Source organism: Curtobacterium sp. MCBD17_026 (assembly GCF_003234895.2).
In the GTDB taxonomy this organism is placed as follows: domain Bacteria; phylum Actinomycetota; class Actinomycetes; order Actinomycetales; family Microbacteriaceae; genus Curtobacterium; species Curtobacterium flaccumfaciens.
In genome coordinates this window covers 2,851,884-2,908,794 of record NZ_CP126281.1, presented here as the reverse complement: position 1 = coordinate 2,908,794, position 56,911 = coordinate 2,851,884, and the positions used below count along the sequence as shown (strand labels likewise).

The following is a 56,911-nucleotide window of genomic DNA, read 5'->3' as shown; positions in this document are numbered from 1 at the left end:
GCCGCTGCGGCCGCTGCGGCCGCTGCGGCCGTTGCGACCGTTGCGGCCACCTCAGCCGGCGACGGCGGCCTCGACCGCAGCGGTCACCTTCGGCTCCAGGAACGGCGCCATGGACCGCGCGTAGGTCTGCGTGACGTGCTGCACCTGTCGGTAGACGACGACGCCGCCGATGACCGAGGGGCAGGTGCCGTCAGCACAGAACATCGCCGTGGAGTCGATCAGCGTGACGCCCGGCGTGGTCCGCGCGGCCTGCGCAACCGGGTCGTCGATCAGCGCGTCGGCCTCGGAGACGTCGCAGGCGGCGCCGTCACCGTGCTGCTCGACGCAGCTCGGCACGTCGGACACGCCGCCGATGCCCGGGTCGGGGTTGTCGCGCAGGGCCACGATGCTCGACCCGGCCTGCTGCAGGCGGACCCAGGTCTTCGCGTACTGGCCCGCCGCATCGTCGCGGACCTGGGGCGTCATCTCGTCGGCGTGCCGGATGATGCCGTGCGGCCACGGCGTGCGGGACATAGCAGCGACGAACACGACGTCGTACCGCTCCTGCTGCAGCCGCTCGAGGGTGTCGGCCTTCCAGGTGTTGCACGACGGGGTCACGAGTGCTCGGGTCATCGGACAGCCGGAGTGCAGGTAGGTGGTGAGGCTCCAGTGCTGCGCCTTCGCGATGAGCTCGAGGGACGGCACGTAGTTGGCGGCGTGGGAGTCGCCGACGATCGCCAGCCGCACGGTGCCGTCGGGGTCGCCGACCTCGCAGCCCCGGACCGTGGTGTCCTCGCCGGCGACCTGGCACCCGGCGCCGGACTGGTCGGCGAACGAGTCGGACGCCGCCTGCACCGGGCTGGGCGTGAGGTCGGCCGCGTCCACCTGCGGGCAGTCCGCCCCGGGCTGCATCGCTGCGGCACCGTGGCAGGCTCGGCTGGTCAGCGTGCCGTCCGCGGTGACGGTGACCCCGGTGGCGGCACCCGCGGACTCCTCTCGCGCCACCGACCAGTACATGCCGGCGGCGGGCACGGCGACGACGAGCATGCCGGCGATCGCGAGCACCAGGACGCCGCGGTGCCGCGGGTGCCGCGCACGCATGCGCTCGCTGGAGAACGCGATCACGGGCTGCTCGATCAACCGGCGCGAGAAGTGCGCGAGGACGAGCGCGACGACGAGCACGATGCCCTTCGCCCAGAGCGGGGTCGCTTCGCCCGTCGGGGTCCCGATCACGAAGGGCATCACGATCAGCAGCGGCCAGTGCCAGAGGTAGAGCGAGTACGACACGTCCCCGAGCCACTGCACGGGTCGCAGCCGGTACAGGAACGCCGGGCTCCACGCGGGCTCGGGCATCCCGCCCGCGATGACGAGCGAGACCCCGATGATGGGGATGAGCGCCGTCCAGCCCGGGAACGGCGTCGACGCGTCGAACCGGAGCGCGGTCGTCGCGACCAGCACGAGGCCGGCCCAGCTCATCGCCGCCGCCAGCGCCGCGGGGATCCGGACGCGCTGCAGGCCGAGCCAGAGCAGGCCGCCCGCGGCGAACTCCCACGCCCTGGTCGTGGTGAGGAAGTAGGACGCGGGGGTGTGCGCCGTCGCCCAGATCGAGTACGCCAGCGACAGCACGAACACGATGCCGAGCGCGACGGCCATCGCCGGAGCGAGGGACACACCGTTCCGGCGTCGGCGCCGGTACCGCACGAAGGCGCAGAACCAGAGGACGAGCGGCCAGACGGCGTAGAACTGCTCCTCGGTCGACAGCGACCAGAAGTGCTGCACGATGCTGGCGTCGGACGCCAGGGCGGAGTAGTCGACGGCGTTGCCCGCGAGCGCCCAGTTCTCGACGTAGAGCGCGCTGGCGATGATCTGCTCGGTGAAGTCCTTCCAGAGCGTCCGGGGGACGAACACCGCGGTCAGGATCACGGTCACGAAGAGCGTCGCCATCGACGCCGGCAGGAGTCGCCAGGCGCGTCGAGCGTAGAAGGCCCGGAAGCTGAACCGGCCGGCCGCCAGTGGTTTCGCGATGTGCGCGGTGATGAGGAAGCCCGAGATCACGAAGAAGACGTCGACGCCGACGTAGCCGCCGGGCAGCACCTCGGGGAACAGGTGATAGAGCACCACCGCCCCGATGGCGACGGCACGGACGGCCTGGATCTCGAGTCGCAGCGTCCTGGTGTCGGCTGCACCGCCCGGACGGCGAGCGTTGTGACGGGCACGGTGGCGCGCGACAGGAACGTGTCGCGCTGCGCGCGCGGGCGCGACCGTCACGAGCTACCCCTTGCCTCACGGTGCGCGGTCCCTACCGCGCGCCCCGAACATACCGCCCGGGCCGCCACGACGCGAATCCGCCTCGCCTCCGAGGCCGCGGCTGACGCTGACGCCGATGTGGACGGCCACAGCGGACTCGCGCTGCGGCGCTCCGGCGTCACGCCGGGGTGACCGCCACCGTCCTGCCGGTCCGCACCGACTCCTGCGCCGCCAGCACGATCGACAGCGTCCGCAGCCCGACCCCGACATCGGGCTGCGGCTGCTCGCCGGACCCCACGGCCGCCAGGAACGTGCGGAGCATCGGCAGGTCGTGGTCGGGTCCGTACCGGAGCTCGATCGGCCGGCCCCCGACCGCGTCGAGTCCGCGAGCAGCCGCCCCGAAGAAGTCCACCGACACCGTGCCACCGGTCCCGGCGACGTCGAGCGTCAGCCCACCCCACACCGGCGACGTGTCCGGTCGGCTCCACGAGCAGTCGATCGCCGCGATCGTGCCGTCGTCGTACGTGATGGTCACCAGACCCGCGGTCTCGGCGTTCGCGCGGTCCGCGTGCAACACCCGGTTGGCGACCGCGGTGACGGACACCGGCGCCGCTCCGGTCAGCCCGTCGATCAGGTCGGCGACGTGCACGACGTGGTCGACGAGGGCGCCGCCTCCGCTGGACCGGACGTCGGTGAACCAGTGCCGGGCGAGCGGCAGCATGCCGTTGTTCGCGCCCCGGACCGAGAACACCCTGCCGAGTGCGCCGGAGTCCCGCGTCGCGCGCAGCCGGTCGAACGCCGGGGCGAAGCGCACCGGGAACGCCATCATGAGCAGCACCCCGGCGCGGTCCACCGCATCGCGGATGGCGAGGCCGTCCTGCCACGAGGTCGCGAGCGGCTTCTCGCAGAGCACGTGCGCCCCCGCTGCCGCCGCGAGCTCGACGTGCCCACGGTGCCGGGCGTTCTCGCTCGTGACGATCACCGCGTCCGGGCCCCAGGCGAGCAGTTCGTCGACGGAGTCCGCGTACCCGGCGCCGAGCGCGTGTGCCAGCTCGGCGCCGCGCAGGTCGCCGAGTTCCGTCCCCGTCGAGACGCCGTCCGGATCCGTGCCGCGCACCTCGACGTCGGGCATCGCCGCCAGGGCGCCGAGGTAGCTGATGGCGTGCGTGTGGGCGAAGGAGAGCACCCCGACCCGGAGCGTCACCGCGACACCTCCACCGGCTGGCCGGACTCGATCGAGGCGATCGCCGCGTTCGCGAGCCGCACCGCAGCGACGCCGTCGTCCACGCTGACCCGGGGCGGTGCACCGCCGTCGAACGCGGCGAGGAAGTCGGCGAGCTCCAGCGCGTACGGGTCGTCCGCCGGATCGACCGCCGGCAGGAAGCCGTCCACGGAAGCCGGTGCCGCGAGGTCGCTCCGGGTGTCCTCCTCTGCCCGGGACGAGTGCGACAGGCTGCCGAGCGTCCCCGTCACCGAGTACTCGGTCGTGAAGGCGAGGTGCTGCGGCCCCCACAGCCCGGCGACGTGGCTGATCGCGCCCGACTCGTGCGTGAGCAGGACGTGTGCAGCCTCGACCGGCTCCGCCTCGGAGCCCGCGCGGACGCTCACCGCCGACACCCGGGTCACCTCGCCCGCCACCCAGCGTGCGATGTCGAGGTCGTGGATCATCTGGTCCATCACGATCCCGCCCGACAGCGCGCGGTCGCCGAACCAGGGGACGTGGGTGGGGAAGGCGCCGGACCGCGAGAACCGCAACACCGCCAGGTCGCCCAGGAGGCCCGTGGTCGCGGCCTCGTGCAGGCGCGCGTACGCGGGGAACCAGCGCACCACCTGGGCCGGGTAGAGCTGGACGCCTGCGTCCGCAGCGCGCGCCGCCAGGTCCGCCGCGTCCGCGTCGGTCCGGGCCAGGGGCTTCTCGGAGACGACGTCCTTGCCGGCCGCGATCGCCGCACGGACGACCTCGGCGTGGGCGTGCGTCGGGACCACCACGTCGACGACGTCGACCCCGGCGAGGAGTTCGTCGAGGCTGTCGGCGACGGTGATCGTGCTGCCCTCGGCCCGGGCGGTGTCGGTGAACGCGGCGACGAGTTCGTGTGCGCCCTCGCGAGCGTGCACCACCACGTCGCCCAGACGGAGCAGCCCGGGCAAGTGGGCGACGGAGATGCCGCCCGCGCCGACGAGCCCGATGCGTTTGCGGGCGAGGGACTCCGACTGCGACGTCATGGGGTCAGCGTAGGAGATGCGGTGGGACGAGGGGCACGGTCAGCCGAGCCAGCCGGGGTCGGCGAAGAGCTCCTCGAGCTCACGCAGCAGTCGGGTCGTGTGGAAGCCGTCGGCAGCGGCGTGGTCGACGTGCAACGCCAGCGGCAGCAGCGTCCGGTCACCAGTGGGCCGGTACCCGCCGAGCGTGATAATCGGCAGCAGGTGGTCCCAGCCGTCGCGCACCTGCAACGAGAAGCCGGTGAACGACGCTCCCGGCAGGGTCGAGACGTCGAAGACGTTGCCGGGCCGGTCGTCCTGCGGGAACATCCGGGTGTCGTCCCGGTACTCCGTCATCGTCGACACCGCAGCGTCGTGGAAGGTGCCGAAGTCGTCGTCGTACGGCACGACCAGGGCGGAGAACGTCTCGGTGTCCGGGTGGAACACGGTGAACATCGGGTGGACACGGTCCCACACGGCGGGGGAGCCGTCGTCCAGCAGCTGCATCCGGAACTCGTCGTGCCGGTTCACCACGGTCGCGATCGCCCAGAGCTGTGACGCGTAGGTCCGACGGCCGGTTGCTCGGACGCGCTCGACGAAGGCGGTGACGTCGAGTTCGACGGTCACCTCGTACGCGCACGGCACGCGGTGCCGGTAGTGCTCGAAGTGCTCCCGGCGGGGCCACTGGTCGACGTCGATCGCCCGGAGTTCGGTCATGGCTCCACCCTCGTGCGGGATCGCTTCCCTACGGTGGAGCCATGCCGACGCTCGAACGTGTTCCCGCCCTGGTCGCCACCGGATTCCTCGCGATCCCCGTCGCCGAAGCCCTGGTCGCGTTGCCGACCGAGGTCGTCATGAAGATCGAGGGCGCCCCGATCGACGCCGACCTGGCCGACACCGCCGCGTTCTCGGAGGCGTACGGCTACCCGCTGGCCGGGGGCGCCAACTGCATCGTCGTCGCGGGGAAGCGCGGCGACGAGGTCCGCTACGCCGCCTGCGTCGTCCTGGCATCGACCAAGCTCGACGTCAACCGGGTCGTGAAGCAGCTGCTCGACGTCCGCAAGGCGAGCTTCGCCCCGATGGACGAAGCGGTCGAGCTGACCGGCATGGAGTACGGCGGCATCACCCCGATCGGGCTGCCGTCGTCGTGGCCGCTCTACATCGACGCGCGCGTCCTCGACGCCCCCGAGGTGGTCATCGGTGCCGGTCGTCGCGCCGCCAAGCTGTTCCTGCCCGGCGTCGCACTCACCGCGCTGCCGAACGTGACCGTGGTCGAGGGCCTGGCGACCGAACCGGTCAGTCCGACGGCCGGATGAGGCAGAACGGGTGCCCCGCGGGGTCGAGGTAGACGCGGAACGTCTCCGTGCCAGACCCCGTCGCCGTCGCACCGATCGCGAGCACCGCGGCCTCGCCGTCGTCCAGGTCGTCGACCTTCACGTCGAGGTGGCTCTGCTGCGGCACCGCCTGCCCGGGCCACTCCGGCGCCCGGTAGTCGTCGACCTGCTGGAACGCCAGGATCGGACGGTGGTCGGTGAACGGGAGGGCGAGCTCCGCCCAGTCCTCGTCGAAGCCGACGATCTCCCCGCCGAGCAGCTCGGCGTAGAAGCGGGCGAGGGCGCGGGTGTCCGGGCAGTCCAGGACGACGACGTCGAGTGTGCCGATCATGGCCGACACGGTAGACCCATCAGCGTGCGGCGGTCAGGGCCTTCGTGATCCGCTGCAGCGAGACGGTCCAGCAGACATGGCTGACGCCCTGAACATCGTGGTCTTCTAAACAGATGAACCTCGCCGTGGGGGGTGGGGGGCTTGCCGCCTGGAGGGCTGCTACAACTGACAATCTGGCGCCATCAGCGTCTATTCGAGCCACACCGATTTCATGCGTGCGGTCATGGCGAGAGAATCGGCATATCACTCACTCCTAGCGTGTATTCATTTCCAAAACCTTCGACGCCGCTCCTCTCACTACCCGTGCGCGCGCCGTTTCACTTGTCCGCGTTGCAAGTCCGAGCAGAAAGCTACTCGCCTTACCGTCTCGCTGGCTAAGGAATTGTGCACCGTGCATGACGCGTAGGGGCACGCGAACACCGTCCGCCTGAGCAAGCTCTTCGATTCTCGTCTGAACAAGCGATCTGATAGATGACGCCTGATTAGAGGTCACCGTCAGGCCGTAGCCAGCCTCGGCGCGGACCTGAGCATTCTCAGCCCGGGACAGCTGAAGTAGCAAGGAATGAACCGCAGTGCTATCCGGGTCAATCCGGCAGAGTGTTAGCAATTTTGTTGCCTCAATTTGGCCGCTCTCCGATTCGCTCGAAAGCTGGAGTGCGGCCGTCAGCGCGTCGGCGGGGTGGTTAATCCCTAGAGCTGTCGTCGCGCGGATGAGTGCAGCGTTTATTGAGGTCTGGGGCCTGAACCCGAACGCAGTCTCATCGCGACTCAACAAGGGCTGCCAAGCAGTCGCCAGCGCTTCACGTACAGAAGTAGGTACCCTATCGGGGTTCAACGACATGCGGTCGAACGCGGCGGCCGTCTGATCGGAGCGCAAGTTCTCGTCGCTCACAGCGTCGGCAATAGCTGACCACAGGTCGGCAAGCGGGTACCGCAACGCGAATGCAACTGCAGCTTCGAGAGTGTCCAAGCCGCCGAACGATCTAACTCCGTTTGCAGCTTGACTCCTCTCTGCCGAGAGATGATCGATAAGGATGCCGACAGCCTCTGTGATCGCTTCGTCGTCCGTGGACTCTTGATCGGCGTTGACTAACGCGACGGCTGCTTCAAGTGAACCTGGCCGGGCTGAGGCCTCCCGCCCTTCATTCGCAAGTATGGACTGCGCTACTACCTCAAAGTACTCATCGGCGGAGTGCTGGTCAGCCCAGCGACTCAGTGAAAGTCGTGTATCTTGATGGACACTTGACCATTGTAATGCCGAGACAACATCCCGCAATTGGTCGACAGTTGGTGAAGCGGGGGCTTCCCGATCACCTAGTCGGCTCAAAACGCGTTGGGCGACCACGGTGTCGGCGCCGCTCCCAGGCAGGAGACGACTGATTGTCTTCCACTGAGCTGCTTCCTCGGACCAGCTAGACGCGACGCGACTCGGCCCACCCCAGCTGCCCGAAAGAGCGAAATCGATGCCCTCTTCCAGCGAAGCCTTGTCGAGGAACTCCGCCGAATACTCCAAGACCTTCAATGACTCGATGCTCACGCGAACTTGTGCGTTCGAGATGATATGGCTTGCTTCGTCGACTAGTGCCTCCGACGGGCCTTCATTTCTAATCCAGGTCAGGGCTGATTGCAGAGCTTTGTCGGATCGGGCGCGGCGGAAAGAACGAATCGCCTCCGTTGCCTCGTGGAGCGGCTGAGGATCTGTGATCATCAGACTTCGGCCTAGAGCCTCGCGGTCGGCCCTGACGTTGGAAATGCTCCCGCGAAGTTCACTTATTAGTAGAGCCGCATAAGCGTGATCGCTCGCGCTCGTTCGTCCAAAAGTTACACTGTTCGACAACGGCGAAACGTGCCGATCGAACTCATCGCGAACCAGGGCTGCGTCTCGGGAAAGTCGCACACTCGAACTTCGGGATTCCACCCACCCGCTCCGGCTGCGGACCAATTCGACCCATCTGTCGCCGCCGAGCTCTTCCAATGTTGCTTCTGCAGCAATTGCTGCAGCCCTGAGAGCTCGCACGACGTCGCGTTGCACCCGCTTGCTGGACCAACTTATCCCAGGAGATGTCGGAAATTCTTCGTATGAAGGGTCGTTGAGGGAAGGGCTACTTTGCTGGGCGAGCCGCGCTGTCTCGATAGCCCGATCTCGATCCCCTAAGTCGTAGTATCGGAGAACAAGTTGTTGTAGGATCGCGCAATAAGCGAGCAACTCACTTGGCGTCTGAGCCTCGCGCGCAAGCCGACGCTCTTGTTCGACTAGGAGGTCGACAGCGTCGTCGAAAAGGTCTTGATCGGATAGCGCGACTGCGGAGTAAATTGCAGCGGTTGCCCTCGCCCCTATTGGCAGCGATAAGTTCAGGGACATCGAACGGAGAGCTTTGGCTGACGCAACCTGCGTGGCGAGCCCAAGCGATAAACGGGCGGCGGCTGTGAGCTTACTTTGCCAAGATTCCTCCTGTTTCGCCTCGCGTTCATCGTTGGCCGTGCTGCGCTCCCGCTCGTCTCTTCGCTCAGTGACTAGCGCGAGCGGTGAGGCCTCGTTCAACGAAGGCTCGCGGAAGTTCGGATGCGATGAGATCGTCCAGGGAGCGAGTGCTGCAATGACCCACTCCACGCCGCTTTTCGTTGAAATCACTTGTAGTACCGCCCCATCCGTCGGTTCGTTAGAGCTGGGTCAATCGTTGAGCTTTCCGTGGTGGAGGTGGCCACGGAGGGGAGCCGCACGGTCAGAAACTCGCGTATATCCCCAGCATGTTGGTCGCTTCGCGGCTGCCGGAATGCGTATCGCTCGAAGGCGAAATGCGATGCTTGATCGACGACAAGAGCATTGATTTGGGGCGCCCTGATCTGCGCGGTTCTCGTAGTTCGATCGATCGCGCACACCAGGAGGGCTCGCGTTGATGGTTTTACGCGGAGAAGTGTCTCGGAGAGATGATTGTCTTCGGCCACCCGATCATGCTGGGCGGCCATATACGCAACAATGAGGGCGTCGATTACCAGGTCTGGAGACTCGTAGTCTGCGGGCCCCGCTTCTCTAATATTTGCGCCCGCGGCGACGAGATCTGCCAGGACGCTCGAGACGGAGTCATGCCACTCAGTGCTGTCGATGGTCAATACACCGATCCAGCCAACGACAAACTCCTCTGATGTCATGACTGGAGGGTGATTCGTACTGCGGATCTTTGCAGTAGACTGTCGATATCTGCATTTGTCTTCTCGGTGCAAATAGCCTTAGGAATTGTCACGATGATTTCGGTCGTATCTGCGCGGAGTGCTGTCTCTTTTGCGCGCGCTTCGAAAGTCTTTGGCAGCTGTCCACATAGGGGAACATTGATTTGCTGCGGTGTATTTATCGTGATCGCCCTAGATCGAGTCTGGTCGGACACAGTCATACCTAGGGCGAAGATGAGCACTGGCACGGCGACGAAGCTCGCAAACATTCCGACTCGAGTCATCGTGATGATCCGCTTAACTAAGCGCTCGTCGTACTCGGGTTCAGGTTCACTGGGCTTTTCATGTACCTCCCACGGGGAGAGGTAGCGCCAGCGACTGGGTGGTCCCGACAGCGGAATTGGTATGGACTGCACCGTGGATGATGCGATGAAAGCGAACGCGGCAGTGAGTAAGACAGATGCTGCGACAACGCCTAGGATCCGCGTGAGCGGTCCGATGATGTCAGAGGTCGTGAGCAGTAGGCCGATCGCCAAACCACCCGCCGCCGTGGCGGTCAGGGATGCAAGGCCCTTGGCTCGGTTACGAAGCAGCTCATTGCCGCCTTCCTCCACGAAGTACCTCGCCTCTTAAACGTTGCTCCTGTGGAGACTCTACGGGACTATTGGACGGCGGTCAGGGCCTTCGTGATCCGCTGCAACGAGACGGTCTCGGCGGTTCCGAGTTCCTGCGCGAACAGGCTCAGCCGGAACTCCTCGAGCATCCACCGAGCGTGCACGAGTTCCGGGTGCGCCCCGACCGCGGGCGGGAAGGTGCCGCCGGCATCGGTGTAGCGGTCCGTCGCCACGGTCACCTCGCGCATCCAGGTCGCGTCGCGTCCGGGGTTCTGCAGCAGCTTCTGGACGCGCGCCTCGATGCCCTGCAGGTACACGCGGATGCGGCGCAGCCGGTCGAGCCCCGCGACGGCGACGAACCCGGGGAACACCAGGCGCTCCACCTGCTGCCGCATGTCGCTGAGGGCGGCGAGCAGCGACATCGAGTTCGCCTGCTTGAGTGCTCGTTCGGCGGAACGCTGGGCGGCCAGGACGGCTGCGACCTCGGAAACCGCGGTGAACATCGTGTCGACGACGGAGGCCGACACGGCATCGCGGACGGACTCGAACTCGGCCTTCGTGAAGACGAGGCCGTCCGGGTGTGCCCGACGGATACCGGCGTCGACCACGGCGGCCAGCACGTCGTCGAACAGCGCGGCGGTCGACGGGTAGGGGCTGGCGGCGAGCGCGAGCTTCTCCTGCGCGGTCAGGTGCGACTGGATGTACGACACGGGCGACGGCACCGCGTGCATCACCAGACGGCGGACCCCGGCGGGCATCCGGACGACGCGGTCGGAAGGGGTGGCGAGCAGCTGCACGCCGACGGTCGCCTTCGGACCCGTGCCTTCTTCGACCAGGGACGGGTACGCGCGGATGACACCGCCGGCCTGCTTGGTGTCGAGGGTCTGCGGCAGGTCCTGGTCGGGCCAGGTGGTGAGTCCGGACTGTTCCAGCGGGCGACCGGCGCCGGCGGATGCGACGCGAGCCGCGCCTCCTGGCCGTCCTGCGCCCTGCACCGTGGCGGAGGCGACACTCTGCCGGGTGCGGTCCTCGAGCTTGGTCTGCAGGGCCGACAGGTCCTTGCCGGTCTCGACCCGGCGACCACGCTCGTCGACCACGGCCCACGTCGGCAGCAGGTGCGCGGGGACACGGGACAGGTCGAAGTCGGACTCGGAGACCGGCACGTAGGTCATGCGCTGGATCGCCTTGGCGAGGGTGGCGCGGAACGACTCCGTCGGCTCGGTCGGGGCGTCGTCGGGCAGCTCGGCGACGATCTTCTCGGCCCAGTCGGCAGCGGGCACGACGTTCTTGCGGATCTGCTTCGGCAGCGACTTGATGAGCGCGGTGACGAGTTCTCTCCGGAGGCCGCGCACCTGCCAGTCGAAGCCCTCTTCGCGCATCCGGGGCAGGAGCGCGAGGGGGACCTGCACGCTGACGCCGTCGTCCTCGGCGCCGGGCTCGAAGCGGTACTTGATGGCGAGACGCTGGTCGCCGCTCCGCCACTGGGTCGGGTACTCCACGTCGTCCTCGGCCGCCTCGGCCGCTGATTCGTCCAGCAGGTCCGAACGGCGCATCGTGAGCAGGTCCGGCTGTTCACGGCGAGTCGTGCGCCACCACCCCTCGAAGTCGCGGGTCGTGGCGACGTCGGCCGGGACGCGGGCGTCGTAGAACTCGTAGACGTTCTCGTCGTCGAGCAGGATGTCCCGGCGGCGGGTGCGTTCCTCGAGCTGCTCGAGTTCCTTGCGGAGCTTCCGGTTGGCGCGGTCGAAGGCCTGCTGCGAGTCCCACTCGCCCTCGACCAGGGCGTGGCGGATGAAGAGCTCACGGGAGTGTTCCGGGTCGATCCGCGAGTACTGCACGCGGCGGCGCTGCACGATCGGGACACCGAACAGGGTCACCCGCTCGTAGGCGACGACCGCGCCCTGCTTCTTCTCCCAGTGCGGCTCGCCGTAGGTGCGCTTGAGCAGGTCCCCGGCGAGCGGCTCCACCCAGGCGGGGTCGATCCGGCCGACGGTCCGGGCGAACAGCCGGCTGGTCTCGACGAGTTCGGCGGCCATCACGGCGTCGGGCTGCTTCTTCGCGAGCACGCTGCCCGGGAAGACCACGAACCGGGTGTTCCGGGAGCCGAGGTAGTCGCGCTTCTCGCGGTCCCGCAGCCCGATCTGACTGAGGAGTCCGGCGAGCAGGGCCCGGTGCACGGCGTCGCCGTCGTCGGAGCGGGACTGCCCGACTCGGACGTCGACCTGCTTCGCGGCACGGGACAGCTGCCGGTACAGGTCCTGCCACTCGCGGATGCGCAGGTAGTTCAGGAACTCGGCCTTGCACAGCCGGCGGAACGCGCTGGACGAGAGTTCCTCCTGCTGGTCCTCGATGTGGTTCCAGAGGTTCAGCAGGGTCAGGAAGTCGCTCGTCGGGTCGGCAAAGCGGGCGTGCAGCTGATCGGCGTGCGCACGCTTCTCGAGTGGGCGTTCGCGGGGGTCCTGGATGCTCAGGGCGCTGACGATCGCGATGACCTCGCGTCCGACGCCCTGCCGTCCGGCCTCGAGCACCATCCGACCGAGCCGGGGGTCGATCGGCAGCCGGGTCAGCTGTCGCCCGGACTTCGTGATGCGGCCGTCCTTGTCGACGGCACGGAGCTCACGGAGCAGGTCGAGGCCGTCCTTCACGCCCCGGCTGTCCGGCGGCTGCAGGAACGGGAACGACTCGATGTCCCCGAAGCCGAGCGAGATCATCTGCAGGATGACCGCGGCGAGGTTCGTGCGGAGGATCTCGGGGTCGGTGTACTCGGGGCGTCGGCCGAAGTCGTCCTCGGAGTAGAGCCGGATCGCGATGCCGGCACTGGTGCGGCCCGCTCGACCGGAACGCTGGCTGGCGCTGGCCTGCGAGATCGCCTCGATCGGCAGGCGCTGCACCTTGGCCCGCGGGGAGTACCGCGAGATGCGTGCCGTGCCCGTGTCGATCACGTACTTGATGCCGGGCACGGTCAGCGAGGTCTCGGCGACGTTCGTGGCGAGGACGACACGACGGCGGGTGCCCGGGGTGTGCCGGCGCTCGAAGACCCGGTGCTGGTCGGCAGCGGACAGGCGGCCGTACAGCGGCAGGACCTCGGTGCCCGGGTAGCGCTTGCCCTCGATCGCGTCCTGCGCGTCGCGGATCTCGTTCTCGCCGGACAGGAACACGAGCACGTCGCCCGGGTCCTCCTGCGCCAGCTCGTCGAGGGCGTCGGTGATGCCCTGCAGGGTGTCGCGGTCGTCGGCGGCGTTGCCGCTGTCACCGGTGCGGGAGTCCGACTCGTCGTCGGCGTCGTCGTCCTGGTCTTCGGCGACGAGGGGGCGGTACCGGATCTCGACCGGGTAGGTGCGGCCGGACACCTCGATGATGGGGGCGTCGTCGAAGTGCTTCGAGAACGACTCCGGGTCGATCGTCGCACTCGTGATGATGAGCTTCAGGTCGGGGCGACGGGGGAGCAACCGCTTCAGGTAGCCCAGCAGGAAGTCGATCGTCAGGGACCGCTCGTGCGCCTCGTCGATGATGATCGTGTCGTACCGCTTCAGGTCGCGGTCGAAGTGGATCTCGTTCAGCAGGATGCCGTCGGTCATCAGCTTCACGCGGGTCTCGGAGCCGACCTTGTCGGTGAACCGGACCTGGTAGCCGACGAGTCCACCGAGCTCCCCGCCGCCCAGTTCTTCCGCCACCCGCTCGGCGATGGTCCGCGCCGCGATCCGGCGGGGCTGGGTGTGCCCGATGTGCTCACGACCGAGCTCGAGGCAGATCTTCGGCAGCTGTGTCGTCTTGCCCGAGCCGGTGGCCCCGGCGACGATGACCACCTGGTTGTCACGGATGGCAGCCGCGATGTCGTCCCGCCGCTGCGAGACCGGCAGTTCGGGCGGGTACGTGATGACGGGCAGCGGAGAAGACATGAGCATTCCAGGATACAGGCGCGCCGGGCGGGAGGGGCGTCAGGCGATCTGCTGGGCCAGGGCGTCCGCCGACCGGGAGGGCAGTTCGCACACCCGGTCGTGGCAGACGTACGCGGCAGGGTCGAGCACGTCGCGTCCCTCGAACAACGAGAACCCCGCCTCGGCCCAGTCGCGTGCCTGCTCCGGCGTGGTGGTGGCGACGACCGTGCCGGGGCGACGAGCACGGTGTGCCACGGCCCGCATCGGGTCGTCGGTGCCGCTCGTGACGACGACGATCTCGCGCGACGGCCGTTGCAGGGCGAGGGCGACACCGAGGGCATCCGCATGACCGAGGGGTCGCTCGGTCCCGGTGCGGGCGCGCTCGGCGACGAGTCGTGCCGCGGCGACCCGCAGCGCCTCGTCGCCCGTCAGTGCCCCGAGCGTCGCGGCGGCCGACGCCAGCGCCACGGTGCCGGACCGCATCGCGGTCTGCGGCTGTTCGCCCGTGGCGGTCCCCGCGGAGGCCAGCACCGGGTCGACGTCGAAGCGCTCGGCCAGGCCGTCGTCGACCAGCGAGCGTGCGACGGTCGCGTAGGAGACCTCGCCCGTCACCAGGGCCAGTTCGAGCAGCCCTTCGGCGAGCAGCCCGACGTCCTCGACGGTGGCCGGGGCGGAGGACGCCCCGCGCGGTGTGCTGGACCGCACTGTCACGTGGCCGTCCTGCACGTGGGCGGCGAGGACCGCGTCCGCCGCACTCCGCGCGAGCGCGACGAGTTCTGGATCGCCGTACCGCGCGCCGGCGATCGCGAGCCCCCGGATCGCCAGCCCGTTCCAGCCCGTGAGCACCTGGTCGTCCAGCGGTGGCGGGTCGAGCTGGGCGCGCTCGGCGACCGGTCGGCGGTACCACTCGCCCTCGACCCGACGGCCGTCGATGGTCGACTCGCTGTCCTGCGCGGCGACGAACGCCCCGTCGGCACGGCGCAGGGTGTCCCGGAGGAAGTCGGCGATGCCGCGGGCCTGCTCGGCACCCGCGACCGCGAGCAGCCCTGCGTTGTCGTAGAGCATCCGTTCGTAGTGCGGCACGCTCCAGTCGCGCCTGGTCGCGTACCGGAAGACGCCGCCGTCGGCGTCGGTCAGCTCGGACGCGCGGATCGCGTGCAACGACCGGTCGAGCAGCCCGTCGGCCTCGGCGTCGCCGTCGGCCGCCGCGTCGGCGAGGAACTCGAGCAACGGCGTGCTCGGGAACTTCGGCGCGCCGCCGAAACCGCCGTAGGTGGTGTCCTCTGCCCGGGACAGCTGGTCCGTGACGGCCCGGATGGCGTCGACGGACGGGAGGCCCGGGTCGGCTCCGGCACCGCCGTCGCCCGAGCGGGTCGCTGCGTCCGCCACGGCGCCCTGCCGGATCGCCGTCGCGATGGCCGAGGCGTTCGCGTCGACCTCGTGCCGACGCTCGGTCCAGGCGTCGAGCACCGCGGCCAGGATCTGCCGGAACGCCGGGACCTGCCCGACGGGAGTGGGCGGGAAGTACGTCCCCGCGAAGAAGACGTGGCCGTCGGGCGTCAGGAACGTCGTCAGCGGCCAGCCGAGCTGTTGCGTGAAGGCACTCGCCGAGGCCATCAGGCTCGCGTCGACGTCCGGGCGTTCTTCGCGGTCGACCTTCACCGACACGAAGTCCCGCCGGAGCAGCTCGCCGATCTCCGGGTCGGCGAAGCTCTCGCGCGCCATGACGTGGCACCAGTGGCACGTGGCGTACCCGACGGACACCAGCACCGGGACCCCGCGCTCGCGCGCTTCGGCGAACGCCTCGGGACCCCACTCGCGCCAGTCGACGGGGTTGTCGGCGTGCAGACGCAGGTACGGGCTGACCGAAGTGCCGAGGCGGTTGTCGTTCATGGCTCCAGCGTGCCCGCCCGCGACTGGGCGGACCACCGCCCGGGGACATCTGTGGACGGGACGGCCGCTCTGCACAGGCCGTGCGGGGAGATCAGCGCTCGAGCCACCCCGTGATCGACGCGAGCCGTGCGGCCACCTGGGCGGGGCTCTGGCCGTCGGTGTCCACCCGGGCGACCGTGCCGGCGGTGGCCGAGTCGAGCCTCCCGGCCGTCCGCGTGCTGTGCGCGAGCTGCGCCTGCGGGACGGCACCACCCGCTCGTCGAGCAAGCCGGTCGGCGGTCGTGTCGTCGGATGCGCGGAGCAGGACGACGCTGACCAGCGGATCGTCGCCCATCGCTGCAGCGAGGCGCTCGTGTTCGAGCACGGACACGGTGTTCGTGTAGACGAGTCGGTGGTGACCGATCGCCCGGTAGCCGGCCCAGATCGTGGCCAGGTTCCGCTGGGCCAGGTGCGCCTCGGGGTGTTCGACGTGCGGCGCCGGGTGGGCGAGGTCGAGCAGGTCGCCCTCGATCACCGCGTGCCGGACGTCCGCAGCGACGAGCATGTCGTGCAGTGCCTCGGCCGCCGTGGACTTGCCCACACCGGAACGTCCGCCGACGAACAGGACCTCGGACCGGAGCACCGTGTCAGCCCAGGTTGAGGGACAGGAGTGCGAGTGCGGCGTCCTCGGGGCCGTAGTCGAACATGTGGTCCCAGAACGGGTCGTCGGCCCAGGGGACGTCGCCGTCGGCAGGCGTGGCGTGGGCGGTCTCGACCAGCCATGCCAGTTCCGGGGCGACGGCGGCCTGGAACTCCGGCGGTTCCCACCCCAGGGCACGTGCTGCCGTGGTGTCGAGGACGAACGGCGACGGCGACGACCAGGGCGTGCCGCCCACGAAGGCGGGCGCGTCCTCGTCGAGCAGGACCTCGTCGAACCGGTGGTCCAGGTGTCCGGCGATCGTGCGGACGATCTCGAGCACGGTCGGGGCGGAGGCGTCCGCGACGTTGAGGATCCGGCGGTCCGGTGCGTCCGCCACGAGTCGGACGAGCGAACCGATTCCGCTCGCCGCCGTCGTGTGGTCGATGCCGCGGCCGTGGTCGGCGAGCAGGATGCGTTCCCGGCCGTCGAGCGCGCGGCGGACGACGTACCACTCCCGCGGGCGGCCGATGCCGACGCCGTACACCTTCGACGGGCGGAGCACGGTGACCGGGGCGCCGTGGTCGAGCAGGACCTGTTCGGCCGCCACCTTCGCGGCGCCGTACCCGTCACGACTCGTCGGGTCGCCGTCCCCGGCGGTGACCGTGGGCTGGATCTCGGTGACCGCGCCGCCGAACACCGGCTTGTCGAGCGAGTTCGCGTGCCGGCCCTGCTCGTCGGCGTAGACGGCCTTGGACGAGACGAAGACCGTCGAGCCGACGTCGTCGAGGAACGGCAGGAGCTGCTGGGCGTCGTCGCGCGTCACACCGACGGTGTCGACGAGCAGGTCGGCTCCGGGGCGGAGCAGGTCACGCAGGACGGAACGGTCGCGCCGGTCGCCGGGGACGAATGTGGCCCCGGAGGCCGTCAGGCTGTCGGCGACCGGGCCACCGCGTCGGGCGACGAGGTCGACCTGCCAGTCGTCGCCGCCACGGCCCGAGGCGTCGAGGAGCGCACGTGCGACGGCCGAGCCGATCCCGCCGGTGCCGCCGAGGATGACCGCGCGTCTGGTGCTCATGGTGCAACGGTAGTGCGGTGTCGGCCGTTCGCCGTCGGTCCTCGGCTGTCCGTCCTCGGCCGTCGGCCAGGCGCGGCCGCCGTTCCGCGATCGGTTCCGTCAGGAGGCGAGTTGCTCGTGCCGCCACCAGTCGGCCAGCGAACCGTCGTAGACCTTCACCCGGTCGTGCCCGAGCACCGTCAGGGCGAGGGCGTCGACGCACGCGGCGCTGCCCACCCCGCAGTACGTGACGATCTCGTCGGCACCGATCACGTCGGCGAAGGCCCGCTCGAGTTCGGCACCGCGCAGGTACGCGTTCGTCTCGGGGTCCACCAGGGTGTCCGCCGTGATCGGGGTGCTGCCCGGCACGATCGGCGGGTGGTCGTCACCGAGGGCGGCCCAGGGCGCGGCGAACACCAGTGACGCAGGCTCTTCGCCGGAGACGGCACGGGTGACGCGGTCGTGGTCGGCCCAGAGCGCACGTTCTTCGCCGGCCAGGAACGCATCGGCGTCGGGGTCGGACGGCGCCGCGGGCGTGCGCAGTGCGCCCACGCGCACCGGGCGGCCCTCGTCGCGCCACTTCGTGAAGCCACCGTCGAGGACCGCGACCGAGTCGAAGCCGAACGAACGGAAGATCCACCACAGGCGCGCCGACCACTCGCCGACGCTGTCGTCGTAGACCACGACGGTCGACCTGTTCGTCACGCCGAGCTGTGCCGCGGACACCTCGAAGCGCTCGGCACCGGGGCGGGTGAACGGGACGTCGGCGTCGGCGGCGGAGAAGTCGTCGATCAGGTCGGCGAAGCGGGCGCCGGGCACGTGGCCGCGCTGCTCGTGGGCGTCCCGCCCTGGGCGCCAGGTGGTGCCGAACCCGGCCCCGACCGTGTGCACCGAGGCGTCGAGCACAACGAGCTCGTCAGCACCGAGGTGGTCTGCGAGCCACTGCGTCGACACGAGTGGTGAGGTCAGGACGGGGGCCATGCCGCACACCATAATCCGCACCCCTGACGTGGGCCAGAGTCGTGGACACACGGCGCAACCGGGGGTGAGGGTGGGGTGCATGCGTGGGCATTGATCGACGATGCACCAGTCGTTCGACGAGTGGTCTGTCGGAACATGCGCGGGCATCGAGTGCGTGCGCATCCATCGACGATGCACGCGTTGTTCGACAGGTGGATCGTCGTGAAACGGGTGCAGCCGCCCCACCGCCAGCCGCCCCACCGCCAGCCGACCGCCCCAGCCGCCCCACCGCCCCGCACGCACGACGGCCCGCCCCGGCAGAACCGGAACGGGCCGAAGGAGCGGAGCGAACCGCCGGCGTCAGTGCGCCGCGGCGGGGATGCTCCCGGTCGTGGCGGACCCGGCACGTGCGAGCCGCTCGACCCGCACCGACTGCCGGTTGATGAGCAGGCCGCCGGCGAGGGCGACGAGCACGAGCACCCCGGCGGAGATGCCGAACGCCGCGTGGTAGCCGTCGAGCGTCGCCTGGGCCTGCTGCAGCTTGGTCGGGGCGGCGGACAGCCCGGACAGGCTGTTCGACACCACGTCGGCGAAGATCGTCGACAGCAGCGCCGTGCCGATCGAGCCACCGATCTGCTGCATGGTGTTGACCGTCGCCGAGGCCACACCGGCGTCGGCCCGTGCGACCCCGGTCGTCGCGGTGTTCATCGCGGACGAGAAGATCGTGCCCATGCCGAGGCCGATCACGATCAGCGCCGGCAGGACGGTGCCCGCGTAGGAGCTGTCCAGGTCGGTGCGGAGCAGCAGGAGGAGCCCGGTCGCGGCGACCAGGCCACCGGCGAAGATGAGCACCTTCGGCCCGACGCGCGGCAGCAGGCGGCCACCGATCTGCGTCGCCGAGATCATGATCGACAGCGGCATCGGCAGGAACGCGAGCCCGGTCTGCAGCGAGCTGAACCCGAGGGTCTGCTCCAGGTAGTAGGTCAGGAACAGGAAGATGCCGAACATGCCGATCGCGACCAGGCCGATCGCGATGAACGAGCCGCCGCGGTCACGGTCGAGCACGACGCGCAGGGGCAGCAGCGGGTGGGCGACGCGGGTCTCGATGAACACGAACGCGGCGATCAGCACGACGCCGCCGGCGAGCATGGCGATCGTGACGGGGGAGTCCCAGCCGTTCGTCTCGGCGTTCGAGAAGCCGTAGACGACGCCGACCAGCCCGAGCGTGATGGTGATGACCCCGAGGACGTCGATGCGCGGACGCTCGACCTTCGGCGGGCGCTCCATGAAGACCAGGGCGCCGATCACGCCGAGCACGGCGAAGACGACGTTGACGTAGAGGCACCAGCGCCACGAGGCGTACTCGGTCAGCACGCCGCCGAGCAGCAGGCCGATGGCCGCACCTGAGCCGGCGATGGACCCGAAGATGCCGAACGCGCGACCGCGCTCCTTGGGGTCGCGGAACGTGGTGGTCAGCATGCCGAGTGCGGACGGGGCGAGCAGTGCGCCGAAGACACCCTGCAGCGCGCGGGCCGCGACGAGCAGGCCGAACGAGTCGGCCAGGCCACCGAGCACCGAGGCGACGGCGAAGCCGACGAGCCCGATGATGAAGGTGTTCTTGCGGCCGAACAGGTCGCCGAGACGACCACCGAGCAGCAGCAGCGAGCCGAACGCCAGCGAGTACGCGGTGACGATCCACTGTCGCTGGTCGGTGCCGAAGTCCAGGTCGGCCTGGGCGGAGGGCAGGGCGATGTTCACGATGGTCGCGTCGAGCACGACCATCAGCTGTGCGAGGGCGATGACCGCCAGGGCGATCCAGCGGTGGTTGCTCTTGGCGGGGGTGGTGCCCGGAGTCGTGGGTGCTGTCCCGGTGGGGGTCGGCACGGTGTGTTCTGCCGTCACGACAGCCTCCTTCGAGAAGGTTGGAGGGTGGGGTGGAGGTGCGCGCCGTCGGCCACTCCGGAGATGTGGTGGTGACGAAACCGGATGCGGGGCATCCGTTTGTGGTCAGTGTAGACCGAAACGGAAGGAGTGCATCCACTTGTTCCCAGAAAGTGCAACTACGGTCGGATCGTGAGCACCACCGACTCTGCGTCCGACCTCGAGCGACCGCTGCGCGCCGACGCAGCGCGCAACCGCGAGCTGATCCTGCAGACGGCGCGCAAGTGCTTCGCGGAGCGCGGGCTCTCCGTCACGTTGAACGACATCGCGCACGAGGCCGGCGTCGGGGTCGGCACCGTCTACCGACGCTTCGCCGACAAGGACTCCCTGATCGAGGCGCTGCTCGCCACCAAGTTCGAGGCCATGAACGACGCCGCAGCGCGTGCCGCGGACGTGTCCGACCCGCGTGAGGCGCTCCGGGTGTACCTGATGGGCGTCTTCGCGTTCCGTGCACGCGACCGTGCCCTCGCCGACGCCATCGTCCGTGCCGGCAAGGCCCGTCCGTCCATCGTGCAGGAGCGCGACCGGCTCGAACGTCAGGTCGCCGCGATCATCGGCCGTGCCGAGACCGCCGGCGTCGTCCGCCCCGGCTTCGACTCCCGGGACCTGCCGATGCTCACCGCGATGGTCGGTGCGGTCGCCGACGCCACCCGCGAGCACGACCCGGACGCCTGGCGCCGCTACGCGGAACTCCTGATCCAGGGCGTCCTGCCGGGCACGGGCGACACCGCGCCGATGCTCGGCGACCCGCTGGACCGCGAGTCGATCGAGCGCGCGCTGCACGCGCAGTCCTGACCAGGGACCCACCGGAGGCCCGTGGCGGCGCCGCCACGGGCCTCCAGTCCGGCGGTGGTCGCCACCAGAGCGGCCAGCGCGACGGGCGCGGCCGGACCGGCCGGACCCGCGGGACCGGCTACAGCCAGCTGGGGATCCAGTAGTGCGACCGGACGAAGTCCCACGGCACCTGCATCGCCGTCCACATCGGGTACCAGTAGACCGAGGCCAGCACGACGACGCCCAGGTACACGCCGACCCACAGGATCGCCCGTGACCGGCGTGACCGTTCGTCGCTCCGCCTGCCGAGCACCAACCCGATCGCGGCGGCCAGCGCCATCACCATGTAGGGCTCGAAGGCGATCGTGTAGAACTGGAACACCGTCCGGTCGACGTACATCAGCCAGGGCAGGTACCCCGCCGCGACGCCGAGCAGGACGAAGCCGTACTCCCACTTCCGGCGCAGGACCCAGAGCACGAGCAGCGCCACCGTGGCGATGACCGAGGCGTACCAGATGAACGGGTTCGCGATGCCGGTGATCGCCTCGCCGCAGCGGTTCGCCCAGCAGCCGTCCTGCCCGGCGTCCGTGCCGACGTAGAACATCGACGTCGGGCGCTGCATCACGAGCCAGAGCAGCGGGTTCGCCTGGTACGAGTGCGGGGTGTGCAGTCCGATGTTGAAGGCGTAGATCTCCGACTGGTAGTGCCACCAGTTCTGCAGGCTGTCCGGCACCCAGGCGAGCATCCCGGTCCAGCGTTCGCCGCCCGAGGACAGCCAGTTGCGGTCCCAGCCGTCCTTCGACACGAACCAGCCCGTCCACGACGCCACGTAGGTCACCGCGGCGATCGGCACGGTCAGCAGGAACGACACCGGTGCCTGCTGCAGCAGCGCGCTCGACGACCAGAACTCGACCCCGGCGCGGCGGCGCATCATCATGTCGCTCAGCACGGAGTACACGGCGAAGAACGCCAGGAAGTACACTCCCGACCACTTCGTCGCCGCTGCCAGCCCCAGGGCCAGGCCCATCGCGAACAACCACGGCCGCCACCAGAGCACCGGCCCCCACAGGGTGCTCCGGCCGGCGGCGGCGCGGGCGGCGACCCACTCGTCGAGCCGCCGCTGACCCTGCCGACGGTCGAGCAGCAGCGCCCCGAACCCGAGGATGACGAAGAAGGTCAGGATGCCGTCGAGGAGCGTCACCCGCGACATCACGATCGCCTGCCCGTCGATCGCGAGCAGGAAGCCGGCGAGCGTGCCGATCATCGTCGAACGGAACAGCGACCGGGCGATCACCGCGGTGAGGAACACCGTCGCGATGCCGAGCACGGCCACCGTGAAGCGCCAGCCGAACGAGTTGTCGGCCCCGAACAGCAGCATCCCGAGGCCGATGAGGTACTTGCCGAGCGGCGGGTGCGCGATGAACTCCGCGGCGCTCGTGAAGATGTCCGTCTCGCCGCGAACGAACCGGTCGTCGGTCGTCGGGGCGGTGTCACCGCTCGGGTTCGCGGGCCAGGTGCCCTCGTACCCGAGGTGCACGATCGACCAGCCGTCCTTGACGTAGTAGGTCTCGTCGAACACGAGCGAGTGGGGGGTGCCGAGGTTCACCAGCCGCAGCACGGCGGCGAGGAGCGTCACCGCGAGCGGACCCGTCCACCGCCACACGGCGACCCGCTGCGACGTGGAGAGCACCCGCCCCCACCAGTCGTCCAGGCGCGAGCCGACCGGCCGGTCGGGCACGGCCGTGCGGTCGTCGGTCAGCTCGCTGGTCATCGCTGAGCATCCTACGGATCGACCGCATGTCCCCGCTGCGACGGCGGTGCTCGCGCCGCGCGGCCGCGCCGGAGTCGCCGTGCGGGGACAATGGGTGCGTGATCGTCCTCGCAGCAACGCCCATCGGCAACCTCGGGGACGCCTCGCGCCGTCTCGTCGAGACCCTCTCCAACGCCACGGTCGTCGCGGCGGAGGACACCAGGACCGCCATCCACCTGATGCGCGCCCTGGGCATCGAGAACCGTCCGCGGCTCATCGCCCTGCACGAGCACAACGAGCGGGCGAAGGCGTCCGAGGTCGTCGAACTCGCCCGCGACGAGGACGTCGTCGTCCTCACCGACGCCGGCATGCCCGCGATCAGCGACCCCGGTTTCCCGCTCGTCGAGGCCGCCGCGGCCGCCGGGGTCACCGTCACCGCCCTGCCCGGGCCGTCGGCCGTGCTCATGGCGCTCGCCGTGTCCGGGCTGCCCACCGACCGCTTCACGTTCGAGGGGTTCCCGACCCGCAAGGCCGGGGAGCGCCGCCGGGCGTTCCAGGCGCTGGCGGGGGAGCAGCGGACGATGGTGTTCTTCGAGTCGCCGCACCGGCTGGCCGAGACCCTGGCGGACATGGCCTCCGGGTTCGGGGGTGACCGCCGCGCCGCGGTCTGCCGCGAGCTCACGAAGCTGTACGAAGAGGTCCGTCGCGGGCCGCTGGACGAACTCGTCGCGTGGGCGTCCGAGGGTGTGCGTGGCGAGATCTGCATCGTCGTCGCCGGCGCGGCAGAGGCCACGGAAGAAGCCACGCTCGACGACGGGGTGCGCCTGGTGCTCGAGCGGGTGGCCGCCGGCATGCGCATGAAGGAGGCCGCCGCGGCGGTCGCGGACGCGACCGGGCTGTCGAAGCGGGACCTCTACGAAGGGGCGCTCGCGGCGCGCTGAGCGGGCACGTCACGTTCGCGTCCGCCGGTCTGGAGGCGCGGGGCGGGCCCGTCACGGGCCTCCAGGACCCGGTTCTCCACAGTCCACCGCCGCACGCGTCATCGGGGTTCCGTGCGCCCGTAGGATGGTCCGCATGTCCGCCGGGTCCTCGTTCAGCATCACCACGCCGATCTTCTACGTGAACGACGTGCCCCACATCGGGCACGCCTACACCGAGGTCGCCGCGGACTTCCTCGCGCGCTGGCACCGGCAGCGCGGTGACGACACCTGGCTGCTCACCGGCACGGACGAGCACGGGCAGAAGATCCTGCGCACCGCCTCGGCGAACGACGTCTCACCCAAGGAATGGGCCGACCGCCTGGTCAACGACGCCTGGAAGCCACTGCTCGACACGGTCGACGTCGCGAACGACGACTTCATCCGCACCACCGACGAACGGCACGAGCGTGGCGTGACGGCGTTCCTGCAGAAGCTCTACGACGACGGCTTCATCTACGCCGGTGAGTTCGAGGGCTTCTACTGCGTGGGCTGCGAGGAGTACAAGCAGCCGAGCGACCTGGTCGCCGGGACCGGTGCCTACGAGGGCCAGCAGGTCTGCGCGATCCACTCGATCCCGGTCGAGGTACTGGCCGAGCGCAACTACTTCTTCCGGATGTCCGACTTCGAGCAGCGCCTGCTCGACCTGTACGAGTCGAACCCGCTGTTCATCCAGCCCGAGAGCGTCCGCAACGAGATCATCTCGTTCGTCAAGCAGGGGCTCCGCGACCTGTCGATCTCGCGCTCCAGCTTCGACTGGGGCATCAAGATCCCGTGGGACAGCGACCACGTCCTGTACGTGTGGTTCGACGCCCTGCTCAACTACGTCACGGCGCTCGGCTACGGCACCGACGACGACGAGGCCTTCCGGCGCCTCTGGCCGAGCGTGCACATCGTCGGCAAGGACATCGCCCGCTTCCACGCCGTCATCTGGCCGGCGATGCTCATGGCCGCCGGGCTGCCCGTGCCGGAGCGCGTCTTCGGCCACGGCTGGCTGCTCGTCGGCGGCGAGAAGATGTCCAAGTCGAAGCTGACCGGCATCGCGCCGTCGGAGATCACCGACACGTTCGGGTCCGACGCCTTCCGCTACTACTTCCTGCGCGCCATCACCTTCGGGCAGGACGGCAACTTCAGCTGGGAAGACATCTCGGCGCGCTACCAGGCCGAGCTCGCGAACGGCTACGGCAACCTGGCGTCACGCCTGGTCGCCATGCTGCAGAAGTACTGCGACGGCGAGGTCCCCGCGCGCGGTGCGCTGACCGAGTCCGACCAGGCGATCGATGCCCTGGCCGTCTCGGTCACCGAGCGTGCCGACGCCGCCATCGCCGCCTTCGCCCCGCACGAGGCCATCGCGAGCGTGTGGGAGCTCGTCGACGCCCTGAACGGGTACATCACCGAGCAGGCGCCGTGGGCCCTGGCGAAGGACGACGCCAACCGCGAGCGCCTCGGTACCGTCCTGACCACCGCGCTCCGTGGCCTCGGCACCGTCACCGTCCTGCTGTCCCCGGTCATGCCGAAGGCGACCGAGAAGCTCTGGGCCTCGATCGGCGCCGGCGGGTCCGTCGCCGAGCAGCGGGTCGACCGTGCGTTCGAGTGGCAGGGTGCGTCGCACGTGGTGCCGCTCGAGAGCGGGCTCTTCCCGCGGATCGAGCAGGTCTCCGCGTGACCGACGCCGAGTCGCACGTCCGGTCCCGCGGTGACGGGGCGTCCGGTGGGTCGAAGCGCGACCTGACGTACCCGCCGCTGCCGCAGGCGCTCGTCGTGCCGGTGTACGACAACCACACCCACATGGAGATCGCCGACGGTGTCGGCGACGGGGGTGACGGTCCGCTCGAGTACCGCGAGCACCTCGACCGTGCCTCGAGCGTCGGCGTGCGTGGAGTCGTGCAGGTCGGCACGGACCTCGCCACCTCGGAGTGGTCCGCGTCGATCGCCGCTCGGGAGCCCCGGGTCCTGGCAGCCGTCGCGTTGCACCCGAACGAAGCGCCCGTGCTGCAGGAACAGGGGCTGCTCGACGAGCACCTCGCCGGCATCGAACGGCTCGCGGGGCTGCCGCGGGTCCGGGCAATCGGTGAGACCGGCCTCGACTTCTTCCGCACCGGCGAGGACGGCCGCGACGCCCAGGTCCGATCGTTCGAGGAGCACATCCGCATCGCGAAGGAGCACGACCTCGCGCTGACGATCCACGACCGCGACGCACACGACGCCGTGGTCGAGGTCCTCGACCGCGTGGGTGCCCCGGAGCGGACCGTCTTCCACTGCTTCTCCGGCGGCCCGGACCTCGCCCGGCTCTGCGCCGAGCGCGGCTGGTACATGTCCTTCGCCGGCACCGTGACGTTCAAGAACGCCGCACTGCTGCGTGAAGCCCTGGTCGTCGCCCCGCGGCACCTGATCATGATCGAGACGGACGCGCCGTTCCTGACGCCCACCCCGTTCCGCGGTCGCCCGAACGCGCCGTACCTCATCCCGCTCACCCTGCGGTCGATGGCGGAGACGCTCGGCACGGACGCCTCGATGCTCGCGGCCCAGATCGCCTCGAACACCGAGCTCGTCTACGGCGCGTGGGACGCCGAGCCCGTGACGGTGGACGAGTAGTCGTGGGCGCACTGCTCGGCCCGGCGGAGATCCGGGAGCTCGCGGCCGAACTCGACGTCACCCCGACGAAGAAGCTCGGCCAGAACTTCGTGCACGACGCCAACACCGTGCGGCGGATCGTGTCGGTCGCCGGTGTGACCCCGTCGGCTCAGGTGCTCGAGATCGGTCCGGGGCTCGGGTCGTTGACGCTCGGCCTCACCGAGACCGGCGCCCCCGTCACCGCCGTCGAGATCGACAAGCGCCTGGCCGCCAAGCTCCCGTCGACGGTGTCGTCGATGCAGCCGGAAGCGTCGCTGACGGTCGTGCAGCAGGACGCCATGACCGTCGCCGCCACGGACCTCGACATCGAGCCGACGCACCTCGTCGCGAACCTGCCCTACAACATCTCCGTGCCCGTGCTGCTGCACCTGCTCGCGACCTTCCCGTCGATCGAGCGGTCGCTCGTGATGGTGCAGGCCGAGGTCGGGTACCGGCTCGCCGCCGGCCCCGGCAGCAAGGTCTACGGGTCGCCGAGCGTCAAGGCCGCCTGGTACGGGTCGTGGAGCACCGCCGGGTTGGTCAGCCGCCAGGTCTTCTGGCCGGTGCCGAACGTCGACAGTGTCCTGGTGGCATTCGACCGGCACGAGCCCCCGGGCGACGAGGCCCTGCGGTCGCAGGTGTTCGTCCTGGTCGACGCGGCGTTCCAGCAGCGCCGCAAGATGCTGCGGCAGAGCCTGTCCGGGGTGCTCGGCGGCAGTGCGCACGCGTCCGAGGTCCTGGCAGCGGCGGGCATCGACCCGACCGCTCGGGGCGAGGCGATCGGTGTCGACGACTTCGTGCGGCTCGGGCGGACGGTCCTCGCTGCTGCCGAGTGACATCTGGCCAACGGACAGGCAGCGAAATACGGAATGTTCGGTTGCGTCCGCTCGGCGCTCCTACGGTTGACTCCATCGACCAAGGAGGCACCGTGCGACCAGCCGAATCACCCCGCCCGCTCCACCGTGTCCCGACCGAGGCGCAGGCCGCAGAGGGACGTCCTCGAGCGCTTCGGCGAGCTGACCTCGACCATCAGCGAGCAACGAGCATCTCCACTGCGGCGGAACGTCGAGCCCTCTTCGCCGGCACCCCGCGACCGGAGGGCACGTTCGAAGAACGTCGCGAGCGCCGGCGGCGAGCGTCCGAGTTGATCGATCCGGACTTCTGGGTCGAGCCGACCGCGGCGTTCCACAGTCGACTCTGACCGTGTTCGATCGACTCGAGCCGCATCAGTTCGACGAGCACCGGGTCCTCGAGTTCAACGACTGCGCCGCCCGGCCGGACGTCGTCCTCGTCGACTCCAGTTTCGTCCGGAGCGCCCTGCGCCGATGCGAGCGTCAGGATGCCGAGGTGGTCACGTTCCTCGATCACCTCGACCTGGTCGGCACGGAGATCCTGTACAGCGCCTACACGGAGTTCGAGGTGCTGCAGGCTGCTCACGGGATGGGTGCGGAAGCCGCTGGTCGCCACGTCGCTGCGTGGAGGGAATTGCTGCGGTCGACTCAAATGCACTGGGTCGGGATCGATGCTGTCAGCGACGAGGTCCCGCACCTCATGGAGCAGTTCGGACTGACCGTCTCGGGTGCCGTGCACGTCGCAACAGCGGCGAACTGGGAGGTCGACGGCTTCGTGACGGTCGATCCGGCATTCGGGGTGGTCGACAAGGAGCGCCTGCCGAGGTTCCGTGGTCCCTGCGAGCCGGGGTGCCTCGCACCGAACACGGAACCTCGCACCGTGCGAACGCCGGCCGTCGCCTGTCTCAGTGCTCGCGGGACGCCATCATCTCGAGGATCTGCTGGTGGTTGCCGTTCCGCTCGGCGAAGCGCAGCGGGTGCACGTTCTGCACCAGGATCTCCGGGGCAGCGCCGGACTCGATGAGCGCCATGACCTCGTCGGCGAAGGCGTCGAGCGGCATCCCGCCGAAGTCGGCACCGCCCATCAGGTCGGTCGACACCGCCGGGGGAGCGAGCTCGAGCACCTCGACGGACGAACCGACGAGCTGCTGACGGAGGGCCTGGGTGTACGAGTGCACCCCGGCCTTCGTGGCGTTGTAGGTCGGCGTCGCGGTCAGCGGGACGAACGCGAGGCCTGAGGTGACGGTCATCAGCGTCGCGGCGGGCTGCTCGAGCAGGTGCGGCAGGAACGCGTCGATGAGCCGGATCGTGCCGACCAGGTTCGTCTGGATGGTCTCGATCGCGTCGTCCATGTGGTCGGAGGAGCGCAGGTCCTCGTTCCGCATGATCCCGGACATGGTGATCAGGGTGTTCAGCGAGGGGTACGCCTCGAGCACGGTGGAAGCGGCCGACGCGATCGAGTCAGCATCGCTGACGTCGATCTGCACGGTGCCGAAGCCGTGCTCGGCGGCGAGGGAGTCGAGGAGCGCCTGGCGGCGCCCGCCGATGACGACGGTGCTGCCGGCGGCCTGCAGACGCTGGGCGAGGGCGAGACCGATGCCCGAGGTCGCGCCGGGGATGAAGACGGTGGAGTTCGTGATGTCCATGACCACCACGATGCTCCGTGGACAGGGTCGCAACCAGAGCGCGGTCATCGGGGGATCGGCGATCCCTGGCACCCGGGCAGGAAGCGGACGATGATCTACCCATGGACCGTGCCGCGCTCGCCGACTTCCTCCGCCGTCGCCGCGAGCTGCTGCGCCCCGAGGACGTCGGCCTCGGGCAGGGGCCACGACGCCGGACCCCGGGGCTCCGCCGTGAAGAGGTCGCTGCCCTCGCCGGCATGTCCGTCGACTACTACACGCGACTCGAGCAGCAGCGCGGACCGCAGCCGTCCGAGCAGATGATCGCCGCGATCGCCCGGGCTCTGCGCTGCAGCCTCGACGAGCGCGACCACCTGTTCCACCTGGCTGGGCAGAACGCCCCGACCCGCATGCACCGCGCCGACCACGTCGACCCGGCGATCCTGCGGGTGCTCGACCGGCTCGAGGACACCCCGGCGATCGTCGTCAGCCACCTGGGCGAGACCCTGGTCGAGAACCGGCTCGCGGCGGCGCTCCTCAGCAGCTCGGTCGACCTGCCGGGCAACCGGCGGTACCAGGCGTGGCGGTGGTTCGTGACGGGTGAGGAGCTCGCGAAGTACGCACCCGAGCAGCACGAGCGGCTGGGGCGGGTGGTGGTCGCGTCGCTCCGGGCGACCGTCGGGCTCGCGGGCCCGGGAGACCGCCGGGCGACCGAACTCATCGCCGAGTTGCAGGCGCGCAGCCCCGAGTTCTGCGACCTCTGGGCCAAGCACGAGGTGGCCACACGCTGGTCGGACAACAAGACGATCGTGCAGCCGGAGCTCGGGCGCATCACCGTCGACTGCCAGGTGTTGCACACCGACGACCAGGCGCAGGCACTGCTGCTGTTCACCGCGCCTCCAGGATCGGAGGACGCGCAGAAGCTCGAGCTCCTCGGCGTCGTCGGACAGCAGACCTTCGCCGGCTGACGACCTCGCACCGAGCGAACAGGGCACCGTGCGAACAGCGCCCCGAGAAGCAACGCCACGTCACACACTTGGCCGCGTGCGGTATACCGTGCCTAGGGTGGGGGCGTGAGCACTCCGCGCGTGTACGTCATCCACGAGAACCCCGAGTGGTTCCCCCCGCTCGCCGCCGCCTTCGAGGCCGAGGGCGTCCCGGTCGAGGAGATCCTGCTGACCGAGGGGCAGATCGACCTCGCGACCGAGCCGGCACCCGGCGTCTACTGGAGCCGCATGTCCGCGAGCTCCCACACCCGTGGCCACGAGCACAGCAAGGAGTACACCCGCGCGGTCCTCGGCTGGCTCGAGCGTGCCGGCCGCCAGGTGGTCGGCGGCAGCCACGTGCTCGAGCTCGAGGTGTCGAAGGTCGCCCAGCACGGTCTCCTGCAGCAGGCCGGGTTCGACGTGCCGCGCACCACCGCCGTGTTCGGCACGACGACGCTCAAGGACGCCGCCCGCACCTTCACCGACGGGCAGGACGTCCCCTTCATCACGAAGCACAACCAGGGCGGCAAGGGCCTGGGCGTCCGGCGGTTCGACTCGCTCGCCGAGTTCGACGCCTACGTCGACAGCCCCGAGTTCGAGGCTCCGGTCGACGGCATCACCCTGCTGCAGGAGTACCTGACGGCCCGCGAGCCCTTCATCACCCGCGTCGAGTTCGTCGGTGGCGAGTTCGTGTACGCCGTCCGCGTCGACACCAGCGCCGGCAGCTTCGAGCTCTGCCCCGCCGGCGCGTGCGAGGTGCCCCAGGTCATCGCGGGTGCCGTCTGCGACGTCCCCGGCACCGAGACCGTCGGCGCGCCCCCGGCGTTCGCCGTCCGGACCGAGATCACCGCCGAGCACCCGCTGGTCCAGCAGCTCCGCACGTTCCTCGCCGACCAGCGCATCACCATCGCGGGCGTCGAGTTCATGGAGACGACGGACGGCCGCACCGTCGTCTACGACATCAACACGAACACGAACTACAACCCCGCGGTCGAGGAGTCCGCGCCGGCCTCCGGCCCGCGCTCCATCGCGAAGTACCTCGGTGGTCTGCTGGAGACGCAGTACGCGGCGCAGCTCACGGCCTGAGAACGCAAGAACCACCGGACAGGAGGCCCGTGGCGGGCCCGCCACGGGCCTCCCGTCCGCCTTTCCCACACCCCCAAGGAACCAACGTGCGATTCGGATACTGGACCCCGCTCTTCGGCGGCTGGCTGCGCAACGTCGACAACGAGAACATGCCGGTCACCTTCGACTACGTGAAGCGCCTGGCGCAGCGCGCCGAGCGGATCGGCTTCGACCTGACGCTCGTGCCGGAGCTCAACCTCAACGACATCAAGGGCACGGCGGCGCCCTCGCTCGAGGCGTGGTCGCTCGCGGCGGCCATCGCGGCGACGACCGAGCGCCTGGAGATCATGGCGGCGATGCGTCCCGGGTACCACCTGCCCGCGGTGACGGCGAAGCAGGCGGCGACGATCGACGACATCTCGTGCGGCCGGTTCACCTTCAACGTCGTGAGCGCCTGGTGGGCTGAAGAGGCGAAGCAGTACGGCGGGATCTTCTCGGAGCACGACGACCGGTACAAGCGCACCGCGGAGTTCGTCGAGGTCATGAAGGGCCTGTGGCGCGAGACCCCGTACTCGTTCTCGGGCGAGTACTACGACATCGAGAACGCGCACCTCGAGCCGAAGCCCCGCGTGACGCCGCGCATCTACGCCGGTGGGGAGAGCGAGGCCGGCAAGGCAGCGATCACCGGGTACGCCGACGCCTACGTCACGCACGGCGGCACGGTCGAGGAGCTCCGCGCGAAGATCGACGAGATGAAGCAGCGTCGCGTCGACGCCGGCCTGCCGCCGTTCGAGGCGTTCGGCATGGCCGCGTACGTCATCGTGCGGGAGACCGAGGAAGAAGCGCAGGCCGAGCTCGCCCGGATCACCGACGTGCAGCACGGCAAGGCGTACGAGTCGTACCAGGACTTCATCTCGAAGTCGCAGCTCGAGCACGTGCCCTCGCTCGAGGACTACTCGGTGTCGAACCGCGGCCTGCGCCCCGGTTTCGTGGGGACGCCGTCGCAGGTGGCGGACCGCATCCGGGAGTTCGAGGACGCCGGCGTCGACACGCTCCTGCTGCAGTTCTCGCCGCAGCTCGAGGAGATGGACCGGTTCGGCGAGCAGGTCATCCCGCTCGTCCGACAGTCGGTCGGGGCGCAGTCCTGATGGGGGCCGCGCCGACCAACGCGGAGGACGGCTGGGCGTTCGAGACCCGCCAGATCCGCGCCGGCTTCAAGGCCGACCCGGGCTGGGGCGCGAACGTGCCGCCGATCGCACAGAGCGCCGCGTACGTCTACCCGTCGGGCGAGGACGCCGCCGCGCGCTTCATGCTCGACGCCCCCGGCCACACCTACACGCGGGTGAACAACCCGTCGGCGGCAGCCCTCGAACGCCGGATCGCCGACCTCGAGGGCGGGATCGGTGCGCTGGCGTTGGCCTCCGGGCAGGCGGCGACGTCGCTGGCCGTGCTCGGTGTCGCACGCGCCGGTGACCACGTGGTGTCGAGCGCCTCGCTCTACGGCGCGACCTACACGTTGTTCGCGTCGACCCTGCGGGACCTCGGCATCACCTTCACGTTCGTGCAGGACCCGACCGACCTGTCCGAGTGGGCGGCGGCGGTGCGTCCGGAGACGAAGGCGTTCTTCGGCGAGTCCATCCCGAACCCCCGCGGGGACGTCCTGGACTTCGCCGGAGTGGCCGGGGTCGCGCACGGGGCCGGTGTGCCGCTCATCGTCGACAACACCATCGCGACGCCGTACCTGGTGCGCCCGATCGAGCACGGCGCCGACATCGTCGTGCACTCCGCGACGAAGTACCTGGCCGGACACGGCAGCGCCATCGCCGGGCTCATCGTCGACAGCGGGAACTTCGACTGGGCGGCCCACGCCGACGCCTACCCGCAGCTGGCCACGACCGAGCAGTCCGGCTTCGCGAACACGAACTTCGCCGAGAAGTTCGGGCGACGGGCGTTCATCCAGCGCACCCGCTCGAAGCTGTCCGCCGACCTCGGGCCCGCGATCGCACCGTTCAACGCGTTCCTGGTGCTGCAGGGCATCCAGACGCTGTCGCTCCGGATGGACCGGCACGTGTCGAACGCCGCCACCGTGGCGACCTGGCTCGACGCACACGACCAGGTCGAGCACGTGCACTACGCCGGCCTGCCGGACTCGCCGTGGCACCACCTGCAGCAGCGCTACGTGCCGAAGGGGCCGTCGGCGGTGCTGTCGTTCGACCTCGCCGGCGGGGTCGCCGCGGGTCGACGGTTCGTGGCGGCGCTCGAGCTGTTCGACCACGTCTCGAACCTCGGCGACGTCCGCTCCCTCGTCGTGCACCCGGCATCGACCACCCACGTGCAGATGACCGCTGCCGAGCGGGCGGCCGCCGGGGTGGGGGACGGTCTCATCCGCCTGTCGATCGGCCTCGAGCACATCGACGACATCACCGCGGACCTGGCGCGGGGGTTCACGGCAGCCGCAGCGGGATAGGTTGGGGGCATGACCACGTTGGCCGCACCGACCCGCGTGCGGACGCGCGCCCCCGGCAAGATCAACGTGTTCCTGTCCGTCGGGGCGCTGCAGGACGACGGCTACCACGACGTCGCCACGGCGTACCAGGCGGTGTCCCTGTACGAGGACGTCACCGCCGAGGCCGCCGACGACTTCTCGGTCACCTTCACGGGTCCGATCGACACGAGCACCGTGCCGGTCGACGAGTCGAACCTGGCCATCCGCGCTGCCCGGCTCGTGGCCGATGCGGCCGGACACCGCGGTGGGGTGCGGCTGACCATCGACAAGCAGGTGCCCGTCGCCGGCGGCATGGGCGGTGGCTCCGCGGACGCCGCGGCGACCCTGCTCGCCGTCGACACGCTCTGGGGCACCGCGCTCGGTCGCGAAGAGCTGCTCCGGCTCGCCGCGCAGCTCGGCGCCGACGTGCCGTTCGCCTTCGCCGGCGGCACCGCAGTGGGCACCGGCCGTGGTGACGAGCTGAGCCCGGCGCTGGCCAAGGGTGAGTTCCACTGGGTCCTCGCCCTGAGCGACGACGGGCTGAGCACCCCCGCCGTCTACCGTGCGCTCGACGAGCACCGGGAGCGGTACCGAGCCGACATCTCCCCGGCGCCGTCGCACCCCGTGGTCGAGGCCAACGTGCTGCAGGCCCTGCGCGCGGGCGACCCCGACCTGCTCGCCGACTGCGTCCACAACGACCTGCAGGCACCGGCCATGCGGCTGCAGCCCCGGCTCGCAGCGACGCTGGAACTCGGTGAGAAGTCCGGTGCCCTGGCCGGCCTGGTGTCCGGAAGCGGCCCGACGGTGGCGTTCCTGGTGGGTGACCGTGACGCCTCGCTCGAGCTGCAGGTCGAGCTCAGCGCCGCCGGCCTCGTCGCACTCCGCGCCACCGGCCCGGTGCACGGCGCACGCGTGGTGCACTGACCCGACGCCCCGGCGCAGCCGTCGGCGGCTGGCCGGCAAGCGTCAGCGGCTGTACTTCCAGAGGATGACCGTGCCGGTGTGCCAGTAGCGCACGACGTGGAAGCCCTCGGCCACGAGGGTCTCGGTGACCTGCGGGCGGATGTTCCGTGACTTGCCGCCGACGAACCACACGGTGTCGATGCCGGAGATCCGCTCGGGCACGGTCGTGGCGACGTCGCCGTTGACGTTCCAGAGCTGTCCGCGTTCGGCACCGGTCTCGGCGACGGCGAGGTCGCGCATCCCGGTGAAGGCTTCGGGGTAGGAGTCGGCGATGACCTGCGCGGTGGTGCCCGGGTGCTCCCAGACGCTGCCGAAGACGACGCCCTCGTTCCGGTCGGTGCGCCGGTCCCGCTCGCGCTCGATGATGGCCGCCGCGTTCGCCCAGTGCGAGTCCTGCTTGGCGTGGGGCAGCCGGACTATCGTGCTCGTCGGTGCCGACACGAGCAGCATCCCGACGACCGCGAGCGCCAGCCACCGCCGGGGTCGGATCGCCGTGATCGCCAAGCCGATGAGCAGCGCGACGAACGGCAGGCTCAGGCTGGCGTACTTCGGGGAGTACAGGTGCTCCCCGGCCGCGGTCGCACCGACGAGCAGTGCGGTGGGCAGGATCGTCAGGGGCACGGCGACGTGCACGGCCTGCAGTCGCAGCAGGTCGCGGGCGGCCGGGGCAGGGCGTCGGGCGGCACGCACGGCGAGCACGACGCCGACGATCATCAGCACCCACCCGAGCACCGCGTACGGCCAGACGGCACCGAACCAGGCGGTCGCGACGACCTGGCGCAGGGTGGCCCACCCGACTCCGGTGATCCAGCCGACCTGCTTGGCCTGCCCGGCGGCGAGGACGATGAACGGCGACACCACGAGCGCGGCCCCGACGGCGGCGACGCCCCAGCGCACGAACGCGGCGCGGTCGACCATCGGCGCAGCCACCGGACCGCTGCGCTGCGAGAGCACGGCGTCGCGCCGTGCGGCACGGTCGGCGACGGCCGTCCAGAGGAGCACGACCCCGTGCGCGACGACGGCCAGGGCCAGGTAGACGTTGAACAGCACGGCGACCACGGCGAGCAGGCCGTAGACGACCCACCACCGGGTCGCGTGGTGCCGGATCCGGGTGCGCCGGACCGCGGTGATCCCCACGAGGGTCAGCGCGACGGCGAAGGTCGTGACGGTGGCGTACGGTCGCCCCTCGGTGCCGGCCCACGCGACGCGCGGCAGGACCAGGAACACGATCCCGGAGACGACGCCGAGCCGCACGCCGCCGAGACGACGGCCGAGGGCGACGACGAGCCCGGCGGAGACCCCGATGGCGAGGGCACTCGGGAACCGCAGCGTGAACGGCGAGTACCCGACGAGCGTGAACCAGACGTGCATCACGGCGTAGTACAGGCCGTGGACGGCGTCGACGTTCTGCAGTTCGGCCCAGAGCGCCGGCCAGCTCCGCTGTGCGCTCGCGATGGTCGCGGCCTCGTCGTACCAGACCGACGGCACCCAGCTGAAGGCCGCTGCGACGACGACGCCGAGCGCACCGACGGTGATCTCGGGGGTCCGTGCGAGGGCCCGGACGGCGGCCGCGACGAGCCCCAGCGAGCGCGCGCGCACCGACGTGTCCGACGTCGTGCGTCGGACCGGGACGGTACCGGTACGCGGGGAACTCACGCCCGCGACCGTACCGATCTGCTCTGGGGATCCGCCGCGTCCGGGCGCTGAACTCTCACATGCAGGAGTTCGGTGCGACGGGCCAGAATGACGGGATGGAACCCCTCGTCGCCCCCGCCGCCGCGCTCTCCCCGGGACGGACGCAGCTCGGTTCGCGGACCGCCGCGCTCGCCGACGTCGGGATCACCGGGCTGCGACGCCTGGCCACATCGCGCATCCTCGTCGTCGGGGCCGGCGGGCTCGGGGCGCCGGTGGTCGCGTACCTCGCCGGGATCGGTCGGCTCACCGTGGTCGACCCCGACGTGGTCGACGGCTCGAACCTGGCCAGGCAGACGCTCTTCACGGCCGCCGACGTCGGCTCGCCGAAGGCACGGGTCGCGATCGCCCGAGCCGTCGCGGTCGACCCCGAACTCGACGCGGTCGCCGTGGTCGCGTCGTTCACGCCGGACCTGGTCGCCGGACACGACGTCGTGGTCGACGCCGCCGACTCGGTCGTGGTCACCCGGGCCGTTTCGGATGCCTGTGCCGCGGCCGGCGTGCCGTTCGTGTGGGGCACCGTGCTCGGCCATGACGGGCAGGTCAGCGTCTTCCGCGACGCCGGGCCGGACGGCGTCGACTTCCACGACCTGCACCCCGACGCCCTGCCCGACGAGGGCTCGTGCGCCCTCGACGGCGTCGTCCCCGCACTGTGCGGCGCGGTCGGTGCGGTCATGGCGGGACAGGTCTTCGCGTTGGTCACCGGCACGGGCGACCCGCTGCTCGGACGCGTCCTGACCGTCGACGCCCGCCGGTGGCGCTGGACCGAGAGCCCCGTCCGTCGCGGGCCCGCCTCGCGTCGACCGGCACCCGCGTCCGCCGTCACGACGCCGCGCATCGCGCCGTCCGCCCTGGCCGCCAGGGTGGCGGACCCGTCGGACCCGCTGGTCGTCGTCGACGTCCGGACCGACGAGGAACGCGCAGCCGGCGTGGTCGCCGGTGCCGTCACCGACGACACCGGTGCGGACGAGGTCGTCGTCTACTGCGCACGCGGGCCCCGTGCGGACGCGTGGGCGGCGCGGCAGCCGGCCGGGAGGCGCGTGGCGGTCCTCGACGGCGGCTTCGAGGCCTGGCGTCGCGAGGAGCTGCCCGTGGCGATCGAGCACCGGTCCTGACCCAGCCCACTCACCCTCACCGGGTCTGGCACCGCATCCGCGGATAGGATCGGGGAATCATGACGCAACTGCGGGTACGGGACGCTGCGGCCTTCCTCGGGATCAGTGACGACACCGTTCGACGGCTCGTCGACGGGGGCACCTTCACCCGTGCCATGGACGACGCGGGGCGAGCCGTGGTCGACGGTCGCGAGGTCGCCGCGTACGCACGGGATCGCAGCTCGGAGCTGACCGACCCTGCGTCCGCGGTGAAGAGCTCGGCGCGCAACCGCTTCGTCGGGATCGTCACCGACCTGGTCGTCGACACCGTGATGGCGCAGGTCGAGCTGCAGTGCGGCCCGCACCGCGTGGTGTCCCTGATGAGTGCCGAGGCCGTCCGCGACCTGGGGCTCGAGGTCGGGTCCGTCGCGGTGGCGTCCGTCAAGGCCACGATGGTCGCCGTCGAGGCCGCCGCCCATCAGGAGGACCCCCGGTGATCCGTCTCCGGCCGTTCGCGGCGCTGGCCCTCGCCGCCACCGTCGCCCTCGGGCTCGCTGCGTGCACGGCTCCGGACACGGGCTCGGGGGCGTCGACCCCGGCGGGCTCCGACACCGAGGGGCCGACCGGTTCGATCACCGTCTTCGCCGCCGCGTCCCTGCAGCAGACCTTCACGACCCTGGGCACGCAGTACGAGACCGCGCACCCCGGCGCCTCGATCCGGTTCTCGTTCGCCGGCTCCAGCGACCTCGTCACCCAGATCCAGAACGGTGCCCCCGCCGACGTGTTCGCCGCAGCGGACCAGGCGAACATGGCGAAGCTGACCTCGGGTGACCTGGTGACCGGGTCGCCGCGGGCGTTCGCCACGAACACGCTCGAGATCGCGGTCGCCCCGGGCAACCCGCGGGGCATCGGTGGCCTCGACGACCTGACGGCTCCGGGCATCCAGCTCGTCACGTGCGCCGCCCCGGTGCCGTGCGGTGCCGCGACGGCGAAGGTCGAGTCCGCATCGGGCGTCGATCTCGAGCCGGTCAGCGAGGAGCAGTCCGTCACCGACGTGCTCGGCAAGGTCGAGTCCGGTCAGGCCGATGCCGGACTCGTCTACGTGACGGACGTCCGAGGGGCCGGCGGCAAGGTCGACGGCGTCCCGTTCGACGAGTCGAGCAAGGCCGTCAACACGTACCCGATCGGCGTGCTCCGGGAATCCGGGGACCCGGAGCTCGCGCAGGCGTTCTCGGAGTACGTCCGCTCCGCCGCCGGGCAGCGCGTGCTCTCCGACGCGGGCTTCGGGAAGCCCTGACCCGTGGCTCCGCGCGCTGACGGACGCCCACCGGTCGCGTGGTGGCTCCCGCTGCCCGCGGTGCTCGGCGGGCTGTTCGTCGTCGTGCCGGTGCTCGCGATGCTCGGCCGGGTGGACTGGTCGTCGTTCGTCGGGCTCGTGACCTCGGCCGCGTCACTGACCGCGCTCGGGCTCAGCCTCGGCACGGCGCTCGCGGCCACCGGCGTCGCGTTCGTCCTCGGGTACCCGCTCGCCGTGCTGTTCGCGCGGTCGGCGTCGCGCTGGGTCGGCGTCGCACGAGCCGTCGTGCTCCTGCCGCTCGTGCTGCCGCCGGTGGTCGGCGGCCTCGCGCTGCTCGCGGCCTTCGGTCGGCTCGGCGTCGTCGGGGCCTTCCTCGACGACCACGGGCTGCGCATCGCGTTCACCACGACAGCGGTGGTCATCGCGCAGACCTTCGTCGCGATGCCGTTCCTGGTGTCCTCGGTCGAGGGGGCGCTCCGCGTCGAGGGCGACCGCTACGAGCGGGTCGCCGCGACCCTGGGGGCCGGGCCGACCCGGACGTTCCTGACCGTCACGACGCCGCGGGTGCTGCCGGGGATCGTGTCGGGGCTCGTGCTCTGCTTCGCCCGGGCGCTCGGCGAGTTCGGAGCCACCCTGACCTTCGCCGGCAGTCTGCAGGGGGTCACGCGGACCCTGCCGCTCGAGGTCTACCTGCAGCGCGAGGTCGACCCGGACACCGCGGTGGCCCTGGCGGTCGTGCTCGTCGTGGTGGCCGTCGTCGTCATCGGGGCCTCGTCGTTCCGGACCCGCGGAGCCCTGACATGACGGCCGAGGGCGCGGCGGGTGTCCGGGCGCGCGTCGTCGTCGGGTCGCGGGACGTCGACGTCGCGATCGAGGTCCGCGCGGGGGAGTGCCTGGCGGTCATCGGGCCGAACGGTGCGGGCAAGTCGACGGTGCTCGAGGCCCTGGCCGGACTGCTGCCGATCGAGTCCGGGCGGATCGAACTCGACGGGGTCCAGGTCTCGAGCCCACGGCACACCGTGCCCGCGCACCGTCGTCGGATCGGACTCGTCGCGCAGCGGTCCGACCTGTTCCCGTTCCTCGACGTCGTCGGGAACGTCGCCTTCGGACCCCGAGCCGCCGGAGCCGGTCGCGCCGCGGCCCGGCAGCTCGCCCGCCACGCGCTCGACGCCGTCGGGGCCGCCGAACTGGCCACCCGCGACCCCGGAACACTCTCGGGCGGTCAGGCGCAGCGCGTCGCGATCGCTCGCGCGCTCGCCACCGACCCGGCGGTCCTGCTGCTCGACGAACCGACCTCGGCGCTCGACGTCGGCGCGCAGGACGAGGTCCGCGCGGCACTCCGGACCGCGGTCGCCGGCCGGCCCGCGGTGCTCGTCACCCACGATCCGGTCGAGGTCGTCGCCCTGGCCGACCGCGTCGTCGTGCTCGAGGGTGGACGGGTGGTCGAGCAGGGCACCCCCGCCTCCGTGCTCGGTCGTCCGACGAGTGCGTTCGCCGCGACGTTCTCCGGGCTCGCGCTGGTACGCGGGACCGCCACCGGGGGTGGGATCGCGATCGACGGCGGTGGCGAGCTGGCGTCGGGGGCGCACGCCGTGCCTCCCGGCCGGCCCGCCCTGGCCGCCTTCCACCCGACGGCCGCCGTGCTGACGCGGGACGGTGCGGGAGCTGCGCGCACCGTGTCTTCGCTCGAGCCGCGCGACGGACTGGTGCGGGTGCGGGCCGGTGACCTGGTGGCGGACCTGACGCTCGCGCGGCTGACCGCGCTCGGGATCGCCCCCGGCGACGCGGTGCGCATCGACGTCCCCGCAGCCGAGGTGGCGGTCTACGCTCCCCGCGGTTGAGGAACGGGCGCTGAATCGGGCGTACCTGATCGGATCGGGCGTACCTGGTCGGATCGGGCGTACCTGGTCGGAAGTTCGCACCAGGTATGCCCGAAAGCACCAGGCATCGCGGGCGTCCTGGGAAGGAACGTGCGCCGCTCAGCCGCCGGCGAAGGGCGGCATGACGTCGACGATCTCGACCCCGTCGAGCGAGGTCGCCCGCTCGCGCGTGGTCACGCCGTCGACCAGGTACGAGCAGCGCTCCTGCAACGCACTCCAGCGTGCCGGGTCGGCCGCGTCGATCGCGCCGAGGGCGGCCTCGATGGTGGGGCCTGTCGTGGTCAGCGAGTCGGCGCCCACGGCGGCGCGGGCAGCGGCGAAGAACCGGATCGTGGTCATGCCTCAGCCGCCGATCGCACTCATGCCACGCGTCGGGTGCACGAGCTCGTCGCTGTCGTCACCGTGGTCGCGCGGCTTCGCCCACATCGCGAGCCGCCAGAGCTCGGCGACCTGGTCGTCGTCCGCCCCGGAGCGCATCGGTCCGAGCACGTCGGTCTCCTCGTCGGAGAACAGGCAGCTGCGCACGTGGCCGTCGGCGGTCAGCCGGGTGCGGGTGCAGTCGGCGCAGAACGACTCGGTGATGCTCGCGATGATCCCGACGGTTCCGAGCGGCTCACCGGTGACGGCGTCGTGCACGCGGTACCGCTCGGCCGGGGCACCGTCGCGCGGGGCGTCGTCCGGCGTGAGCGCGAACGACGTCGCCAGCAGCGCGCGGGTCTCGGCGGCGGTGATCATCGAGGTGCGGTCCCAGGCGTGGTCGGGGTCGAGCGGCATCTGCTCGATGAACCGCAGCTCGTAGCCGCGCTCGAGGCACCAGCGGAGGAGCTCCGGGGCGGCCTCGTCGTTGATGCCGCGCAGCAGCACCGCGTTCACCTTGATGTCGAGGCCGGCGTCGTGCGCGGCCGACAGCCCGGCGATCACCTTGTCGAGGAACGGGCGTCGGGTCACGGTGGTGAAGACGTCGGGGTCGACGGTGTCGAGCGACACGTTCACGCGCCGCAGCCCGGCGTCGTACAGCCCCTGGGCGCGGTGGGCGAGACCGATCGCGTTCGTGGTGAGCGAGAGCTCCGGGGCGTCGGGCAGCGCGGCGCACCGGGCGATCACGTCGATCAGGTCGTGCCGGAGCATCGGCTCCCCGCCCGTGAACCGGACCTTGCGGACGCCGAACCGCGACGAGCCGATCCGGACCAGCCGCTCGATCTCGGTCGCCGTCATCAGGGCCTCGTCGGGGGCGAACGGCAGCCCGGCCGCGGGCATGCAGTAGGTGCAGCGCAGGTTGCAGCGCTCGGTCAGCGACACCCGCAGGTCGACGGCGCGACGCCCGAAGCGGTCGACGAGCCCGGCGGGAGCCGGGTCCACGGAGCCGGTCGTGCCGAGCAGGATCGCGGGTGCCATGGTCGTCAGCGTACGTGTTCCACACGCCGGAACGACAGCCGCTCCCACCACCGCCGCCACTCCGACCGCTCCGTGCGCAGCAGCGTGACGACCACGATGACGGCCACGGCCGCGAGCAACCACCACCGGTAGGCATCCGCTGACGGCCACACTCCGCGCAGCGCGATGGCGAGCCCGATCGAGAGCCACTCCCACCGGCCGGACAGGACCACGAACGGGATGAGCAGCAGCGCGTACCAGGGGTAGCGCGGGGTCACTGCGAGGAAGGTCACGCCGATCATCAGGACCTCGCCGGACCACGGCCGTGACGGGTCGGACAGCCGCCACGCCACGAACGCGGCGGCCAGCACCAGGAGCCCGACCACCACCGTCCCCGCGTCGCCCTTGACCACGAGCGACACCAGCGCGAACCGGGAGCCGTCCTCGTAGCCCTCTTCGCTCAGGTAGCCGGGCAGGTACCCGAGCACGTCGAGCCCGGTCGTCAGCACGTAGGGCACGTAGAGCAACCCGAACACCGCGATGCCGATCGGGATCGCCCACCACGCCCGACCGCGGCCGAGCAACGGCGGGTACACGATCGCCGGGATGAGCTTCGTCGCGGTCGCAGCCCCGAGCGCGATGCCGCCCCAGATCGGTCGCCCGAACGCGACGAGCACGACACCGGCCGTGGCGAGTGCGGCTCCGACGACGTCGACGTGCGAGTTGGTGACCGCCTCGGACGCGACGAGCGGCGACCAGGCCCAGAGCGCCGCCCACCAGGTCGGCCGGCCGATCCGGCGGAGCACCAGGACGAGCCCGACGGTCACACCGAGCGACACGAGCAGCCCGGCGACCTGGAACGGCAGGTACTGCGCGCTCGCCGGCACGAAGAACCGCACCGCGGCGAACCAGAGCTGGGCCATCGGCGGGTAGATCGTCGTCACGTCGGGCCGGTTGATCGCGGTGCAGTGTCCGTCCGCACCGTCGCCGAGCCCGCGGAACCGGGGCTTGATGTCGTCGCACGTGCCGTTCACCTTGTCGGGGAACAACCAGTCGGGTCGGAGACCGGACAGTGCCGTGGACTGGGGGGTGTGCGCGTAAGGGGAGACACCGGCATGCTGGACGATGCCGTCCCACGCGTACCGAGCGGAGTCGGTGCTCGTGTTCGGCGGGCCGATCAGCGCGGCGATGCCGATCACCACCGCTCCGCCGATGACCATGGTGGTCATCCACCGGACGGGCACGAAACGCACCGCGAGCACGGCGATGACGAAGACGGTCCAAGCGATCAGCGTCCACGCAACGAATGCAGAACGATGGCCCGATCGGAGGAACCCCAGATGCGTGACGCCGACGGCGATGACGCCCGACAGGGCGAGTACCCCCACGACGGCCAGCACCGTGCCGATGCGGGCGGCGGTGCCGTCGGCCAAGGACGGTCGGAAGGCACGCAGTCGGTCGCTCATGGTCCGTCGAGGCTATCCGGCGTCCAGCGCCTGCTGCACGACGGACGAGCAGCTCTGGCGTCCCCCAACCGCAACGCCCGCTCGGCGGTGGTGCTCGGGCGCCTGCTCGGCATCGCGTTCCTGATCTGCTTCGGCACCGGGATCTACAGCCACCTGCTGCAGGAACCGCTCGGCTGGATGCGGTTCCCGACCCGTCCGACGCAGCTGTACCAGTTCACGCAGGGCCTGCACATCACGACCGGGATCGCGATCATCCCGCTGCTGCTCGCCAAGCTCAACACCGTCATGCCCGCCCTGGTGCAGGTGCCGCCGGTGCGCGGCGTGCTGCACCTGCTCGAGCGGCTGTCGATCGCGGTGCTCGTGTCCGCGTCGATCATCCAGGTCGTCACCGGACTGCTCAACACCTACCAGTGGTACCCGTGGCCGTTCCCGTTCCGGCAGGTGCACAACGCGATGGCCTACGTGATCATCGGGTCGCTGGTCATCCACATCGCCGCGAAGCTGCCGGTCATCGCCCGCTACTGGCGGAAGCGCGACTCCTACGACGCGCACGGCCGGTTCGTCGCGGATCCCGCGTCCGGCAGTGAACTGCTCCCACCAGGCCGGGAGGCCCGACATGGGGCTGCCCCGAGCGCTGCGGTCTCCGAGACCGCCGGGGCCACCGCCCCCGGCCTGCTGGGCCGCGTGTTCCGCTGGATCGACGGCGTCGACGCCGCCCCGAGCGGCGGCGCCGAGTCTCGGCCCACCGGACCGGAATCGGCCCCGGAAACCCGCGAGGTGGCCGAGGAGCCGAGTCTCGGCCAGCCGGAGGCCGATGCGGCGGAGCCGAGCGGGGCCTCCAGGCGGACGCCGGACGCAGCTGTCGGACGACGTGAGCGGATCGCCCGACGCGGGTTCTTCGCCGGCGTGACGGCGGCGACCGTGGGTGTCGTCGCGCTCACGGCGGGACAGTCCTCGAAACTCGCCGAACCGTTGAACGTCTTCGGCGCCCGCGGCCGCGGCATCGGTTCGCACGGTCTGCCGGTCAACCGCACCGCGCGTGCCGCCGGCGTGCTCGCCAGCGCGACCGCCGCCGACTGGACGCTCACCGTCGTCGGCCACGACGTGAGCCGCACCTTCGTGCGAGCCGAACTCGTCGCGCTCGGCACCGCGCAGGTCGACCTGCCGATCTCGTGCGTCGAGGGGTGGAGCCAGATGGCCACCTGGAAGGGCGTGCGGATGCGCGACCTGCTCGACGCCGTGCAGGCGCCACAGGGGTCGCACGTGCGGGTGACGAGCCTGGAGCGGCACGGCGGCTACCGGATCATGGACATGGGTCCGGAGTACGCCGAGGACCCGACGACGCTCATCGCCCTCGAGCTGAACGGTGCGACGCTCGACCTGGACCACGGGTTCCCGGCGCGGATCATCGCTCCGGGGCGGCCCGGTGTGCTGCAGACCAAGTGGATCGAGAAGATCGAGGTGCTCCGGTGAAGGCCGCGCGGATCGTGCTCGTGGTGATCGGCGTGCTGGTCATCGCGTTCGGGGCGTCCGTGCTCGTGACGTCCGTCAAGCCGAACCGCATCGGCGGGCTCGGGGTGTGGCTGCTGGCGGCGGTGGTGCTGCACGACGCGGTCCTGTCGCCGTTCGTGGTCGGTGCCGGGCTGCTGCTGCGTCGGGCCGGACGCTCGCTGCGGGCCTGGGTGCTCGTCGTCGTGCAGGCGGCGATCGTGCTCGGCAGCGTGCTCGCCCTGGTGGTCCTGCCGGAGATCGCGGCCAAGGACCACGGGCAGAAGAACCCCACCGTGCTGCCGTTCGACTACGGTACGCGGCTGCTGCTCGTCGAGGGGGCGTTGCTCGTCGTCGTGGTGGTGGTGCTCGTGGTCGGGGTGGTGCGGGCGCGTCGGCGTCCGTCCGGTCCGTCCGGTCCGTCTGGTTCGTCCGGTCCGTCCGGTCCGTCCGGTCCGTCCCGTCCGTCTGGTCCGTCCGGTCCGTCTGGTTCGTCCGCCGTGCGCACCACTGGTTGACGGGACAACCTTTCGGTATGATCAGGTCATGACCGACGAGACCCCGTGGCTCACCCGCGAGCAACTGCGCGCGTGGATGAAGCTCGTCGCCGTCATGGAACTCCTGCCGGCGGCGCTCGACCAGCAGCTGCAGCGCGACGCCGACCTGACGCACTTCGACTACATGGTCATCGCGATGCTCTCCGAGACCGACACCCGGACCCTGCGGATGTCGGCGCTCGCCTCGGCCACGAACGCCTCGTTGCCGCGGCTGTCGCACGTGGTGTCCCGCCTCGAGAAGCGGGGGCTCGTGACCCGGTGCCCGTCGACCTCCGACCGCCGGGCCACCGACGTCCGCCTGACCGACGCCGGCTACGCCACCATCGTCGAGGCTGCTCCGGACCACGTCCGCACCGCCCGCCGGGTGGTCATCGACGCGCTCTCCGACGAGCAGGTCGCGCAGCTCGACGGCATCGCGGCCTCGCTCCTGACACGGCTCGACCCCGAGGGGCGCTTCGCGGCGCTCACCTACCCGCGCGAGGACGACGACACCGCGATCTGCGAGGCTCGGTTGACGGGAACGGCGTCCGACTGACGCCGGTCGTGGCCCTCGTCACGCTCGCTCGGCTGTGCCCGTCACTGCAATAGGCTCGCCGCATGACCGACCCCGCCGCGCCGTCCGACACGTACTCCTACCTCGGACCCGCCGGCACCTTCACCGAGGCGGCCCTGAAGCTCGTCGAGGCCGCCGCCGGCAAGCCCTGGCGGAGCGTCAACAACGTCGGTGAGGCCCTGGACGACGTCATGTCCGGCCGGTCGATCGGGGCCGTCATCGCGATCGAGAACAGCGTCGACGGCGGGGTCAGCGCCACGCAGGACGCCCTGGCCAGGATCCCCGGCGTGCGGATCGTGGGGGAGTACCTGGTCCCCGTCGACTTCGTGCTCGTCGCCCGACCCGGCACGACCCTGGCCGACGTCCGCACGGTGAACGCACACCCCGTCGCCTACGCGCAGACCCACAACTGGCTCGAGACCAACCTGCCCGGCCACGGCCACATCCCGGCGTCGTCGAACGTCGCCGCGGCGCTCGCCCTGCTCGAAGCGAACCCGACCGCCGACGCCGCCGTCGCGCCGCCCGGCATCACCGACCACCACGACGTCGTCGTGCTCGCATCGTCGATCGGTGACAACGCCTCGGCGGTCACCCGGTTCGTCCTGGTGTCCAAGACCCTCGCCCTGCCCGAGCCGACCGGCGCCGACAAGACCAGTGTCATCGTCGAGCTGCCCGCCGACCACCCCGGCGCCCTGGTCGACATGCTCGAGCAGTTCGCGACGCGGGGCATCAACATGGGGCTGCTGTCGTCGCGCCCGATCGGGGACGAGCTCGGCCGCTACCGGTTCGTCATCGACCTCGACGGGCACGTGCGCGACGAGCGGGTGGCGGACGCGCTGCTCGGCCTGCGTCGGTTCAGCCCGCGCGTGACGTTCCTCGGGTCGTACCCGCGTGCCGACGGTGCCCGCCCCGAGGTGCCCGCGCGCTACTCGGACGCCGCGTTCGTCGAGGCGCGCGACTGGCTGCGGGCCATCGTGTCGGGCGAGCCCGGGGCGCGGTAGCGCGGCGCGGTGGGGCGCGGCGCGGCGCGGTGCGGCGCGGCGCGGTGAAGCCGTGTGATGCGAGGTTCCGTAGTCCGTGGGAGCCCGCGGCCATCGCACGGACTACGGAACCTCGCACGGGGCGTCCGGAGCCCGAGCGACAGGGTCAGGGCACCTGGCGCGAGCCGTGGCGGTCGTCCGCCGGGTCCGGCACGCGCACGGAGAGTCCCATCGGGTCGATCCGCGAGCGGAAGGCGATGACCTCGCCCACCGGGTCGCCGTCGATCTCGAACTCGTCGGGTCGCTCGAGCCGTGCCGTGAACTCCTGCCCGCGCAGGTAGCGCAAGGGGCGTTCCTCGCGGGACTTCGAGACGATCTTCTGGCCGACGGCGGTCTTGCCGAGGGTCGAACGACGGAAGGCCCGCAGGATCCCGTTCTCCCAGAACACCCGGGCGCCGATCCGAACCCAGCCGAAGAACCCGCGCGGACGCATGACGGCGATGTCGAACACGCCGTCGTCGATCTCGGCGTCCGGTAGCAGGATCGCGCCGGCCTGCAGCATGCCGCAGTTGCCGACGATCAGGGAGTGCGCCCGGAGCGAGCGGTTGCCGTCGTCGTCGAGCTGGTACCGGAACTCGAACGCGTTCGCGTCGCGGACCGACCGGAACAGGGAGTCGACGTACGCCAGCCAGCCCACCTTCTTCTTCAGCTCGGGACGGGTGTTCACGAGCATCCGGGCGTCGAGCCCGAGGCCCGCCATCACCAGGAAGCCGAAGCGTTCGCGCTCACCGCCGGGGCGCTCGACCTTGAGCATGCCGAAGTCGATCTTGCGGTCGTCGCCGTGGAAGATCGTTCGGACGCTCGCGCCGAGGTCGTCGAGGGGCAGCTTCATGTTGCGGGCGAGCAGGTTTCCGGTGCCGCTCGGCAGCAGTGCGAGGGTCGAGCCGGCCTCGTGCACGACCTCGGCGACCGCGCGGACCGTGCCGTCACCACCGGCCGCGGCGACGACGTCGGCACCGGCCTCGATCGCGGCGCGGGCCATGCCGCCGCCCGGGTCCTGTTCCGACGTCTCGAACCACAGGGTGTCGGCCCAGCCGGCTTCCTGCTGCTGTTCTTCGACGGTGCGCTTGAGGGTCGGCAGGTGGACCTTGACCGGGTTGTAGACCACCGCGGCCGTCCGCTGCTCGGTGGGGAGGGCGTCCTGATCCGCGGGCGCGGTCTCCGAAGGGGTCGACATGCCTCCACGCTACCGATCGAGGCTGCGTGCGGTTGCCCCCGTCTAGGATGGGGCGGTGATCGATCCACAGCTGCTTCGCGACAACCCGGACGTCATCAAGGCTTCACAGCAGGCGCGCGGTGCCTCCGTGGCCGTCGTCGACGAAGCCGTCGCCGCTGATTCCGCCCGCCGCAGTGCGATCACCTCGTTCGAGTCGCTCCGCGCCGAGCAGAACGCCTTCGGCAAGACCGTCGCCAAGGCCCCGAAGGACGAGAAGGCCGCGCTCGTGCAGCAGGCGCAGGCGCTCGCCGCGAAGGTCAAGGAGGCGCAGGCCACCGTCACCGCGGCCGAGGACACCTTCAACACCGTCGTCCGCGGCATCCCGAACGTCGTGCTCCCCGGGGTGCCCGAGGGCGGCGAGGACGACTTCGTCACGCTCCGCACCGTCGGCACCAAGCCCGAGTTCGACTTCGAGCCGAAGGACCACGCCGACCTCGGCGAGCACCTCGGCATCATCGACATCCCGCGTGGTGTGAAGGTCTCCGGGTCGCGCTTCTACTTCCTGCGCGGCATGGGCGCCCGGCTCGAGATCGCGCTGATGTCGCTCGGCCTCGATCGTGCCATCGCCGCCGGCTTCGAGCCGCTCATCACCCCGACGCTCGTCCGCCCCGAGACGATGGCCGGCACCGGCTTCCTCGGTGAGCACGCTGCCGAGGTCTACCGGCTCGAGGCCGACGACCTGTACCTGACCGGCACGAGCGAGGTCGCCCTCGCCGGGTTCCACGCCGACGAGATCCTGCCGCTCGAGGAAGGACAGGCCCACCGCTACGCCGGCTGGTCGACCTGCTACCGCCGCGAGGCCGGTTCTGCGGGCAAGGACAACCGCGGCATCCTCCGCGTGCACCAGTTCAACAAGCTCGAGATGTTCGCCTACGTCCACCCGGACCAGGCCGAGGCCGAGCACGAGCGCCTCGTCGCCCACCAGGAGCAGATGCTCCAGGACCTCGGGCTCCACTACCGCGTGATCGACGTCGCCGCCGGTGACCTCGGCACGAGCGCGGCGAAGAAGTACGACATCGAGGCGTGGGTCCCGACGCAGGGCACGTTCCGCGAGCTCACCTCGACGTCGAACTGCACGACGTTCCAGGCCCGCCGCCTCGACATCCGCTACCGCACCGAGAGCGGCAAGACCGCTCCGGTCGCCACCCTGAACGGCACCCTCGCCACCACCCGCTGGATCGTCGCGATCCTCGAGACCCACCAGCAGGCCGACGGTTCCGTGGTCGTGCCCGAGGTCCTGCGCCCCTACCTCGGTGGCGTCGAGGTGATCGAGCCCCGATGAGCACCCAGGGACGGTTCGTGGACGGCACCTCGCAGGGCGCGGGCAGCGACGCGCCCGCCCGCACCAAGCGCTGGCTGGTCGCGCTCGACATCGACGGCACCACCATGCGTGAGGACGGTGTCATCACCGAGGCAGTCGTCGCCGCCGTCCGTGACGCCGAGGCCGCCGGCCACGAGGTCATGCTCTCTACCGGCCGCAGCGAGGGCATGACCGTGCCCCTGCTCGAGACCCTCGGCATCCGGCCGAAGTACCTGGTGTGCGCGAACGGTGCGCTCATCCTGGCCCGCCGCGCCGACGGCTCCTACGTGCGCGAACACGTCGAGCGGTTCGACCCGTCCGAGGTGCTGCAGACCATCCACGGAGCGCTCGAGAACGCGGCGTTCGGCGTCGAGGACGAGACCGGGCACTTCCTGTTGTCCGGCAACTTCCCCGACGACACGATGACGGTGGAGGGCGAGCACGTGCCGTTCGAGCAGCTGCTCGGCGTCGAGGCCACCCGCGTCGTCGTCATCTCGCCCGGCCATGACACCGAGGACTTCCTGCAGATCGTCGAGCAGATGGGCCTGCACAAGGTCTCGTACTCCGTCGGCTGGACGTCGTGGCTCGACATCGCTCCCGAGGGCGTGACGAAGGCCACCGCGATGGAGCGCGTGCGCGAGTGGCTCGACATCCCGCGTTCCCGCGTCTTCGCCGCGGGCGACGGCCGCAACGACATCGACATGCTCCGCTGGGCCTCGACCTCCGGTCGCGGGGTCGTCATGGGCCAGGCCCCCGACGACGTCGTCGACGCCGGCAACGAGCTCACCGGTGGCATCACCGACGACGGCCTGGCAGCGGCGCTCGACTCCCTGCCCCGTTAGTCCGCGCTCGCGCGCACCCCTGCCTGGAGGCCCGGGTAGACTTCCCGGGACGCGATCACGTCTCGCCACGTGGTCGCGTCACTGGAGGGTTGTCCGAGCGGCCGATGGAGCCTGTCTTGAAAACAGGTGGGCAGAGATGTCTCGTGGGTTCGAATCCCACACCCTCCGCGATGGACACACGGTTGCGCCCACTCCGCCTCGACGACGCGGCCGTCCTGGCTGCGGTCATCACCGAGAACGCCGACCACCTGCGGCCGTGGGAACCGGCGCGAGCCCCGTCGTACTACACGGAGTCCGGGCAGCGGGACGTCATCACGCAGGCTCTCGCCGCGCAGCGCGCGGGCAACGCGGTGCCGTTCGTCATCGAGTCGACCGACGGGGAACTCCTCGGGCGGATCACGCTGAGCGGCGTCGCCCGCGGTGCCCTGCAGTCGTGCGCGATGGGGTACTGGATCCGCGCCGACCGTACCCGCCAGGGCCACGCGTCCCGTGCCGTCCGCGCGGCCGCCGATCATGCCTTCGACGTGCTCCGCCTGCACCGCGTGCAGGCTGAGACCCTGCCCGAGAACGTCGGCTCGCAGCGCGCGCTCGAGTCGGCGGGCTTCACCCGCTACGGCTTCGCGCCGGAGTACATCAAGATCGACGGGGTCTGGCGCGACCACGTCATGTTCCAGCTCCTCGCGCCGACGCCGGCCCCGTGATCGAGGTCGTCGACTACCGACCGGCCTGGCCGGAGCGGTTCCGGCGGCTGCGCGATGCGTACGCCGCCGCGCTCGACGACGCCGACGTGCCGTTCCGGAGCATCGAGCACGTGGGCAGCACGTCCGTGCCGGGCTTGGCGGCGAAGCCCGTGCTCGACGTCGACGTCGTGGTGGACACTCCCGACGTCCCGGCTGCAGTGGCGGCGATGGCGACGATCGGCTTCGAGTCCCGCGGTGAACTGGGGGTCCCGGGGCGGCAGGCGTTCCGGGCTCCGGAGCGCTTCGCCCCGACGAACACCTACGTCGTCGCGGCCGGGTCGCTCGCGCTGCGGAACCACCTGGCCGTCCGCGACGTGCTGCGTGCCGAGCCGGCGCTCCGCGACGAGTACGCCGCCGTGAAACGCCGGGCAGCCGCCGTGGCCGAGGACATCGACGACTACATCGAGCGGAAGAGCGAGGTGCTGAGCCGGATCCTCCACGCCGGTGGCCTGGCTGACGACGAGCGCGCCGCCATCACCGCCACGAACCGTCGGATCACCGACCGCGGCGCGGGCGGCTGACCCGACGGGAACGAGCCTCAGGCGCTGGCGAGCATCGGGTAGAGCGCGGTGAGCGGGGCGCTCAGGCCGGCACGGACGTCGCGGCTGACCTGGTCGGCGAGGACCTCGTGCTCCCCGGCCTCGACGGCGTCCCAGATCGACCGGACGATGTCGGCGGGGTCGGACTTCTCGACGTCGAGCCCCTCGGTCATGCCGGTGTCGGTGTAGCCGAGGTGGGCGCCGACGACCTGCGTGCCCTGCGGAGCGAGCTCGAGGCGCAGGGAGTTCGTGAGCGACCAGAAGGCAGCCTTCGAGGCCGAGTAGGCACCGCCGAGTGCGATCCAGCTGAGCACCGAGTGGACGTCCACCAGTGTGCCGCCGGCGATGGTCGGGGCGAAGGCCTTGGCGACGCGGAGCGCACCGAAGACGTTCGTCGCGAAGAGGCGCTCGACCTCGGCGACCGAGGTGTCGAGCAGTGGTTCCATGCCGCCGATGCCGGCGTTGTTCACGACGATCGTCGTGTCGGCGGCGGCACGGGCTGCGGCGTCGACGCTCTCCTGGCTCGTGACGTCGAGGGCGAGGGGGACGATGCGCTCGTCGTCCCAGGTGCGCGGGTTCCGGGCGGTCGCGTAGACCTTGGTGGCGCCACGCTCCAAGGCCTGGCGGACGAACTCGGCGCCGAGGCCGCCGTTCGCTCCGGTGACGAGGACGACGGCGTTGGTGAGGTCGGTCATGAGTGCTCCAGACAAGAGAAGTTGAGTACGGAAACCGAACCTAGCACGTTGTGTCCGGAAATCGAACCCAGCTAGGATGAACCCATGCTCGGCATCCTCGGCGGCGACGAGCGCTGCCCCATCGCACGCTCCCTCGACGTCCTCGGCGAGAAGTGGACGCTCATGATCGTCCGCGACGCCATCGGCGGCTCGACCCGCTTCAGCCAGTTCCAGCAGAGCCTCGGCATCCCGCGCGAGGTCCTGACCGCACGGCTGGCCTCACTCGTCGACGGGGGAGTGCTCGAGCGCACGACCTACAAGCCCGAGGGCGCCCGTGCCCGCGAGGAGTACGTCCTGACCGACGCCGGCCGCGACCTGTCGCTCGTGCTGCTCGCCCTCGGCGGCTGGGCCGACCGGCACCGCCCGTCCGAGCGGGCGTCGGACCTGCGCTTCGTCGACGCCGATTCCGGCGAGCTGGTCGAAGCGGTCGCTGTGACGCAGGGCGCGCATCAACGTGTGCTGCTCGATCGCGTGCAAGTAGTCGGTGACGGATCTCGGTGAGGTGCCGATAAAGCACCTCCGATGAGTATTGAACTTCTGTCACGACCGATCCGCGCAACACCGCCATCAGCGGCTGCATGGAAGACATACATGCCGCAGCGAGGCAACGGTGGCGTTCCGACCGAGCGTGAGGTGCGCCGGTACCTCACGGACACGAGGCGGAATGCTGAACTTCGCCAGAAGGTCCTCGCCGAGCTCCGTGAACGAGCCGGGATGGAGTCGAGCCTGCTCGTCAACTCCGTGATCGCAGGAATCGCCATCCTCGCGGTGTTCGCGACCGTCGCGGCCGCCGCGACGTCAGCCCTCGCAGTCAACGACGCGGGCGCTGGCGCGGAGGCGGCGATCCGTGTGTACACGAATCTCGGGCGGACCGCCGTGGCCATCTTCGTCATTGGGATCGGCTCAGCGATCGTGCGACAAGGACGATCGAGGCATGCATCGTCGTGGCTTGCGGCGTACGAGGAAGCAGAGCGGCGTCCATGGTGGAGGCGTGCGTCCTGAACGCGACCCTCTGACGGCCAGGAGGCCCGCGGCGGCCCCGCCCCGCGCCTCCAGTCCGCTTGTTGGGTGCGTCAGCGGCGCACGTCGCACCCGCAACTCGCGCCGAGGACCAACTCGGCCGGCACCAGGTCGCGGTGCCACTGGTTGTCGGCGTCGAGGCCGAGCACGCGGTCGACCGCGGCGACCGCCATCGTCTCGATCGGCTGCCGGACCGTGGTGAGCTGCGGGTTCGTGTAGTCCGCCTCGGCCGCGCCGTCGAACGACACGATCGCGACGTCCTCGGGGACGCGCAGACCGAGTTCCCACAGTGCACGCATCACGCCGATCGCCTGCATGTCGGAGCTGACGAAGACGGCTCGGGGGCCGGTCTCGTCCGCGAACATGCGGAGGCCGGCTTCGTAGCCACCGCGCCGGGTGAAGTCGGTGCGGACGATGGGGCCGTCGGGCAGGCAGGCCTGGCGCAGGGCGCGCATCCAGCCCTGCTCGCGGAGCTCCATCGAGCCGGTGTGCCCCATCACGAGGCCGATCGAGCGGTAGCCGTGCTCGACCAGGTGTTGCGTGCCGTCGAGGGCGCCGCGCAGGGCGTCGACGCCGATGCTGGCGTACTCGGGGACCTCGAAGAACGTGTTGAGCAGAACCATCGGCAGGCCGGGGTCGGTGACGGTCGACAGGTCCGGGTGGGTCATGATGCTCGTCACGATGATGCCGTCGACCTGGCGGGCGGAGAGGCTGCGGAGCCGCTCGCGTTCCTGGGCGGCGTCGCCGTCGCTGTTGGCGAGCAGGACGTCGTAGCCACGTGCAGCGGCGGCGTGGGTGACGGCGACGGCGAGCTCGGACCAGAACGGGTTGTCGAGTTCGGGCACGATCAGGCCGAGCATCTTCGACGAGCCGGTGCGCAGGGCCTGGGCGCTCGCGTTCGGACGGTAGCCGAGGACGCGGATGGCCTCGCGCACACGGGCGGCGGTGGCGGCGGCGACGGGGCGCGGTCCGTCGTGCACGACGTAGCTGACGACGGAGGTGCTGACCCCGGCGTAGCGGGCGACGTCCGCACGGGTGACCGCCCTCGGGTTCGTCGGGACGGTCACGGCAGCCACCTTCGTCGGGTCCGGGAGCGTCGTTCGGGTGCCGGCCCACGACGGACCGGCACCCGAACGACACGTGTTACTCGGACGCGATCGTAGCCGACGACGTGCTGCCTGCTGCCGTCGGTGCGCTTGCCGTCGCAGCGCTCGTCGTCTCCGGGGCGTCGCCGAAGTCCGGCACCTCGAGTCGGGCGCCGCCCTGCAGCGCGGACTGGTGGGCGATGATGCCCGGCAGGGTGAAGCGCGCGGCGGTCCAGGCGTTCACCGGCGGCAGGGTCCGGTCGACGACGGCGCGGACGAAGTCGTCGGCGAGGAACTGGTGGCTGCCCTCGTGTCCGGTAGGCACGCCGTCGTACTCGGCGGGCAGGCGGTCGGTGTCGTGCACCTCGGCGTAGCCGGAGACGAACGCGTCGCGCAGGGACGGGTCGACGTCGGCCAGGCGCGGGTCGTCGAGGGACATCGTCGCCTGGGTGTCGATCTTGTCGCTGATGTCGTACGAGTCCTCCTTGTCCTGCCAGACGCTGGTCTTCGCGAGCTGCTCGAAGCTGGCCTCGGTGCCGAAGTAGCGGAAGCGCGACTCACGGATGTGCGACGGGTAGCCGACGCGACGCATCTCGTTGATGCGCATGACCCCGCCGTTGTCGAGCTCGAACAGGGCGGTGGCGTTCGAGAAGTCGTTGTCGAACTGGCTGACGTCCTTGTCGAAGACGCCGTCGCCGCGGTCGTCCTTGACACCGATGCAGCTGACGCTGACCGCGTGCCCGGGGATCGCACCGAGGACCCCGCCGACCGAGTGCGTCGGGTAGAGCATGGGCGGGTAGCTGGCGGTGCGCTTCCACTCGTCGCCCCCGCTGTACTGGTACGCGGCGTAGAAGCCGAGGTCCATGTCGTGCACGTAGTCACCCTCGGCGTAGAACACCCGGCCGAAGGCGCCGGCGGCGACCTGCTTGCGGGCGAACACGGTCGCGGGGTTGTAGTAACTCGTCTCGCCCATCATGTAGGTCAGGCCGGTCTCGCGGACCGCCTGGATGATGTCGCGGATCTCGTCGACGGAGATCGCCATCGGCACGGCGGAGTACACGTGCTTGCCGGCGCGCAGGGCCTTGACCACGAGCGGACCGTGGGTCCAGCGCTGCGTGAAGATCGCGACGGCGTCGACGTCCGAGGCGAGGACGGCGTCGAAGTCCGGGAACGTGCCGTCGAGGTGCTGCGTCTCGACGAGTTCGGACGCCCGCTCGTCGACGAGGTCCGTGACGTAGACGCGGTCGACGTCGGGGTGGAGCTTGAACAGCTTGGCGAACTGGGGGGCGAACTGGCCCGCGCCGACCATTCCGACAGAGATCATCAGTGACCTTTCCAGGGTGTGGGATGCGTCGCCGAGCGGGTCGCTCCGATGCGATCGAGCGCCATCCTGACACACGTGGTCTACACGTGACAACCCCGGTCCACAGCCCGGAAACCGGGTCTTGCGAGCGGTGGTCCCCACGTGTAGATTCCCGGCTCACGGACTGCTGCACGTCAGTCCACCGCAGACGAAGGAGTCGCGATGGCAACCGAGAGCCCTGTGTCGTCACCCTTGACGACCGCCAGCACGAGACGGAGGAGTCGGTCCGCCGACCTCGCCCGTGCCCGCACCACCGCACCGAGCCGCCGCCCAAGGAACGACCTGTGGCTCGCGCTCGTCTTCATCGCTCCGGCAGCCGTCGGTTTCGCGGTGTTCCTGGCCTGGCCGACCGTGCGGGGCATCTACCTGAGCTTCACCTCGTACAACCTGCTCACCGAGCCCGAGTTCACCGGCCTGCAGAACTACGCCCGCCTGGTGCAGGACTCGATCTTCTGGCACTCGATGGTGGTGACCGTCGAGTACGTGCTCATCAACATCGTCATCCAGACCGTCGTCGCGCTGTTCATCGCCGTGATGATGCACCGCCTGACCAAGTCGACCTTCGTGCGCGGCATCGTGCTCGCGCCGTACCTGGTGTCGAACGTCGTCGCCGCCCTCGTCTGGCTCTGGATCCTCGACACCCAGCTCGGCATCGGCAACGAGATGCTCGCCGCACTCGGGCTCGACCGCATCCCGTTCCTGCAGAGCGACGTCTGGGGCATCCCCTCGATCGCGCTCATCAACGTCTGGCGGCACGTCGGCTACACGGCGCTGCTCATCTTCGCCGGCCTGCAGTCGCTGCCCGAGACCGTGTACGAGGCCGGACGCATCGACGGAGCGAGCGAGTGGAAGATGTTCTGGCGCATCACGGTGCCGCTGCTCCGCCCCATCCTGTCCCTGGTGCTGATCATCACCGTGATCGGTTCGTTCCAGGTGTTCGACACCGTCGCCGTCACCACGCAGGGCGGCCCCGCGAACGCCACGAACGTCGTGCAGAACTACATCTACAACCTGGCGTTCGGCCGGTTCCAGTTCGGCTACGCGTCCGCGGTCTCGGTCGCGCTCCTCATCGTCCTCAGCATCATCACGATCCTCCAGTACCGCCTCACCCGCTCGGGTGAGTCCGACCTGGACTGAACGGAAGCGCCATGACCACGACACTCACCCGTTCCGTCACCACGTCCCGCCCGCCGCGGATGGGCGCCGGCCACCGTCGTCGCCCGTCGCTCGGCCGGGTGCTCGCCTGGGTCGCGATGATCCTCGTCATCGTCGTCACCCTGTTCCCGTTCTACTGGATCCTGCGCACCGCGCTGTCGTCGAACACCGCG

The 56,911-nt window shown here is 70.5% G+C and carries 53 protein-coding genes and 1 tRNA gene (1 of these 54 running past the window's edge); 29 read left to right on the top strand and 25 right to left on the bottom strand.

Annotation, left to right across the window (positions count from 1 at the left end; translation table 11 throughout):
• Window positions 1-51: 51 nt before the first annotated feature.
• From DEI85_RS13745 to DEI85_RS13730, 4 genes are all read right to left on the bottom strand, one after another.
• Window positions 52-2,247 (bottom strand): acyltransferase family protein, encoded by a 2,196-nt coding sequence (locus tag DEI85_RS13745; protein ID WP_111122892.1) that lies wholly within the window; start codon window positions 2,245-2,247, stop codon window positions 52-54.
• A 157-nt stretch (window positions 2,248-2,404) separates the two neighbouring features.
• Complete coding sequence (locus DEI85_RS13740; RefSeq protein WP_111122893.1) at window positions 2,405-3,430, bottom strand: Gfo/Idh/MocA family protein; 1,026 nt, start codon at window positions 3,428-3,430, stop codon at window positions 2,405-2,407.
• Entirely contained in the window at window positions 3,427-4,449 is a 1,023-nt protein-coding gene (locus DEI85_RS13735) for a Gfo/Idh/MocA family protein (RefSeq protein WP_111122894.1), read from the bottom strand. The genes DEI85_RS13740 and DEI85_RS13735 overlap by 4 nt, the downstream gene beginning before the upstream one ends.
• Before the next feature lie 39 nt (window positions 4,450-4,488).
• Window positions 4,489-5,142 carry a CatA-like O-acetyltransferase gene (locus tag DEI85_RS13730; protein ID WP_111122895.1) on the bottom strand — a complete coding sequence of 218 codons (654 nt, stop codon included), beginning with the start codon at window positions 5,140-5,142 and terminating at the stop codon, window positions 4,489-4,491.
• 41 nt (window positions 5,143-5,183) lie between these two features.
• Between DEI85_RS13730 and DEI85_RS13725 the strand changes: the two genes are divergently transcribed.
• Window positions 5,184-5,741 (top strand): YbaK/EbsC family protein, encoded by a 558-nt coding sequence (locus DEI85_RS13725; protein ID WP_111122896.1) that lies wholly within the window; start codon window positions 5,184-5,186, stop codon window positions 5,739-5,741.
• Here the strand turns inward: DEI85_RS13725 and DEI85_RS13720 are convergent.
• The 10 genes from DEI85_RS13720 to DEI85_RS13675 all read right to left on the bottom strand — a co-directional run bounded on the left by DEI85_RS13720 (window position 5,722) and on the right by DEI85_RS13675 (window position 20,178).
• Complete coding sequence (locus tag DEI85_RS13720) at window positions 5,722-6,090, bottom strand: VOC family protein (RefSeq protein WP_110860834.1); 369 nt, start codon at window positions 6,088-6,090, stop codon at window positions 5,722-5,724. The genes DEI85_RS13725 and DEI85_RS13720 overlap by 20 nt on opposite strands.
• Window positions 6,091-6,343: 253 nt before the next feature.
• Window positions 6,344-7,798 carry a Rossmann-fold NAD(P)-binding domain-containing protein gene (locus DEI85_RS13715; protein ID WP_146248957.1) on the bottom strand — a complete coding sequence of 485 codons (1,455 nt, stop codon included), beginning with the start codon at window positions 7,796-7,798 and terminating at the stop codon, window positions 6,344-6,346.
• 920 nt (window positions 7,799-8,718) lie between these two features.
• Window positions 8,719-9,240 carry a hypothetical protein gene (locus DEI85_RS13710; RefSeq protein ID WP_146248958.1) on the bottom strand — a complete coding sequence of 174 codons (522 nt, stop codon included), beginning with the start codon at window positions 9,238-9,240 and terminating at the stop codon, window positions 8,719-8,721.
• The gene (locus DEI85_RS13705) at window positions 9,237-9,872 is read right to left on the bottom strand and encodes a hypothetical protein (protein WP_146248959.1); all 636 of its coding nucleotides are present in this window, start codon (window positions 9,870-9,872) and stop codon (window positions 9,237-9,239) included. Before DEI85_RS13705 ends, DEI85_RS13710 begins: the two co-directional genes overlap by 4 nt.
• A 47-nt stretch (window positions 9,873-9,919) precedes the next feature.
• A complete protein-coding gene (gene hrpA / locus DEI85_RS13700; protein WP_111122897.1) occupies window positions 9,920-13,771 on the bottom strand; it encodes an ATP-dependent RNA helicase HrpA in 3,852 nt (1,283 codons plus the stop codon).
• Window positions 13,772-13,810: 39 nt separating this feature from the next.
• On the bottom strand, window positions 13,811-15,643 hold the full coding sequence (locus tag DEI85_RS13695) for a thioredoxin domain-containing protein (protein WP_111122898.1): 1,833 nt from the start codon (window positions 15,641-15,643) through the stop codon (window positions 13,811-13,813).
• A gap of 91 nt (window positions 15,644-15,734) precedes the next feature.
• Window positions 15,735-16,265 (bottom strand): AAA family ATPase, encoded by a 531-nt coding sequence (locus DEI85_RS13690; RefSeq protein WP_111122899.1) that lies wholly within the window; start codon window positions 16,263-16,265, stop codon window positions 15,735-15,737.
• A gap of 4 nt (window positions 16,266-16,269) precedes the next feature.
• Entirely contained in the window at window positions 16,270-17,337 is a 1,068-nt protein-coding gene (locus DEI85_RS13685) for an NAD-dependent epimerase/dehydratase family protein (protein ID WP_111122900.1), read from the bottom strand.
• Window positions 17,338-17,436: 99 nt separating this feature from the next.
• A complete protein-coding gene (locus tag DEI85_RS13680; RefSeq protein WP_181435510.1) occupies window positions 17,437-18,297 on the bottom strand; it encodes a sulfurtransferase in 861 nt (286 codons plus the stop codon).
• 339 nt (window positions 18,298-18,636) lie between these two features.
• Window positions 18,637-20,178 (bottom strand): MFS transporter, encoded by a 1,542-nt coding sequence (locus DEI85_RS13675; protein WP_111122902.1) that lies wholly within the window; start codon window positions 20,176-20,178, stop codon window positions 18,637-18,639.
• 171 nt (window positions 20,179-20,349) lie between these two features.
• On the opposite strand from DEI85_RS13675, the gene DEI85_RS13670 reads away from it, so the two are divergent.
• Window positions 20,350-21,012 (top strand): TetR/AcrR family transcriptional regulator, encoded by a 663-nt coding sequence (locus tag DEI85_RS13670; protein ID WP_181420151.1) that lies wholly within the window; start codon window positions 20,350-20,352, stop codon window positions 21,010-21,012.
• Window positions 21,013-21,130: 118 nt separating this feature from the next.
• On the opposite strand, the gene DEI85_RS13665 is transcribed toward DEI85_RS13670, so the two are convergent.
• Entirely contained in the window at window positions 21,131-22,762 is a 1,632-nt protein-coding gene (locus DEI85_RS13665; RefSeq protein WP_111122903.1) for a dolichyl-phosphate-mannose--protein mannosyltransferase, read from the bottom strand.
• A gap of 98 nt (window positions 22,763-22,860) precedes the next feature.
• Here DEI85_RS13665 and rsmI point away from each other — a divergent pair, with 98 nt between their 5' ends.
• From rsmI to rsmA, 4 genes are all read left to right on the top strand, one after another.
• On the top strand, window positions 22,861-23,682 hold the full coding sequence (gene rsmI / locus DEI85_RS13660; RefSeq protein WP_111091126.1) for a 16S rRNA (cytidine(1402)-2'-O)-methyltransferase: 822 nt from the start codon (window positions 22,861-22,863) through the stop codon (window positions 23,680-23,682).
• A gap of 133 nt (window positions 23,683-23,815) precedes the next feature.
• Window positions 23,816-25,384, top strand: coding sequence for a methionine--tRNA ligase (gene metG / locus DEI85_RS13655; RefSeq protein WP_110862404.1), 1,569 nt, complete (start codon window positions 23,816-23,818; stop codon window positions 25,382-25,384).
• On the top strand, window positions 25,381-26,313 hold the full coding sequence (locus DEI85_RS13650) for a TatD family hydrolase (protein WP_111122904.1): 933 nt from the start codon (window positions 25,381-25,383) through the stop codon (window positions 26,311-26,313). The genes metG and DEI85_RS13650 overlap by 4 nt, the downstream gene beginning before the upstream one ends.
• A gap of 2 nt (window positions 26,314-26,315) precedes the next feature.
• Window positions 26,316-27,167, top strand: a complete 852-nt coding sequence (rsmA, locus tag DEI85_RS13645) for a 16S rRNA (adenine(1518)-N(6)/adenine(1519)-N(6))-dimethyltransferase RsmA (protein WP_111122905.1) — start codon at window positions 26,316-26,318, stop codon at window positions 27,165-27,167.
• A 193-nt stretch (window positions 27,168-27,360) separates the two neighbouring features.
• On the opposite strand, the gene DEI85_RS13640 is transcribed toward rsmA, so the two are convergent.
• Together DEI85_RS13640 and DEI85_RS13635 are read right to left on the bottom strand one after the other, a co-directional pair.
• The gene (locus DEI85_RS13640) at window positions 27,361-27,921 is read right to left on the bottom strand and encodes a hypothetical protein (RefSeq protein WP_146248960.1); all 561 of its coding nucleotides are present in this window, start codon (window positions 27,919-27,921) and stop codon (window positions 27,361-27,363) included.
• A 166-nt stretch (window positions 27,922-28,087) separates the two neighbouring features.
• A complete protein-coding gene (locus DEI85_RS13635; RefSeq protein ID WP_110862454.1) occupies window positions 28,088-28,828 on the bottom strand; it encodes an SDR family oxidoreductase in 741 nt (246 codons plus the stop codon).
• Between the two features lie 101 nt (window positions 28,829-28,929).
• On the opposite strand from DEI85_RS13635, the gene DEI85_RS13630 reads away from it, so the two are divergent.
• The 5 genes from DEI85_RS13630 to DEI85_RS13610 all read left to right on the top strand — a co-directional run bounded on the left by DEI85_RS13630 (window position 28,930) and on the right by DEI85_RS13610 (window position 34,264).
• Window positions 28,930-29,772, top strand: a complete 843-nt coding sequence (locus tag DEI85_RS13630) for a helix-turn-helix transcriptional regulator (protein ID WP_110862408.1) — start codon at window positions 28,930-28,932, stop codon at window positions 29,770-29,772.
• 105 nt (window positions 29,773-29,877) lie between these two features.
• Entirely contained in the window at window positions 29,878-30,876 is a 999-nt protein-coding gene (locus tag DEI85_RS13625; RefSeq protein ID WP_111122907.1) for an ATP-grasp domain-containing protein, read from the top strand.
• Window positions 30,877-30,962: 86 nt separating this feature from the next.
• Window positions 30,963-32,003, top strand: a complete 1,041-nt coding sequence (locus DEI85_RS13620; RefSeq protein ID WP_071406522.1) for an LLM class flavin-dependent oxidoreductase — start codon at window positions 30,963-30,965, stop codon at window positions 32,001-32,003.
• Window positions 32,003-33,322 carry an O-acetylhomoserine aminocarboxypropyltransferase/cysteine synthase family protein gene (locus tag DEI85_RS13615; protein ID WP_111122908.1) on the top strand — a complete coding sequence of 440 codons (1,320 nt, stop codon included), beginning with the start codon at window positions 32,003-32,005 and terminating at the stop codon, window positions 33,320-33,322. Before DEI85_RS13620 ends, DEI85_RS13615 begins: the two co-directional genes overlap by 1 nt.
• Before the next feature lie 9 nt (window positions 33,323-33,331).
• On the top strand, window positions 33,332-34,264 hold the full coding sequence (locus DEI85_RS13610) for a 4-(cytidine 5'-diphospho)-2-C-methyl-D-erythritol kinase (RefSeq protein WP_111122909.1): 933 nt from the start codon (window positions 33,332-33,334) through the stop codon (window positions 34,262-34,264).
• A 42-nt stretch (window positions 34,265-34,306) separates the two neighbouring features.
• On the opposite strand, the gene DEI85_RS13605 is transcribed toward DEI85_RS13610, so the two are convergent.
• Window positions 34,307-35,959, bottom strand: a complete 1,653-nt coding sequence (locus DEI85_RS13605) for a glycosyltransferase family 39 protein (protein ID WP_111122910.1) — start codon at window positions 35,957-35,959, stop codon at window positions 34,307-34,309.
• Between the two features lie 95 nt (window positions 35,960-36,054).
• Between DEI85_RS13605 and DEI85_RS13600 the strand changes: the two genes are divergently transcribed.
• Genes DEI85_RS13600 through DEI85_RS13580 form a run of 5 tightly spaced genes read left to right on the top strand, consistent with a single transcriptional unit; the run spans window position 36,055 to window position 40,227 of the window.
• A complete protein-coding gene (locus DEI85_RS13600; RefSeq protein ID WP_181436282.1) occupies window positions 36,055-37,110 on the top strand; it encodes a ThiF family adenylyltransferase in 1,056 nt (351 codons plus the stop codon).
• A gap of 59 nt (window positions 37,111-37,169) precedes the next feature.
• A complete protein-coding gene (locus DEI85_RS13595; protein ID WP_111122912.1) occupies window positions 37,170-37,586 on the top strand; it encodes a TOBE domain-containing protein in 417 nt (138 codons plus the stop codon).
• Window positions 37,583-38,386 (top strand): molybdate ABC transporter substrate-binding protein, encoded by an 804-nt coding sequence (gene modA, locus DEI85_RS13590; protein WP_502868677.1) that lies wholly within the window; start codon window positions 37,583-37,585, stop codon window positions 38,384-38,386. Before DEI85_RS13595 ends, modA begins: the two co-directional genes overlap by 4 nt.
• Before the next feature lie 3 nt (window positions 38,387-38,389).
• Window positions 38,390-39,190, top strand: a complete 801-nt coding sequence (locus DEI85_RS13585; RefSeq protein WP_111122913.1) for an ABC transporter permease — start codon at window positions 38,390-38,392, stop codon at window positions 39,188-39,190.
• On the top strand, window positions 39,187-40,227 hold the full coding sequence (locus DEI85_RS13580) for an ABC transporter ATP-binding protein (RefSeq protein ID WP_111122914.1): 1,041 nt from the start codon (window positions 39,187-39,189) through the stop codon (window positions 40,225-40,227). Before DEI85_RS13585 ends, DEI85_RS13580 begins: the two co-directional genes overlap by 4 nt.
• A 138-nt stretch (window positions 40,228-40,365) precedes the next feature.
• Here DEI85_RS13580 and DEI85_RS13575 read toward each other — a convergent pair whose 3' ends face one another.
• The 3 genes from DEI85_RS13575 to DEI85_RS13565 are packed head-to-tail and all read right to left on the bottom strand — an operon-like array spanning window position 40,366 to window position 43,106.
• Window positions 40,366-40,605 (bottom strand): MoaD/ThiS family protein, encoded by a 240-nt coding sequence (locus DEI85_RS13575; RefSeq protein WP_111122915.1) that lies wholly within the window; start codon window positions 40,603-40,605, stop codon window positions 40,366-40,368.
• Window positions 40,606-40,608: 3 nt separating this feature from the next.
• A complete protein-coding gene (gene moaA, locus DEI85_RS13570) occupies window positions 40,609-41,661 on the bottom strand; it encodes a GTP 3',8-cyclase MoaA (RefSeq protein WP_111122916.1) in 1,053 nt (350 codons plus the stop codon).
• Window positions 41,662-41,666: 5 nt separating this feature from the next.
• Complete coding sequence (locus DEI85_RS13565) at window positions 41,667-43,106, bottom strand: glycosyltransferase 87 family protein (RefSeq protein WP_111122917.1); 1,440 nt, start codon at window positions 43,104-43,106, stop codon at window positions 41,667-41,669.
• 87 nt (window positions 43,107-43,193) lie between these two features.
• On the opposite strand from DEI85_RS13565, the gene DEI85_RS13560 reads away from it, so the two are divergent.
• The 4 genes from DEI85_RS13560 to pheA all read left to right on the top strand — a co-directional run bounded on the left by DEI85_RS13560 (window position 43,194) and on the right by pheA (window position 46,705).
• Complete coding sequence (locus DEI85_RS13560) at window positions 43,194-44,579, top strand: molybdopterin-dependent oxidoreductase (protein ID WP_111122918.1); 1,386 nt, start codon at window positions 43,194-43,196, stop codon at window positions 44,577-44,579.
• Window positions 44,576-45,112, top strand: a complete 537-nt coding sequence (locus DEI85_RS13555) for a hypothetical protein (RefSeq protein WP_181436283.1) — start codon at window positions 44,576-44,578, stop codon at window positions 45,110-45,112. The genes DEI85_RS13560 and DEI85_RS13555 overlap by 4 nt, the downstream gene beginning before the upstream one ends.
• Window positions 45,113-45,140: 28 nt before the next feature.
• Entirely contained in the window at window positions 45,141-45,686 is a 546-nt protein-coding gene (locus DEI85_RS13550; protein WP_110862455.1) for a MarR family winged helix-turn-helix transcriptional regulator, read from the top strand.
• A 62-nt stretch (window positions 45,687-45,748) separates the two neighbouring features.
• Window positions 45,749-46,705 (top strand): prephenate dehydratase, encoded by a 957-nt coding sequence (pheA, locus tag DEI85_RS13545; protein WP_111122919.1) that lies wholly within the window; start codon window positions 45,749-45,751, stop codon window positions 46,703-46,705.
• 145 nt (window positions 46,706-46,850) lie between these two features.
• Here the strand turns inward: pheA and DEI85_RS13540 are convergent, their stop codons facing one another.
• Window positions 46,851-47,921: a diacylglycerol/lipid kinase family protein gene (locus DEI85_RS13540; protein ID WP_110862422.1), complete on the bottom strand. Its 1,071-nt coding sequence runs from the start codon at window positions 47,919-47,921 to the stop codon at window positions 46,851-46,853.
• A gap of 55 nt (window positions 47,922-47,976) precedes the next feature.
• Between DEI85_RS13540 and serS the strand changes: the two genes are divergently transcribed.
• From serS to DEI85_RS13515, 5 genes are all read left to right on the top strand, one after another.
• Window positions 47,977-49,242: a serine--tRNA ligase gene (gene serS / locus DEI85_RS13535; RefSeq protein ID WP_110862423.1), complete on the top strand. Its 1,266-nt coding sequence runs from the start codon at window positions 47,977-47,979 to the stop codon at window positions 49,240-49,242.
• Entirely contained in the window at window positions 49,239-50,102 is an 864-nt protein-coding gene (locus DEI85_RS13530) for an HAD family hydrolase (RefSeq protein WP_111122920.1), read from the top strand. Before serS ends, DEI85_RS13530 begins: the two co-directional genes overlap by 4 nt.
• 83 nt (window positions 50,103-50,185) lie before the next feature.
• Window positions 50,186-50,270 (top strand) — tRNA-Ser (locus DEI85_RS13525).
• Window positions 50,271-50,284: 14 nt separating this feature from the next.
• Window positions 50,285-50,803, top strand: coding sequence for a GNAT family N-acetyltransferase (locus tag DEI85_RS13520; protein ID WP_284183431.1), 519 nt, complete (start codon window positions 50,285-50,287; stop codon window positions 50,801-50,803).
• Window positions 50,800-51,363 carry a GrpB family protein gene (locus tag DEI85_RS13515; protein WP_111122921.1) on the top strand — a complete coding sequence of 188 codons (564 nt, stop codon included), beginning with the start codon at window positions 50,800-50,802 and terminating at the stop codon, window positions 51,361-51,363. The genes DEI85_RS13520 and DEI85_RS13515 overlap by 4 nt, the downstream gene beginning before the upstream one ends.
• Before the next feature lie 17 nt (window positions 51,364-51,380).
• Here DEI85_RS13515 and DEI85_RS13510 read toward each other — a convergent pair whose 3' ends face one another.
• Window positions 51,381-52,076, bottom strand: a complete 696-nt coding sequence (locus DEI85_RS13510; protein ID WP_111122922.1) for an SDR family oxidoreductase — start codon at window positions 52,074-52,076, stop codon at window positions 51,381-51,383.
• A gap of 84 nt (window positions 52,077-52,160) precedes the next feature.
• Here DEI85_RS13510 and DEI85_RS13505 point away from each other — a divergent pair, with 84 nt between their 5' ends.
• Both DEI85_RS13505 and DEI85_RS13500 read left to right on the top strand, forming a co-directional pair.
• Window positions 52,161-52,616, top strand: a complete 456-nt coding sequence (locus tag DEI85_RS13505; RefSeq protein ID WP_111122923.1) for a winged helix-turn-helix transcriptional regulator — start codon at window positions 52,161-52,163, stop codon at window positions 52,614-52,616.
• 90 nt (window positions 52,617-52,706) lie between these two features.
• Window positions 52,707-53,117 (top strand): hypothetical protein, encoded by a 411-nt coding sequence (locus tag DEI85_RS13500; protein ID WP_146248961.1) that lies wholly within the window; start codon window positions 52,707-52,709, stop codon window positions 53,115-53,117.
• A gap of 71 nt (window positions 53,118-53,188) precedes the next feature.
• Here DEI85_RS13500 and DEI85_RS13495 read toward each other — a convergent pair whose 3' ends face one another.
• Entirely contained in the window at window positions 53,189-54,202 is a 1,014-nt protein-coding gene (locus DEI85_RS13495; RefSeq protein ID WP_258376231.1) for a LacI family DNA-binding transcriptional regulator, read from the bottom strand.
• Window positions 54,203-54,278: 76 nt separating this feature from the next.
• A complete protein-coding gene (locus DEI85_RS13490) occupies window positions 54,279-55,544 on the bottom strand; it encodes a Gfo/Idh/MocA family protein (protein WP_502868676.1) in 1,266 nt (421 codons plus the stop codon).
• A 201-nt stretch (window positions 55,545-55,745) separates the two neighbouring features.
• On the opposite strand from DEI85_RS13490, the gene DEI85_RS13485 reads away from it, so the two are divergent.
• Together DEI85_RS13485 and DEI85_RS13480 are read left to right on the top strand one after the other, a co-directional pair.
• Complete coding sequence (locus DEI85_RS13485) at window positions 55,746-56,720, top strand: carbohydrate ABC transporter permease (RefSeq protein WP_111122927.1); 975 nt, start codon at window positions 55,746-55,748, stop codon at window positions 56,718-56,720.
• Window positions 56,721-56,731: 11 nt separating this feature from the next.
• On the top strand, window positions 56,732-56,911 hold the start of the coding sequence (locus tag DEI85_RS13480) for a carbohydrate ABC transporter permease (protein WP_175475023.1). Its footprint extends 762 nt past the window's final position; only the first 180 of its 942 coding nucleotides appear in the window; the start codon lies at window positions 56,732-56,734; the stop codon falls past the right edge of the window.

What these genes read in the sequence shown, in the direction of transcription:
- DEI85_RS13735 (WP_111122894.1), bottom strand. Translation starts at nt 4,449, where the DNA reads ATGACGTCGCAGTCGGAGTCCCTCGCCCGCAAACGCATCGGGCTCGTC.
- DEI85_RS13730 (WP_111122895.1), bottom strand. Translation starts at nt 5,142, where the DNA reads ATGACCGAACTCCGGGCGATCGACGTCGACCAGTGGCCCCGCCGGGAG.
- DEI85_RS13725 (WP_111122896.1), top strand. Translation starts at nt 5,184, where the DNA reads ATGCCGACGCTCGAACGTGTTCCCGCCCTGGTCGCCACCGGATTCCTC.
- DEI85_RS13720 (WP_110860834.1), bottom strand. Translation starts at nt 6,090, where the DNA reads ATGATCGGCACACTCGACGTCGTCGTCCTGGACTGCCCGGACACCCGC.
- DEI85_RS13715 (WP_146248957.1), bottom strand. Translation starts at nt 7,798, where the DNA reads ATGATCACAGATCCTCAGCCGCTCCACGAGGCAACGGAGGCGATTCGT.
- DEI85_RS13710 (WP_146248958.1), bottom strand. Translation starts at nt 9,240, where the DNA reads ATGACATCAGAGGAGTTTGTCGTTGGCTGGATCGGTGTATTGACCATC.
- hrpA (WP_111122897.1), bottom strand. Translation starts at nt 13,771, where the DNA reads ATGTCTTCTCCGCTGCCCGTCATCACGTACCCGCCCGAACTGCCGGTC.
- DEI85_RS13695 (WP_111122898.1), bottom strand. Translation starts at nt 15,643, where the DNA reads ATGAACGACAACCGCCTCGGCACTTCGGTCAGCCCGTACCTGCGTCTG.
- DEI85_RS13685 (WP_111122900.1), bottom strand. Translation starts at nt 17,337, where the DNA reads ATGAGCACCAGACGCGCGGTCATCCTCGGCGGCACCGGCGGGATCGGC.
- DEI85_RS13680 (WP_181435510.1), bottom strand. Translation starts at nt 18,297, where the DNA reads ATGGCCCCCGTCCTGACCTCACCACTCGTGTCGACGCAGTGGCTCGCA.
- DEI85_RS13665 (WP_111122903.1), bottom strand. Translation starts at nt 22,762, where the DNA reads ATGACCAGCGAGCTGACCGACGACCGCACGGCCGTGCCCGACCGGCCG.
- metG (WP_110862404.1), top strand. Translation starts at nt 23,816, where the DNA reads ATGTCCGCCGGGTCCTCGTTCAGCATCACCACGCCGATCTTCTACGTG.
- DEI85_RS13635 (WP_110862454.1), bottom strand. Translation starts at nt 28,828, where the DNA reads ATGGACATCACGAACTCCACCGTCTTCATCCCCGGCGCGACCTCGGGC.
- DEI85_RS13630 (WP_110862408.1), top strand. Translation starts at nt 28,930, where the DNA reads ATGGACCGTGCCGCGCTCGCCGACTTCCTCCGCCGTCGCCGCGAGCTG.
- DEI85_RS13615 (WP_111122908.1), top strand. Translation starts at nt 32,003, where the DNA reads ATGGGGGCCGCGCCGACCAACGCGGAGGACGGCTGGGCGTTCGAGACC.
- DEI85_RS13610 (WP_111122909.1), top strand. Translation starts at nt 33,332, where the DNA reads ATGACCACGTTGGCCGCACCGACCCGCGTGCGGACGCGCGCCCCCGGC.
- DEI85_RS13600 (WP_181436282.1), top strand. Translation starts at nt 36,055, where the DNA reads ATGGAACCCCTCGTCGCCCCCGCCGCCGCGCTCTCCCCGGGACGGACG.
- DEI85_RS13595 (WP_111122912.1), top strand. Translation starts at nt 37,170, where the DNA reads ATGACGCAACTGCGGGTACGGGACGCTGCGGCCTTCCTCGGGATCAGT.
- DEI85_RS13580 (WP_111122914.1), top strand. Translation starts at nt 39,187, where the DNA reads ATGACGGCCGAGGGCGCGGCGGGTGTCCGGGCGCGCGTCGTCGTCGGG.
- DEI85_RS13575 (WP_111122915.1), bottom strand. Translation starts at nt 40,605, where the DNA reads ATGACCACGATCCGGTTCTTCGCCGCTGCCCGCGCCGCCGTGGGCGCC.
- moaA (WP_111122916.1), bottom strand. Translation starts at nt 41,661, where the DNA reads ATGGCACCCGCGATCCTGCTCGGCACGACCGGCTCCGTGGACCCGGCT.
- DEI85_RS13565 (WP_111122917.1), bottom strand. Translation starts at nt 43,106, where the DNA reads ATGAGCGACCGACTGCGTGCCTTCCGACCGTCCTTGGCCGACGGCACC.
- DEI85_RS13550 (WP_110862455.1), top strand. Translation starts at nt 45,141, where the DNA reads ATGACCGACGAGACCCCGTGGCTCACCCGCGAGCAACTGCGCGCGTGG.
- pheA (WP_111122919.1), top strand. Translation starts at nt 45,749, where the DNA reads ATGACCGACCCCGCCGCGCCGTCCGACACGTACTCCTACCTCGGACCC.
- DEI85_RS13540 (WP_110862422.1), bottom strand. Translation starts at nt 47,921, where the DNA reads ATGTCGACCCCTTCGGAGACCGCGCCCGCGGATCAGGACGCCCTCCCC.
- DEI85_RS13530 (WP_111122920.1), top strand. Translation starts at nt 49,239, where the DNA reads ATGAGCACCCAGGGACGGTTCGTGGACGGCACCTCGCAGGGCGCGGGC.
- DEI85_RS13510 (WP_111122922.1), bottom strand. Translation starts at nt 52,076, where the DNA reads ATGACCGACCTCACCAACGCCGTCGTCCTCGTCACCGGAGCGAACGGC.
- DEI85_RS13505 (WP_111122923.1), top strand. Translation starts at nt 52,161, where the DNA reads ATGCTCGGCATCCTCGGCGGCGACGAGCGCTGCCCCATCGCACGCTCC.
- DEI85_RS13500 (WP_146248961.1), top strand. Translation starts at nt 52,707, where the DNA reads ATGCCGCAGCGAGGCAACGGTGGCGTTCCGACCGAGCGTGAGGTGCGC.
- DEI85_RS13490 (WP_502868676.1), bottom strand. Translation starts at nt 55,544, where the DNA reads ATGATCTCTGTCGGAATGGTCGGCGCGGGCCAGTTCGCCCCCCAGTTC.
- DEI85_RS13485 (WP_111122927.1), top strand. Translation starts at nt 55,746, where the DNA reads ATGGCAACCGAGAGCCCTGTGTCGTCACCCTTGACGACCGCCAGCACG.